At 66.7% G+C, this 55,531-nt stretch carries 55 protein-coding genes (2 of these 55 cut by a window edge); 20 read left to right on the top strand and 35 right to left on the bottom strand.

Annotated elements, in window-relative coordinates; all coding sequences use genetic code 11:
- The 8 genes from CSW60_RS01235 to eno form a co-directional block, all read right to left on the bottom strand.
- Positions 1-1,386, bottom strand: partial view of a DUF6880 family protein gene (locus CSW60_RS01235; protein ID WP_099535446.1) — the 5' portion only. It extends 75 nt beyond the left edge of the window; 1,386 of the gene's 1,461 nt are visible here — the first part of the coding sequence; it begins with the start codon at positions 1,384-1,386; the stop codon falls past the left edge of the window.
- A gap of 18 nt (positions 1,387-1,404) precedes the next feature.
- Entirely contained in the window at positions 1,405-2,805 is a 1,401-nt protein-coding gene (gene lpdA, locus CSW60_RS01230) for a dihydrolipoyl dehydrogenase (RefSeq protein WP_099537511.1), read from the bottom strand.
- A gap of 83 nt (positions 2,806-2,888) precedes the next feature.
- A complete protein-coding gene (locus tag CSW60_RS01225) occupies positions 2,889-3,365 on the bottom strand; it encodes a glutathione peroxidase (RefSeq protein WP_099535444.1) in 477 nt (158 codons plus the stop codon).
- A gap of 28 nt (positions 3,366-3,393) precedes the next feature.
- Positions 3,394-4,686 (bottom strand): pyruvate dehydrogenase complex dihydrolipoamide acetyltransferase, encoded by a 1,293-nt coding sequence (locus tag CSW60_RS01220; RefSeq protein WP_099535442.1) that lies wholly within the window; start codon positions 4,684-4,686, stop codon positions 3,394-3,396.
- 131 nt (positions 4,687-4,817) lie between these two features.
- Complete coding sequence (locus CSW60_RS01215) at positions 4,818-6,173, bottom strand: pyruvate dehydrogenase complex E1 component subunit beta (RefSeq protein ID WP_099535440.1); 1,356 nt, start codon at positions 6,171-6,173, stop codon at positions 4,818-4,820.
- Positions 6,170-7,201, bottom strand: a complete 1,032-nt coding sequence (pdhA, locus tag CSW60_RS01210; protein WP_099535438.1) for a pyruvate dehydrogenase (acetyl-transferring) E1 component subunit alpha — start codon at positions 7,199-7,201, stop codon at positions 6,170-6,172. The genes CSW60_RS01215 and pdhA overlap by 4 nt, the downstream gene beginning before the upstream one ends.
- Before the next feature lie 166 nt (positions 7,202-7,367).
- Entirely contained in the window at positions 7,368-7,670 is a 303-nt protein-coding gene (locus CSW60_RS01205; RefSeq protein WP_099535436.1) for a septum formation initiator family protein, read from the bottom strand.
- A 386-nt stretch (positions 7,671-8,056) separates the two neighbouring features.
- Positions 8,057-9,337 carry a phosphopyruvate hydratase gene (gene eno, locus CSW60_RS01200; protein ID WP_099535434.1) on the bottom strand — a complete coding sequence of 427 codons (1,281 nt, stop codon included), beginning with the start codon at positions 9,335-9,337 and terminating at the stop codon, positions 8,057-8,059.
- A 113-nt stretch (positions 9,338-9,450) separates the two neighbouring features.
- Between eno and CSW60_RS01195 the strand changes: the two genes are divergently transcribed.
- On the top strand, positions 9,451-10,221 hold the full coding sequence (locus tag CSW60_RS01195) for an enoyl-CoA hydratase (protein WP_099535432.1): 771 nt from the start codon (positions 9,451-9,453) through the stop codon (positions 10,219-10,221).
- On the opposite strand, the gene CSW60_RS01190 is transcribed toward CSW60_RS01195, so the two are convergent.
- The 4 genes from CSW60_RS01190 to secG form a co-directional block, all read right to left on the bottom strand.
- Positions 10,222-11,208 (bottom strand): retropepsin-like aspartic protease, encoded by a 987-nt coding sequence (locus CSW60_RS01190; RefSeq protein ID WP_099535430.1) that lies wholly within the window; start codon positions 11,206-11,208, stop codon positions 10,222-10,224.
- A gap of 112 nt (positions 11,209-11,320) precedes the next feature.
- Positions 11,321-11,503: a 50S ribosomal protein L32 gene (gene rpmF / locus CSW60_RS01185; RefSeq protein ID WP_010919589.1), complete on the bottom strand. Its 183-nt coding sequence runs from the start codon at positions 11,501-11,503 to the stop codon at positions 11,321-11,323.
- A gap of 114 nt (positions 11,504-11,617) precedes the next feature.
- Positions 11,618-13,270, bottom strand: a complete 1,653-nt coding sequence (locus tag CSW60_RS01180) for a CTP synthase (RefSeq protein WP_099535428.1) — start codon at positions 13,268-13,270, stop codon at positions 11,618-11,620.
- A gap of 116 nt (positions 13,271-13,386) precedes the next feature.
- Positions 13,387-13,914: a preprotein translocase subunit SecG gene (gene secG, locus CSW60_RS01175; RefSeq protein WP_099537510.1), complete on the bottom strand. Its 528-nt coding sequence runs from the start codon at positions 13,912-13,914 to the stop codon at positions 13,387-13,389.
- Between the two features lie 165 nt (positions 13,915-14,079).
- Between secG and CSW60_RS01170 the strand changes: the two genes are divergently transcribed.
- From CSW60_RS01170 to CSW60_RS01155, 3 genes are all read left to right on the top strand, one after another.
- The gene (locus tag CSW60_RS01170; RefSeq protein WP_099535426.1) at positions 14,080-14,592 is read left to right on the top strand and encodes a GNAT family N-acetyltransferase; all 513 of its coding nucleotides are present in this window, start codon (positions 14,080-14,082) and stop codon (positions 14,590-14,592) included.
- Positions 14,593-15,368: 776 nt separating this feature from the next.
- The gene (locus CSW60_RS01160) at positions 15,369-15,803 is read left to right on the top strand and encodes a hypothetical protein (RefSeq protein ID WP_099535424.1); all 435 of its coding nucleotides are present in this window, start codon (positions 15,369-15,371) and stop codon (positions 15,801-15,803) included.
- A 229-nt stretch (positions 15,804-16,032) separates the two neighbouring features.
- Positions 16,033-18,240, top strand: a complete 2,208-nt coding sequence (locus CSW60_RS01155) for a DEAD/DEAH box helicase (protein WP_099535422.1) — start codon at positions 16,033-16,035, stop codon at positions 18,238-18,240.
- Between the two features lie 137 nt (positions 18,241-18,377).
- On the opposite strand, the gene CSW60_RS01150 is transcribed toward CSW60_RS01155, so the two are convergent.
- On the bottom strand, positions 18,378-19,559 hold the full coding sequence (locus CSW60_RS01150) for an NAD(P)/FAD-dependent oxidoreductase (protein ID WP_099535420.1): 1,182 nt from the start codon (positions 19,557-19,559) through the stop codon (positions 18,378-18,380).
- A gap of 127 nt (positions 19,560-19,686) precedes the next feature.
- Between CSW60_RS01150 and CSW60_RS01145 the strand changes: the two genes are divergently transcribed.
- Both CSW60_RS01145 and CSW60_RS01140 read left to right on the top strand, forming a co-directional pair.
- On the top strand, positions 19,687-20,991 hold the full coding sequence (locus CSW60_RS01145; RefSeq protein ID WP_099535418.1) for an Hsp70 family protein: 1,305 nt from the start codon (positions 19,687-19,689) through the stop codon (positions 20,989-20,991).
- Positions 20,992-21,096: 105 nt separating this feature from the next.
- On the top strand, positions 21,097-22,692 hold the full coding sequence (locus CSW60_RS01140; RefSeq protein ID WP_099535416.1) for an ice nucleation protein: 1,596 nt from the start codon (positions 21,097-21,099) through the stop codon (positions 22,690-22,692).
- Between the two features lie 7 nt (positions 22,693-22,699).
- Here the strand turns inward: CSW60_RS01140 and CSW60_RS01135 are convergent, their stop codons facing one another.
- Positions 22,700-23,602 (bottom strand): LysR family transcriptional regulator, encoded by a 903-nt coding sequence (locus tag CSW60_RS01135; RefSeq protein ID WP_099535414.1) that lies wholly within the window; start codon positions 23,600-23,602, stop codon positions 22,700-22,702.
- 127 nt (positions 23,603-23,729) lie between these two features.
- Here CSW60_RS01135 and CSW60_RS01130 point away from each other — a divergent pair, with 127 nt between their 5' ends.
- Together CSW60_RS01130 and wrbA are read left to right on the top strand one after the other, a co-directional pair.
- Positions 23,730-24,434: a pirin family protein gene (locus CSW60_RS01130; protein ID WP_099535412.1), complete on the top strand. Its 705-nt coding sequence runs from the start codon at positions 23,730-23,732 to the stop codon at positions 24,432-24,434.
- An 84-nt stretch (positions 24,435-24,518) separates the two neighbouring features.
- A complete protein-coding gene (gene wrbA / locus CSW60_RS01125; RefSeq protein WP_099535410.1) occupies positions 24,519-25,118 on the top strand; it encodes an NAD(P)H:quinone oxidoreductase in 600 nt (199 codons plus the stop codon).
- Between the two features lie 142 nt (positions 25,119-25,260).
- Here the strand turns inward: wrbA and CSW60_RS01120 are convergent, their stop codons facing one another.
- The 15 genes from CSW60_RS01120 to flbT form a co-directional block, all read right to left on the bottom strand.
- Positions 25,261-25,560 (bottom strand): hypothetical protein, encoded by a 300-nt coding sequence (locus tag CSW60_RS01120; RefSeq protein ID WP_143324107.1) that lies wholly within the window; start codon positions 25,558-25,560, stop codon positions 25,261-25,263.
- A 69-nt stretch (positions 25,561-25,629) separates the two neighbouring features.
- The gene (locus tag CSW60_RS01115; protein ID WP_099535406.1) at positions 25,630-26,289 is read right to left on the bottom strand and encodes a cyclopropane-fatty-acyl-phospholipid synthase family protein; all 660 of its coding nucleotides are present in this window, start codon (positions 26,287-26,289) and stop codon (positions 25,630-25,632) included.
- A gap of 95 nt (positions 26,290-26,384) precedes the next feature.
- A complete protein-coding gene (gene ppdK / locus CSW60_RS01110) occupies positions 26,385-29,072 on the bottom strand; it encodes a pyruvate, phosphate dikinase (RefSeq protein ID WP_099535404.1) in 2,688 nt (895 codons plus the stop codon).
- Between the two features lie 515 nt (positions 29,073-29,587).
- Positions 29,588-30,265, bottom strand: coding sequence for a hypothetical protein (locus CSW60_RS01105; protein ID WP_236634193.1), 678 nt, complete (start codon positions 30,263-30,265; stop codon positions 29,588-29,590).
- Positions 30,266-30,439: 174 nt separating this feature from the next.
- Positions 30,440-30,943, bottom strand: coding sequence for a single-stranded DNA-binding protein (locus CSW60_RS01100; RefSeq protein WP_066680284.1), 504 nt, complete (start codon positions 30,941-30,943; stop codon positions 30,440-30,442).
- 148 nt (positions 30,944-31,091) lie between these two features.
- Positions 31,092-31,493 carry a hypothetical protein gene (locus tag CSW60_RS01095; RefSeq protein ID WP_099535400.1) on the bottom strand — a complete coding sequence of 134 codons (402 nt, stop codon included), beginning with the start codon at positions 31,491-31,493 and terminating at the stop codon, positions 31,092-31,094.
- A gap of 17 nt (positions 31,494-31,510) precedes the next feature.
- On the bottom strand, positions 31,511-32,206 hold the full coding sequence (locus CSW60_RS01090) for a hypothetical protein (RefSeq protein WP_099535398.1): 696 nt from the start codon (positions 32,204-32,206) through the stop codon (positions 31,511-31,513).
- Positions 32,207-32,306: 100 nt separating this feature from the next.
- A complete protein-coding gene (locus CSW60_RS01085; RefSeq protein ID WP_099535396.1) occupies positions 32,307-35,183 on the bottom strand; it encodes a hypothetical protein in 2,877 nt (958 codons plus the stop codon).
- A gap of 79 nt (positions 35,184-35,262) precedes the next feature.
- Positions 35,263-35,817 carry a UDP-4-amino-4,6-dideoxy-N-acetyl-beta-L-altrosamine N-acetyltransferase gene (gene pseH, locus CSW60_RS01080; RefSeq protein ID WP_099535394.1) on the bottom strand — a complete coding sequence of 185 codons (555 nt, stop codon included), beginning with the start codon at positions 35,815-35,817 and terminating at the stop codon, positions 35,263-35,265.
- Between the two features lie 65 nt (positions 35,818-35,882).
- The gene (locus CSW60_RS01075) at positions 35,883-36,719 is read right to left on the bottom strand and encodes a flagellin (RefSeq protein ID WP_099535392.1); all 837 of its coding nucleotides are present in this window, start codon (positions 36,717-36,719) and stop codon (positions 35,883-35,885) included.
- A 179-nt stretch (positions 36,720-36,898) separates the two neighbouring features.
- Positions 36,899-37,267: a flagellar protein FlaG gene (locus CSW60_RS01070; RefSeq protein ID WP_099535390.1), complete on the bottom strand. Its 369-nt coding sequence runs from the start codon at positions 37,265-37,267 to the stop codon at positions 36,899-36,901.
- Between the two features lie 109 nt (positions 37,268-37,376).
- A complete protein-coding gene (locus tag CSW60_RS01065; RefSeq protein ID WP_099535388.1) occupies positions 37,377-38,198 on the bottom strand; it encodes a flagellin in 822 nt (273 codons plus the stop codon).
- Positions 38,199-38,474: 276 nt separating this feature from the next.
- Positions 38,475-39,293, bottom strand: a complete 819-nt coding sequence (locus tag CSW60_RS01060; RefSeq protein ID WP_099535386.1) for a flagellin — start codon at positions 39,291-39,293, stop codon at positions 38,475-38,477.
- 247 nt (positions 39,294-39,540) lie between these two features.
- Entirely contained in the window at positions 39,541-39,903 is a 363-nt protein-coding gene (gene flaF / locus CSW60_RS01055) for a flagellar biosynthesis regulator FlaF (RefSeq protein WP_099535384.1), read from the bottom strand.
- Entirely contained in the window at positions 39,863-40,288 is a 426-nt protein-coding gene (gene flbT, locus CSW60_RS01050; RefSeq protein ID WP_099535382.1) for a flagellar biosynthesis repressor FlbT, read from the bottom strand. Before flbT ends, flaF begins: the two co-directional genes overlap by 41 nt.
- A gap of 288 nt (positions 40,289-40,576) precedes the next feature.
- Here flbT and CSW60_RS01045 point away from each other — a divergent pair, with 288 nt between their 5' ends.
- The 4 genes from CSW60_RS01045 to CSW60_RS01030 all read left to right on the top strand — a co-directional run bounded on the left by CSW60_RS01045 (position 40,577) and on the right by CSW60_RS01030 (position 44,836).
- Positions 40,577-42,370: a tetratricopeptide repeat protein gene (locus CSW60_RS01045; protein WP_099535380.1), complete on the top strand. Its 1,794-nt coding sequence runs from the start codon at positions 40,577-40,579 to the stop codon at positions 42,368-42,370.
- A 4-nt stretch (positions 42,371-42,374) separates the two neighbouring features.
- Entirely contained in the window at positions 42,375-42,959 is a 585-nt protein-coding gene (gene pseH / locus CSW60_RS01040) for a UDP-4-amino-4,6-dideoxy-N-acetyl-beta-L-altrosamine N-acetyltransferase (protein ID WP_099535379.1), read from the top strand.
- A 94-nt stretch (positions 42,960-43,053) separates the two neighbouring features.
- The gene (locus CSW60_RS01035; RefSeq protein ID WP_099535377.1) at positions 43,054-43,923 is read left to right on the top strand and encodes a MoxR family ATPase; all 870 of its coding nucleotides are present in this window, start codon (positions 43,054-43,056) and stop codon (positions 43,921-43,923) included.
- Positions 43,924-44,026: 103 nt separating this feature from the next.
- On the top strand, positions 44,027-44,836 hold the full coding sequence (locus CSW60_RS01030) for a hypothetical protein (RefSeq protein WP_099535375.1): 810 nt from the start codon (positions 44,027-44,029) through the stop codon (positions 44,834-44,836).
- Between the two features lie 5 nt (positions 44,837-44,841).
- Here CSW60_RS01030 and CSW60_RS01025 read toward each other — a convergent pair whose 3' ends face one another.
- Both CSW60_RS01025 and CSW60_RS01020 read right to left on the bottom strand, forming a co-directional pair.
- A complete protein-coding gene (locus tag CSW60_RS01025; RefSeq protein ID WP_099535373.1) occupies positions 44,842-45,216 on the bottom strand; it encodes a hypothetical protein in 375 nt (124 codons plus the stop codon).
- Between the two features lie 38 nt (positions 45,217-45,254).
- Entirely contained in the window at positions 45,255-46,067 is an 813-nt protein-coding gene (locus CSW60_RS01020) for a universal stress protein (RefSeq protein ID WP_099535370.1), read from the bottom strand.
- A gap of 105 nt (positions 46,068-46,172) precedes the next feature.
- On the opposite strand from CSW60_RS01020, the gene CSW60_RS01015 reads away from it, so the two are divergent.
- Positions 46,173-46,817 carry a YfbR-like 5'-deoxynucleotidase gene (locus CSW60_RS01015; RefSeq protein WP_099535368.1) on the top strand — a complete coding sequence of 215 codons (645 nt, stop codon included), beginning with the start codon at positions 46,173-46,175 and terminating at the stop codon, positions 46,815-46,817.
- Positions 46,780-47,808 carry an NAD regulator gene (locus tag CSW60_RS01010; RefSeq protein WP_099535366.1) on the top strand — a complete coding sequence of 343 codons (1,029 nt, stop codon included), beginning with the start codon at positions 46,780-46,782 and terminating at the stop codon, positions 47,806-47,808. Before CSW60_RS01015 ends, CSW60_RS01010 begins: the two co-directional genes overlap by 38 nt.
- On the opposite strand, the gene CSW60_RS01005 is transcribed toward CSW60_RS01010, so the two are convergent.
- The 3 genes from CSW60_RS01005 to CSW60_RS00995 all read right to left on the bottom strand — a co-directional run bounded on the left by CSW60_RS01005 (position 47,738) and on the right by CSW60_RS00995 (position 49,765).
- Positions 47,738-48,706 (bottom strand): sterol desaturase family protein, encoded by a 969-nt coding sequence (locus CSW60_RS01005; protein ID WP_099535364.1) that lies wholly within the window; start codon positions 48,704-48,706, stop codon positions 47,738-47,740. The genes CSW60_RS01010 and CSW60_RS01005 overlap by 71 nt on opposite strands.
- Positions 48,706-49,089, bottom strand: a complete 384-nt coding sequence (locus CSW60_RS01000; protein WP_201722941.1) for a hypothetical protein — start codon at positions 49,087-49,089, stop codon at positions 48,706-48,708. The genes CSW60_RS01005 and CSW60_RS01000 overlap by 1 nt, the downstream gene beginning before the upstream one ends.
- A gap of 145 nt (positions 49,090-49,234) precedes the next feature.
- Positions 49,235-49,765, bottom strand: coding sequence for a porin family protein (locus CSW60_RS00995; RefSeq protein WP_099535360.1), 531 nt, complete (start codon positions 49,763-49,765; stop codon positions 49,235-49,237).
- 237 nt (positions 49,766-50,002) lie between these two features.
- Between CSW60_RS00995 and CSW60_RS00990 the strand changes: the two genes are divergently transcribed.
- On the top strand, positions 50,003-51,121 hold the full coding sequence (locus CSW60_RS00990; protein WP_099535358.1) for a beta-ketoacyl-ACP synthase III: 1,119 nt from the start codon (positions 50,003-50,005) through the stop codon (positions 51,119-51,121).
- 12 nt (positions 51,122-51,133) lie between these two features.
- Here CSW60_RS00990 and CSW60_RS00985 read toward each other — a convergent pair whose 3' ends face one another.
- Positions 51,134-51,592: a nuclear transport factor 2 family protein gene (locus tag CSW60_RS00985; RefSeq protein ID WP_099535356.1), complete on the bottom strand. Its 459-nt coding sequence runs from the start codon at positions 51,590-51,592 to the stop codon at positions 51,134-51,136.
- A 174-nt stretch (positions 51,593-51,766) separates the two neighbouring features.
- On the opposite strand from CSW60_RS00985, the gene tcyJ reads away from it, so the two are divergent.
- From tcyJ to recG, 5 genes are all read left to right on the top strand, one after another.
- A complete protein-coding gene (gene tcyJ / locus CSW60_RS00980) occupies positions 51,767-52,552 on the top strand; it encodes a cystine ABC transporter substrate-binding protein (protein WP_099535354.1) in 786 nt (261 codons plus the stop codon).
- A gap of 2 nt (positions 52,553-52,554) precedes the next feature.
- Complete coding sequence (tcyL, locus tag CSW60_RS00975) at positions 52,555-53,214, top strand: cystine ABC transporter permease (protein WP_099535352.1); 660 nt, start codon at positions 52,555-52,557, stop codon at positions 53,212-53,214.
- Entirely contained in the window at positions 53,211-53,948 is a 738-nt protein-coding gene (locus CSW60_RS00970) for an amino acid ABC transporter ATP-binding protein (protein ID WP_099535350.1), read from the top strand. The genes tcyL and CSW60_RS00970 overlap by 4 nt, the downstream gene beginning before the upstream one ends.
- 81 nt (positions 53,949-54,029) lie before the next feature.
- Positions 54,030-54,332 carry a hypothetical protein gene (locus CSW60_RS00965; RefSeq protein WP_099537509.1) on the top strand — a complete coding sequence of 101 codons (303 nt, stop codon included), beginning with the start codon at positions 54,030-54,032 and terminating at the stop codon, positions 54,330-54,332.
- Positions 54,333-54,378: 46 nt separating this feature from the next.
- Positions 54,379-55,531: the 5' portion of an ATP-dependent DNA helicase RecG gene (recG, locus tag CSW60_RS00960; protein WP_099535348.1), read on the top strand. It continues 944 nt past the right edge of the window; only the first 1,153 of its 2,097 coding nucleotides appear in the window; its start codon is at positions 54,379-54,381; the stop codon falls past the right edge of the window.

The raw sequence follows: 55,531 nt of genomic DNA, 5'->3' as shown, positions 1-55,531 counted from the left end.
GACGAAGGCGGCGTGGTCGGGATATTCGCCGTAGTCGCCGATCATCGCCGCCAGCGACTCCGCCTCAAGCAGCTGTCGGGCGGCCTCGGCGTAACGCGTGGCGACCCCATAGGTCAGTACGTACTGGATCGAGGCGCGCAGCAGCAGCGTCGCGGCCAGAGGGTGGCTTCCCTCCAGCCGACGGGCGGCCTCGACGATCAAGGTGTCGTCGGAGCCGTTGATCTCGCCTGAGCGGGACAGCACCAGCCGGGCGGCCGCCGGCAGGTCGGGCCAGGACACCAGGAACGCCAGCGCCATGTCGAAACGCGGGAAACGCTTAGCGACCGCCTTGGCCTGGTCCTCGGCCTCGACATCGTCGAAGTCTGGAAGCCCTTTCAGATAGGCGCGAAGACGGCTGATCGAGAGCGTCGCCTCGAAGTCCGCCCAGCGGCGCTTTTGAGCTTCGTCATGGTGGCCGGTCGCTTCCAGCGCCTCCAGCATGACATCTTCCCAGGCGGCGCGCTCTTCGACCGCGCTCTGGTGTCGTCCGCGCTGTTCGCTCGGCGCGCCGGCTTGCAGAGTGGCGAGCGCGTCCTCCGCCCTGCCCGCCTCCAGCAGTCGCCGGGCGATCTCGGCCGAGACCAGGGGCGTGCGGCGAAGCTCCGGTGAGAAGGTCGCCTCAAAGGCGTCCACGTCGCCGCTGGCGTCGGCCAGGCGACGCAGGGCGTCCTTGTAGATCGCGCCCTGGGCGTCGAAGAGATGGGCCGAACGGGTCGAGCGCGCGGCCAGCATCTTCTCCAGGGTTTCGCGGAGATGAGCCTGTCCCTTGGCGCCGAGCGCGGGCGTCAGGGCGTTCACCAGCGGGCCGAACTGGGCATAGTCGTCGCGGCGCAGAAGTCTGGCTATCCGATCCGCCAAGGCGATGGGATCGGGCATGGCCTTGGCGGCGATCACGCCGACGCCGTCACGGGCGGCAAGGAAGACATCGCCGATTGGGCCTTCGGCCTGGCTCAAGCGGTCCAAGGTCGGGGTCGCCAGGTCCAGCAGATCGAGCATCAGGTCGAGCGCGGCGGTCGGCTCGTCCTCGGCCAGGCGCTCGATCATCCGCCGATGCAGGTCGAGGTCCTTGGCGAACGCGGCGCGCTTGCGCCAGTGGATGCGCGATGAGGACTTGCCGATCGTCGCCAGCCGCTTGGCGATCTCTTGCGCCAGGCCCTCGGCGCTGGACTCGGCGAACAGCTCCAGCCGCAGCACGCGCTTGACGTGGCTGTCGCTGGAGAGGTCGAGCAGGATGGCGGCGAGGCGCTCTGGGCCCAGGTCAGCCAGATTGGCCTCGGAGAGGGTCGTCTTGGACCCTTTCCGCGCCTTGGCCGGCTTATCACCCGTCGCGGCGACCTTGCGCGCCATCCAGACTCCCTAGCTGCCCTAGATGTGCAGCACGCGGCCGTAGGCGTCCAGGGCGGCTTCGTGCATGGCTTCCGACATGGTCGGGTGAGCGTAGACGATGCCGTGCAGGTCTTCCTCGGTCGCTTCCAGCGTGATGGCGGTGACGAAGCCCTGGATCATCTCGGTCACTTCGTGGCCGATCATGTGGGCGCCGATCAGGGCGCCGGTCTTGGCGTCGAACACGGTCTTCACGAAGCCTTCGACCTCGCCGGCCGCCACGGCCTTGCCGTTGACGCGGAACGGGAAACGACCCGCCTTGACCTCGATGCCGGCCGCCTTGGCGCCGGCTTCGGTGTAGCCCACCGAGGCGACCTGCGGATTGGCGTAGGTGCAGCCCGGGATCGGCGAGTGAACGTTAGGGGTCTTGTAATTGGCGATGGCCTCGGCGGCGTGGATACCTTCGTGGCTGGCCTTGTGGGCGAGCCAGGGACCGCCGGCGATATCGCCGATGGCGTAGAGGCCCGGGACGTTGGTGCGACAGTGCTTGTCGGTGACGACGTGGCCGCGATCCAGGCTGACGCCTAGCGCTTCCAGGCCGTCATTGTTCGGCGCGATACCAACGGCGACGATGCACTTCTCGGCGGTCAGCTGCTCGATCTTGCCGCCAGCCTCGACCGTGACGGCCACGCCGTCCTTGGTCTTCTCGATCTTGCCGACCTTGGCGCCGATGCGGAACTTGATGCCGCGCTTTTCGAACGCCTTCTGGGCGGCCTTGGAGACCTCCTCGTCCTCGACCGGCATGATGCGGTCGATGGCTTCGACGACGGTCACCTCGGCGCCGAGCGCGCGGTAGAAGCTGGCGAATTCGATGCCGATGGCGCCCGAGCCGATCACGACCAGGGACTTGGGCATGGACTTCGGCGCCAGGGCGTCGCGGTAGGTCCAAATCTTGTCGCCGTCAGACACGGCGCCGATAGCCGGGATTTCGCGAGCGCGGGCGCCGCTGGCCAGGATCACGTTCTTGGCTTGAACCGTGCGGCTGCCGCCGGCCTTCAGGGCGATGACGAGCTTCGGGGCCGGATTGCCCTTCTCCAGCTTAGCCTCGCCCTCGATCACCTCGATCTTGTGCTTCTTCATCAGGAAGGCGATGCCGCTCGACATCTGCTTGGCGACGCCGCGCGAGCGCTCGATGATCTTGGTGAAGTCGAACGAGGCCTTCTCGACCGACAGGCCGTAGCCGCCGAGATGCGATAGCTGCTCGTAGATCTCGCCGGACTTCAGCAGCGCCTTGGTGGGGATGCAGCCCCAGTTCAGGCAGATGCCGCCCAGGTTCTCACGCTCGACGATGGCCGTCTTCAGGCCCAGCTGGCTGGCGCGGATCGCGGCCACGTAGCCGCCAGGACCGGCGCCGATGACGACGACATCGAATTCCGTGGACATATTCATCTAACCCTAGCTTGGACGTCGCCCGGAAAGCGCCGGACGGCCTAGATCGATCGGCGAAGGGGCCGATCCGGGAGAAACTAAAGCAGCGCCTCGACCGCGACCTTGAGGTCCTCGGGCTTCACCGTGGGCGCGAAGCGCTCGACGACCTCGCCGTCCTTGCCGATCAGGAACTTGGTGAAGTTCCATTTGATCGCCTCGGTGCCCAGGAGGCCCTTCTGCTCCTTCTTGAGATAGCGGTAGAGCGGGTGGGCGTCGGCGCCGTTGACGTCGATCTTGCTCATGACCGGGAAGGTCACGTCGTAGGTCAGCGAGCAGAAGCTGGCGATCTCCTCGGCGTTTCCCGGTTCCTGAGCGCCAAACTGATTGCAGGGGAAGGCCAGGACCATGAAGCCACGGTCCTTGTAGGTCTTGTAGAGCGCTTCCAAGCCTTCGTACTGAGGCGTGAAACCGCACTTGCTGGCGGTGTTCACGATCAGAAGCACTTGGCCGCGATAGTCGGCCAGGCTTACGTCCTGGCCGTCCAGCGTTTTGGCCGAATAGTCGTAGACCGACATAGCCGTCCCCTTTTTGCCGTCGCCCGGATCAGACGATCAGGGTCAGCGGCTCTTCGATCAGCGGCTTGAAGGCCGCCAGGAACTTGGCGCCGACCGCGCCGTCGACCACGCGGTGATCGCAGGTCAGGGTCACGGTCATGACCGTGGCGACCTTCAGCTCGCCGTTCTTGACGACCGGGCGCTGCTCGCCCGCGCCGACGCTCATGATCGCGCCTTGCGGCTCGTTGATGATCGACGAGAACGACTTGATGCCGAACATGCCCAGGTTCGAGATCGAGAATGTGCCGCCCTGGAATTCCTCGGGCTTCAGCTTCTTGTCCTTGGCGCGCTGGGCCAGGTCCTTCATCTCGGCCGAGATCTGAGCCAGGCCCTTGGTTTCGGCCTTGCGGATGATCGGCGTGATCAGGCCGCCGTCGATCGCCACGGCCACCGCGATGTCGGCGTGGTGGTGCATGGCGATGCCTTCGGGCGTGTAGCTGGCGTTGGCTTCCGGCACCTGCTTCAGGGCCACGGCGGCGGCCTTGATGACGATGTCGTTGACCGAGACCTTCACGCCCTGCTTCTCGAGCAGGCCGTTAATCTTGGCGCGCGCGGCCAGCAGCGCGTCGATCTCGAGATCGATCTGCAGCGGGAAGTGCGGGACGTCGCGGAAGCTTTCGGTCAGGCGGCGCGCGATCGTCTTGCGCATGCCGTCCAGCGGCACGAGGTCGTACGAGCCGGCGGGGATGCCCATCTGCTCCAGCGACAGCGCCTTGCGGGGCTCGGCGGCGGCCGGCGCGGCGCTGGTCGCGGCGGGAGCGGCCTTGGCGGCGGGCGCGCCCGACTTGGCGGCTTCGACGTCCGACTTGATGACGCGGCCGTGCGGGCCGGTGCCCTTGATGCTCTTCAGGTCGAGACCCGCGGCCGACGCCAGACGGCGGGCCAGCGGCGAGGCGAAGACGCGCGAACCGTCGGCGGCCACCGGAGCGGCCGGCGCGGGCGCGGCGGGAGCCGGAGCAATGGTCGGAGCCGCGGCGGCAGGCGCCGGCGCAGCGGCCGCCTTGGGGGCTTCGGCCTTCGGAGCCGGCGCGGGGCTCTCGCCCTCGCCCGCCAGCTTGGCGATCAGCGCGTTGACCTTGACGTTCTCGGTCCCGGCGTCGACCAGGATGGCCTCGATCACGCCCTCGTCGACGGCCTCGACTTCCATGGTGGCCTTGTCGGTTTCGATCTCGGCGATCACGTCGCCGGCCTTGACGGTGTCACCGACCTTGACGTGCCACTTGGCGAGGGTCCCCTCCTCCATGGTGGGCGACAGGGCGGGCATCAGGATGTCGATCGACATTGAGCTTCTTCCTCAAGCGTTCGGGACGATTGGCCGAGCCCTCGTCCGCGATACCCCGCCTCGCGGCGGGATGAATTCGTTGGCCAAGACGATGCGGCCCCCGCCCGTCGGGGGCGAGGGCCGCGCCGGTCTTAGCGGTAGCTGACCGCCTTCGCGGCCTTCACGATCTTCTCGACCGAAGGCAGCGACAGGGCTTCCAGGTTCGCCGCGTAGGGCAGCGGCACGTCTTCCTGGTGGACCCGCAGCGGCGGGGCGTCCAGATAGTCGAAGCCGTGCTCGGTGATGCGGGCGACGATCTCGGCGCCGACGCCCATCGGGCCCCAGCCTTCCTCGACCGTGACCAGGCGGTTGGTCTTCTTGACGCTTTCCAGGATGGTCGCGTGGTCCATCGGACGGATCGTGCGCAGGTCGACGACCTCGGCCTGGATGCCTTCCTTCTCCAGCTCCTCGGCCGCCTTCAGGGCGAAGCCCACCATGCGGCTGTAGGCGACCAGGGTCACGTCCGAGCCTTCGCGGCGGACCTTGGCCTTGCCAATCGGCACGACCCAGTCCTCGACGTCCGGGATGTCGAACTCGTGGCCGTACATCATCTCGTGTTCGAGGAAGACGACCGGGTTCGGATCGCGGATCGCGGCCTTCAGCAGGCCCTTGGCGTCGGCGGCGTCGTAGGGCGCGATGACCTTCAGGCCCGGGACATTGCCGTACCAGGCGGCGTAGTCCTGGCTGTGCTGGGCCGCCACGCGCGAGGCCGCGCCGTTCGGGCCGCGGAACACGATCGACGACTTGATCTGGCCGCCCGACATGTAGAGCGTCTTGGCGGCCGAGTTGATGATCTGGTCGATCGCTTGCATGGCGAAGTTCCAGGTCATGAACTCGACGATCGGCTTCAGGCCGGCCATGGCCGCGCCGACGCCCATGCCGGCGAAGCCGTGCTCGGTGATCGGGGTGTCGACGACGCGCTTGTCGCCGAACTCCTGCAGCAAGTCACGGCTGACCTTGTAGGCGCCCTGGTACTGGGCGACTTCCTCGCCCATCAGGAACACGCGGTCGTCGCGACGCATCTCTTCGGCCATGGCGTCGCGCAGGGCGTCGCGGACCGTGATCTTCTTCATCGGCGTGCCGGCCGGGATTTCCGGATCGGCGAAGGTCGAGGCGGCCGAGATCGGGCCGGCGGCCGGAGCCGAGACGACCGGAGCCGGAGCAGCTTGAGCGGCGGCCGGAGCGGCGGCGGGCGCCGAAGCGGCTTCGCCCTCGCCCTTCAGGCGCGCGATCAGCGTGTTGACCTTGACGTTCTCGCTGCCGGCCGGGACCAGGATGGCTTCCACCACGCCCTCGTCGACGGCTTCGACTTCCATCGTCGCCTTGTCAGTCTCGATCTCGGCGATCACGTCGCCGGCCTTGATGGTGTCGCCTTCCTTGACCAGCCACTTGGCCAGGGTGCCTTCCTCCATGGTGGGAGAAAGGGCGGGCATCAGGATGTCCGTCACTCGGCGGCCTCCAGGTATACGTCAGTGTACAGTTCCGAGGGATCCGGCTCGGGGCTCGTACGGGCGAACTCGGCGGCTTCCGCGACGATGCGCTTCACTTCCGCGTCGACGCCCTTCAGGTCGTCTTCGGTGACGCCGGCCTTGGCCAGGCGCTCCTTGATGTGGTCGATCGGATCGCGGGTCGTCTTGACCTCGTCGACCTCCTCCTTGGTGCGGTACTTGGCCGGGTCGGACATCGAGTGACCGCGATAACGGTAGGTCTTCATCTCGAGGATGTAGGGACCTTGGCCGCTGCGGGCGTGCTCGGTGGCGCGAGCGCCGGCTTCACGGACGGCGATGACGTCCATGCCGTCGACTTCCTCGCCCGGGATGCGGAACGAGACGCCGCGCTTGTGGAACGCGGTTTCCGAGGCGGCGCGTTCGACGGCGGTGCCCATGGCGTACTGGTTGTTCTCGATCACGTACACGACCGGCAGCTTCCACAGCTGGGCCATGTTGAAGCTCTCGTAGACCTGGCCCTGGTTGGCCGCGCCGTCGCCCATGTAGGCGTACGAGACATTGCCGTTGCCCTTGTAGGCGTTGGCCAGCGCCAGGCCGGTGCCGAGCGAGACCTGCGCGCCAACGATGCCGTGGCCGCCGTAGAAGCCGGTCTCGACGTCGAACATGTGCATCGAGCCGCCCTTGCCCTTGGACGAACCGCCGGCCCGGCCGGTCAGCTCGGCCATGACCTCGCGCGGATCCATGCCCGCGGCCAGCATGTGGCCGTGGTCACGATAGCCGGTGATGATCTGGTCGCCCTTCTGCGAGATCGACTGCATGCCGACCGCGATGGCTTCCTGACCGATGTACAGGTGGCAGAAGCCGCCAATCAGGCCCATGCCGTACAGCTGGCCGGCCCGCTCCTCGAAGCGGCGGATCAGCAGCATGTCCTGATAGAATTTCAGGAGTTCGTCTTTTCCGACGAAGGCGTTGACACCGGTGTCAGCCGCCTTCCCCTCTGAGGCCTCAGCCTTGCGCGTACGCGCCATTCAAATCTCCCTGGCCAATCTTCATCGCGGCCTTCGTCCTGAGAGCATTTCCCGCCGAAAAAGTCGTCGGTTCCGCGAAGGAAACGCCCTAGTGCACCATCAAGCCGTTCGAAGCCAAATAGCTCCGCGCCGACCGGCAATCGATTCCAAGAGTTTATGGGACCGGTTAGCGCGGACGCTTGACCCGGATCACATAGTCCCTCGGGTCGGCATATCCTAGGAGCGAGCGCGCGCGCTCCTCCAGCAGGTCGGCCGACAGACTGCCGCTGCGTAATAGACGAGCACGCGCCTCTAGGTCCATCCTCTCCGCGCGTATCTTCCTGAGTTCCTTCGTTTTTGCTGCGAGGTCCGCATTGCGCTGCGAAATGGACAGCAGGCCTCGATCACCCGTCAGAGCGTGAAAGGCGAAGTAAAAAATCAGGAAGAAGATCGCCGCGGTCGGCAGGAAAGGTTGCAGTCGGGCGAACATCTGAGCGTCCCAAAGAGGGATTCGCAGGATCGCCGACCCTGCTTAACGCCTTCTAAATCTGGGTGTTGCGAACGCCGGTCGCCGGCGGGAGTCGATCGCCGCCGATGCTTTCACGTGAGATGGTTTCACCCGCATCTAGATACCGCATCGCCGAAGCCATTTCGCGCTAGCGAAAAGGAACGAACTGGTCTCTCGTGAAACCAACTCCACCCTTTTAGAAAATTTGTGGGTTAACCCTTGCTGACCCGCGCCCTCAAAACGTCCCGGCGCTCCTTTGAGGCCGGAATCGCCCGTCGCCGCCGGGACGCTTCAACCGCCGAAGCGGCAAGCAAAAGGGCGCGGCCTCTCGCGAAGCAGCGCCCTCAAGCAAGCGGTCTGGAAGAGGCTTAGCGGCCCTTCAGCGCCGCGCGACCGGCATAGACGCCCTGGTCGTCCAGCATCTCCTCGATGCGCAGCAGCTGGTTGTACTTGGCGGTCCGGTCCGAGCGGGCCAGCGAACCCGTCTTGATCTGACCGCAGTTCAGGGCGACGGCCAGGTCGGCGATCGTGCTGTCCTCGGTCTCGCCCGAACGGTGGCTCATGACGCTGGTGTAGCCGTGACGGTGGGCCAGCTCGACCGCGTCGATGGTTTCCGACAGCGTGCCGATCTGATTGACCTTGACCAGGATCGAGTTGGCCAGGCCCTTGTCGAGACCGATCTGCAGGCGTTTGGGGTTGGTCACGAACAGGTCGTCTCCGACCAGCTGAACCTTCTTGCCCAGGGTGTCGGTCAGCAGCTTCCAGCCGTCGAAATCGTCCTCGGCCATGCCGTCCTCGATCGTGAGGATCGGGAACTTGGACACCAGGCCCGCCAGGTAGTCGACCATGGCGGCCGGATCCAGCGACTTGCCCTCGCCTTCCAGCTCGTACTTGCCGTTCTTGAAGAACTCGGTGGAGGCGACGTCCAGGCCCAGGACGAAGTCGTCGCCGGCCTTGTAGCCGGCCTTCTCGCCGGCCTTGACGATGAAATCGAGCGCGGCTTCAGCGCTGGCGAGGTTCGGGGCGAAACCGCCTTCGTCGCCGACGTTGGTGTTATGGCCGGCGTCCTTCAGAGCCTTCTTCAGGGCATGGAAGATCTCGGCGCCCATGCGCAGGCCTTCGCGGAAGTCCTTGGCGCCGGTCGGCAGGATCATGAACTCTTGGATGTCGATCGGATTGTCGGCGTGGGCGCCGCCGTTGATGATGTTCATCATCGGGGTCGGCAGCACGCGGGCGTTCACACCGCCGACGTACTTGTAGAGCGGCAGGCCGGCCGACTCGGCGCCGGCCTTGGCGGCGGCCAGCGACACGCCCAGGATGGCGTTGGCGCCCAGGCGGGCCTTGTTCGGGGTCCCATCCAGCTCGATCAGCAGGTTGTCGAGGCGGCGCTGGTCCTCGGCGTCAACGCCAGACAGGGCGTCGAAGATCTCGCCGTTGACGGCGTCGACCGCCTGCTGGACGCCCTTGCCCAGGTAGCGAGCCTTGTCGCCGTCGCGCTTTTCATTGGCTTCGTGCGCGCCGGTCGAGGCGCCTGACGGCACCGCGGCGCGACCGAAGGCGCCGTCCTCCAGGACCACGTCGACTTCGACGGTCGGGTTGCCCCGGCTGTCGAGAATTTCACGGGCGATGATGTCGACGATCTCGGTCATGGACTGCTCCTCAAGGCCAAAGGCGCGGGAGGCTTAGCCGCCAAGCGCTTCGGGCGCAACTTGACTTCCCTTCCGGAGACCGCGCGACCATCGCTTATTCTAGGGAGGATCCCATGCTGGACGTCGAACGCCGCGGCCCGATCGCGGTCGTCACCCTCAACCGGCCCGAGGCGATGAATGCGCTGTCGAAGGCGCTCAGGCTGGCGCTCTACGACGCCATGGTGGCGTTGGACGCGGATCCGGACATCAGCGTCGTGGTCCTGACCGGCGCCGGCGAGCGCGCGTTCACCGCCGGCCTCGACCTCAAGGAACTGGGCGGCGACGCCTCGGCCATGGGCGCGGCCAACGATCAAGACGCCCGCTCAAACCCCGTCCGAGCCGTCGAGCGATGCCGCAAGCCGGTGATCGGTGCGATCAATGGCGTAGCGATCACTGGGGGCTTCGAACTCGCCCTCGCCTGCGATGTCCTGATCGCGTCGGAGACCGCCCGTTTCGCGGACACCCACGCCCGGGTCGGCATCATGCCGGGCTGGGGGCTGTCCCAGAAGCTCTCCCGGCTGATCGGGCCCTATCGCGCCAAGGAGCTGTCGCTCAGCGGCAATTTCCTGGACGCCCGGACCGCGGCGGACTGGGGCCTGGTCAATCGCGTCACCGCGCCCGAGGATCTTCTGCCCACGGCCCTGAAGCTGGCCGAGGACATGGCGTCGATTCCCGTCGAGACCTTGGCCTTCTACAAGGGCTTGATCGATGACGGCTACGCCCGCTCGTTCGGCGACGGCCTGGCGCTCGAGCACGAACGGTCCAGCGCGCACAACCGCGAGGTCACGCCGGAGAAGGTCGAGGCCCGCCGCCGCCAGGTGATGGCGCGGGGGCGGTCGCAGTAGTCAGGCGTTCCAGGTCCGGGGGGCGACACCGCCGTCTCCCAGCCGGAACAGCACCCGCCCTGCCCCGAAATCCAGCTCGACCCGGGCGAACAGATGCAGGATGTCGACCCCGATCAGGGCAGCTGGCCGATTGTTCAGCGACCAGAGATCGAAGATGTGCAGGTCCGCGAACGCCATCGGGACGTTGGTGATCCGCAGGTCGCCCATCGACATCGTCGGCACGAGGCGAAACTCGCCCAGTTGCATCTCGCCGCCAGCGGTCAGCAGGCGCGCCGGTCGTACGAGGTCGGGTGTGCGGCGACGGCGCGCGGCGATGGCGCGGGCCAGGGCCATGTTGCCGATGCTGACCCCGCCGCCGGAGTCGATGAAGGCCAGGGAGCGAACGCCGCCGATCCGCGAATCCGCAAGGGTCAGGCGGCCGAACCGTTCATCCGCCATCACCGAAACCTCGTTCGAGAAGCGGGTGATTTCCGACGTGTTCTGGGTGCGCCGGATCTCCAGGCGCTTCTTGGGAAAGTCCATGACGATGTTGCGGCCTTCCAGGATGTCGACTCCCAGAAGTCCGTCCGCGCCGACGCGGTCGTAAGGCAGCACCGGCAGATCCACGTTGCTGAGCTTGGCGTCCCCGGCACGGAGATTGCCGATCCGGGCCGTCGTCGTGGTGATCGTGCCCGAAACGCCATGGACGATGATCTCGGGCCCCGGCGCCAAGGCGAGGCGCTGGACGACGCCCGGCGTCAGGACGGTGCGGTCGGCCCCAGTGTCGACCACGAACTGGAAGGGTCCCTCGCCATTGATGGCGACATCGACGGTCAGGCGAGCGTCTTGGTCGAGACCCGCGTCGAGCACGAGCAGCGGCGGGTCGGACGGCGGCGCCGTCGGGGGCTGGATTTGCGGTAACGAAACCGGCGTGATGGCGCTCGCCAGCGCCGGCGGCGCGGCGATCGACAGACCCAGTCCCGCCGTTATGGTCCGGCGCGTGAGCATGGGCGTTCCTCCCGATACGGAGGCTAACACCCTTTTCCCGCGAGCATGACGAAAAACGCCGCCCAGCGTGGCCGGGCGGCGCTTTCAAGCCGTCGGAGACGAGAAGGAGACCTTAGTCTTCCTTCGGCGTCAGGATCTGCTTGCCGTTGTACATGCCGGTCTTCAGATCGACATGGTGCGGACGGCGCAGCTCGCCGGTGTCCTTGTCCTCGATGAACGAGTTAGCGCCCAGGGCGTGGTGCGACCGGCGCATGTTCCGGCGAGAAGGCGAAGTTTTTCTTTTAGGAACGGCCATCGAAGTGACTCTGCTCGCTGAGCGTGAAAATCGAGAGCGGCGGCCTGGGAACGCCCGAGCCGCCGCGTGAGGGCGGGCTTATGCCCGAATCTGTAGGAAGATGCAACCTCGTGATCAGACGAGGCGTCCATGCTCCTTCGCGGCGGCGATGAAGCTGGCGAAAAGCGGGTGCGGCGCGAAGGGGCGGCTCTTCAGTTCGGGGTGGTATTGGACCCCGATGAACCACGGATGGTCGTCCCGCTCGACGATCTCGGGAAGCACGCCGTTGGGCGAGCGGCCAGTCAGTTTCAGGCCCGCGTCCTCCATGATGTGGACGTAGCCGATATTGACCTCGTAGCGGTGACGGTGGCGTTCGCTGATCTCGGTCGCGCCATAGATCTCGGCGACCTTCGAGCCCGGTGTCAGGACCGCCTCATAGGCCCCCAGGCGCATCGTTCCGCCCAGGTCGTCGTTGGAGCGGCGCTGGACGGTCTCGTTGCCCTTGATCCACTCGGTCATGATGCCGACCACAGGGCGCTCGGTCGGGCCGAACTCGCTGGAGCTGGCGTCCTTGATGCCGGCGACGTTGCGCAGGGTTTCGATCACAGCCATCTGCATGCCAAAGCAGATGCCGAAGTAAGGGACCTTCCGCTCGCGGGCGAACTGGGCCGCGCGGATCTTGCCCTCCGCGCCCCGCTCGCCGAAGCCGCCGGGCACCATGATGGCGTGGGCGTTCTCGAGACGGGCGGCGGCCGCGCCCTCATCGCCCTCGAAGGTCTCGCTTTCGACCCAGTCCAGGTTGACCTTGACCTTGTTGGCCAAGCCCCCGTGGTGCAGGGCCTCGATCAGGGACTTATAGGCGTCTTTCAGCACCGTGTACTTGCCGACCACGGCGATCGTGACCTCGCCGTCGGGGTGCTGGACGGTGTCGTCGATCGCCTTCCAGCGCGACAGGTCCGGCGCGGGGGCGTCGTGGATGCCGAAGACGTCCAGGACTTCGGCGTCCAGGCCCTGCTCGTGATAGTCGATCGGCACGGCGTAGATGGACGATGAGTCCAGAGCCTGGATGACCGCGCTGGGCCGCACGTTGCAGAACTGGGCGATCTTGCGCTTTTCCTCGGGCGGGATCTCCTGCTCGCAGCGGCACAGCAGGATGTCCGGCTGGATGCCGATCGAGCGCAGCTCCTTGACCGAGTGCTGGGTCGGCTTGGTCTTCATCTCGCCAGCCGTCTTGATGAACGGCAGCAAGGTCAGGTGCACGTAGCAGCTCTGGCCGCGCGGCAGGTCCTGGCGCAGCTGGCGGATGGCCTCGAAGAACGGCAGGCCCTCGATGTCGCCGACCGTGCCGCCGATCTCGACCAGCACGAAATCCACGGCCTTCTGGCCCGTCTCGTCCATGGCGGGAGAGAGGACGAAGTCCTTGATCTCGTTGGTGACGTGCGGAATGACCTGGACGGTCGCGCCCAGATAGTCGCCGCGGCGCTCCTTCTCGATGATCGTCTTGTAGATCTGGCCGGTGGTGATGTTGTCGGCCTTGTTGGCCGACACGCCGGTGAAGCGCTCGTAGTGGCCCAGATCAAGGTCGGTCTCGGCCCCGTCGTCGGTCACGAAGACCTCGCCGTGCTGATACGGGCTCATCGTGCCCGGATCGACGTTCAGATAGGGGTCGAGCTTCCGAAGACGGACCGTGTAGCCGCGCGCTTGCAGCAGCGCGCCGAGCGCCGCCGAGGCCAGACCTTTGCCAAGCGAGGAAACCACGCCGCCGGTGATGAAGATGTACCGCGTCATGGGCGATCAGATTACTCGTGATTCGACGACGCCGGTGAAAAGACCTGCGTTCATCAACAAGTTTCGACCCCCGGGTTGCCCTCGGGGGTCGGACGAAAAGCTTCCGAAGGAAGCGGTTAGGGCTTGGGCTGCTGGGCCGGCGGCGCGGCGACCGTGGGCGCCGGAGCCTCGACCGCCTTGGCCGCCGGAGCAGCCGCCTTCTTGGCGGGTTGCGGGGCCTGCGGCGCCGGGGCCAGCAGCGAGGGCTGGGCGGCGGCCGGCGCCGGGGTGTTCAGCTGCGGCGTCGGGGCCTGGATCGGCGCGGGCGCGGCGGTCGACGGCGCGACGTCGGCGGGCGCCGGAGCGGCCGGCGCGGCGTTCAGAGCCTTGGAATCGAGGTTCTGGATGTCCAGGCGATCCACCACCGAACCGCCGCTGTTCAGGCGCCCCGTCAGGATCGTCAGCGCCAGGCTGATCAGCAGGAAGATCGAGAACAGGATCCAGGTGATGCGGGTCAGCAGGTCGCCGGCGCCGCGGGCGGTCATGAAGCTGGACGAACCGCCGCCCATGCCCAGCGCGCCGCCCTCGGAGCGTTGCAGCAGGACCACCCCGATCAGGCCGAGGCAGACGACGATGTTGATGGCCAGCAGGACGCCGATGAGCATGACGAATGTGTTCTCGATCCGGGCGCGGTCAAAAGGTCGCGCGAAAAACGAAGCGGCCCCTCTACCACTAGAGACGCCTCCGCGCCATAGCTGGGAAGCGCAGCGCGCGACGCAAGCCCCAAAGTCCCGTTTCCATAAGCCTTCCAGCCCCCGATATTGGACCGCATGATTCTCGAGACCGCCCGCCTGACCCTCTCGCCCCTGACGGTCGAAGACGCCCCGCGGGTCTATCCGTTTCTTAGCGACGCCGAAGTAATGTCCAACCTCGACCAGGAGCCCGTCGAGGATCCGGACGAGGTCGCCCGGCGGGTCGCCTATCAGGTCGAGCAGATGGCCGCCGGCGACGCCGCCTACTGGTCGATCCGCCATACCAATAGCGGCCTGTTCCTCGGCTATTGCGAGTTCATCGACTTCGATCGCCGTCACGGCCGGGCCGAAATCCGCTTCGTCATCGCCCGCGACAACTGGGGGCGCGGCTTCGGCTACGAGGCCGTCACCGCCCTGCTCGCCCACGCCGCCAGCGAGGGCCTCAAGAGCCTGGTCGCCAGCGTTCACATCGGCGACCACGGCGAAAAGCTGCTGGAGAAGCTGGGCTTCAAGCCCGAGGGCTACCTGAAGGGCTCGGTGCATCGGGACGGCGAACGCCGCGATCGTCGGCTTTACGGACTTAGCCTCTAGACACGGCGTCTCGGCTTCACGCGATCGCTCGCTGAAGGTTCTGGGGAGGCGACGGAGCGGCCGGGCGAACCCGGAGACCGTGAGTGTGATTTGCGTTTCGGCTCGACAGTCCGCTCCGCCAGGCTGTTCTTGCCCGTGAGGATGGGGGGCGTGAGCGTCTTTCAGCTCGGGACCCCACTAGCCCCCGGACGGGCGCGGACCAACTGGTGCGGCTTCTTCCGTCTCCAGCCCGACGATCCACGATAGGCGGCTTATACGATCACCGCCCTGTCGCTCCGCTCTCGGCCTTGATCCCGCCTCGCCCCGCCACCCGCACACGCTCCTAAAGAGTAAGCCGCGCGGCCTGCCGAGCCGGACGGGGACCGAAAGCGGCCCCGCTCAGCCTATCCCCATCGCCGCTTTGGGCCGGATCCAAGCGCCCTCCCCCGCGACGGGGACGGGATTGATTATGCGCGCGGTTTCAACGCGGATCACACAGCGGCGTGTAAATGTGGGAAGCGGTTGAAATCACTCACTTCGATTCCGGACACGCCGAGCATACAGGCGCTCCAATCCCCGTGCTTGCCCCCTCCGCGCCTGCGGCGCTCCTCCCCCGGAGGGGGAAGAAGGACGGCGCGCACCTTCCGCCCCTCTGGGGGCGGACGACCATGCGCAGCATGGTCAGGTGGGGGCCCGCGGCGTCGGCCGACTTGGCGCCTGGATATCTTGTTGACCCTGGAATTTACAAGCGTAACCCTTCACACGATTTACACTCGTAATCACCCAAGGAGCACGCCATGCGCCTACAGCCCATCACCCTCGCCGCCCTGCTCGCGGTGTTCATCGACACCCCGGCCCAGGCGGCGACGGAAAAGTCGCTCACGCTTGTGGCCATCTTCGCCAACGCCGCTGTCCCGGTGAAGTTGATCGCAGTCATCCTGCTGGTCGGACTGCTGGCCGCGCCGGTTGTCGCCCTGGCTAGGCGCGATACGAAGTGGCTGAGCGCGATCGCCCGCAGCGCCCTGCCCTTGGGCTTCGCGGCGGCGGCCTACACCCTGCTGGCCTGCGCGGTCGGCGTGGCCAATCTGGGCGTCACCCCCAGCTTGCCCGTACTGGCGCCGGGTCTCGCCGAGGCCCTGATGATGGCGATGCTGGGCCTTCTGACCACGGGCGTCGCGCGTCTCGCCAGCGAACTCGTCGAGCGTCGCAACCACGGCGCGGGCCTCGTCTAGGCGCCTTCCGTTTTTCCACCGCCCTTGCTTTTTGCGACGCAACAAGCGCATAAGGCCGCTCATCGAGCCCCCTTCGTGTCGCTTCGGCGGCGGAAGGGGGCTATTTTTGTTGGAATTCGACCAAGAAGCGGTCCGAGGGAAGCGTTCAAGGCTTCAAAGGGGCCCGATTTGGTCATGGCGCGAGCCGCGCGTGTTTGTGTGCGCGGTCGCAGACGTGAACTGGACCCATATGCCCTTCCCCGCCTCCCACCCCGCTCTTGAGCGGGCTCTCGCCGCTCAAGGTTACGCCGAGCCCACCCCCGTCCAGGCCGCCGTGCTGGCCGCCGACGCCGCCGACCGCGATCTTCTGGTCAGCGCTCAGACCGGCTCGGGCAAGACTGTCGCCTTCGGCCTCGCTGCCGCCCCGACCCTGCTGGGTGACGCCGAGACCTTCGGCCAGGCCGCCGAGCCGCTGGCCCTCGTGATCGCCCCGACCCGCGAACTGGCCATGCAGGTCAATCGCGAGCTGGGCTGGCTCTACGCCGAGGCCAAGGCCGCGGTGATCAATTGCGTCGGCGGCATGGACGCCCGCCGCGAGCAACGCGCGCTGAACTACGGCGCCCACATCGTCGTCGGCACCCCGGGCCGCCTGCGCGACCACATCGAGCGCGGCCACCTGGACCTCTCCAAGCTGAAGGTCGCCGTCCTCGACGAGGCCGACGAGATGCTGGACATGGGCTTCCGCGAGGACCTGGAGTTCATCCTCGACGCCGCCCCGCCCGAACGCCGCACCCTGCTGTTCTCGGCCACCCTGGCCCGCGACATCGTCGAACTGGCCAAGCGCTATCAGAACGACGCCATCCGCATCGACACGATCGGCCGCAACGAGCCGCACCGCGACATCGAGTATCGCGCCGTGCGCGTGGCCCCGAACGAGGTCGAGCACGCGGTCGTCAACCTGCTGCGCTTCTTTGAAGCCCCCGGCGCCCTGGTGTTCGCCAATACCCGCGAGAGCGTCCGCAGCCTGCACGCCAAGCTGCGCGAGCGCGGCTTCGCCGTCGTCGGCCTGTCGGGCGAGCTTTCGCAACGTGAGCGCGCCGACGCCCTGCAGGCCCTACGCGACGGCCACGCCCGCGTCTGCGTCGCCACCGACGTCGCCGCCCGCGGCCTCGACCTGCCGGACCTCGGCCTCGTCATCCACGCCGAGCTGCCGATCAACAAGGCCACGCTCCTGCACCGCTCGGGCCGCACCGGCCGCGCCGGCAAGAAGGGCGTCAGCGCCCTGGTCGTGCCCTACACCCGCCGCCGCAAGGCCGAGCAGCTGCTGTACGCGGCCGGTGTCGAGGCCGACTGGGGCGGCGCGCCCAGCGCCGACTCGATCCGCGAGAAGGACCAGGAGCGCCTGCTCGAGGATCCGATCTTCGCCGAAGCCTCGACCGACGAGGACATCGCCCTGGCCGAAGCCATGCTGGCCAAGCGCACGCCGGTCGAGATCGCCGCGGCCCTGATCCGCACCCGCCGCGCCAAGCTGCCGTCGCCGGAAGACATCTATGACGATCCGCGCCACGGCGCCGACCCGGGACCGCGCCTTCGCACGGGTGAAATGGGCGAGCGCCCGCCGCGCGAGCCGCGCGCGGACATGGAAGGCTCGGAGTGGTTCCGGATCAGCGTCGGCCGTCGCGGCAACGCCGATCCCAAGTGGCTGATCCCGATGATCTGCCGCCTGGGCCACATCACCAAGAAGGACATCGGCGCGATCCGGATCTTCGACTACGACACCAAGTTCGAGATCTCGGCCGAGGCGGCGACCAAGTTCGGCGCGGCCGTGCAGTCGACGGTGCGGGAAGACGTCTCGATCACCCCGACCACGGCGCCGGCGCCGCGCGAAGCCGGCCCGCGCCGGGAATATGCTCCGCGTCCGCCTCGCGGCGACAACGACGGTCCGCGTGAGTACAAGCCCCGCGCGCCGCGTGAAGATGGGCCGCGCTCGCCGCGGGCCAACGCTCCGGGCTCGCGCGATCACACGCCGCGTCCGCCCAGCTTCGGCGACGACGGCTTCAGCAACGCCAAGCCGTATAACCGCGGCGAGGAGCCCAAGGGCGACTACAAGCCGCGCCGCGCGCCGCGTGACAACGACGCCCCGCGCCCCTACTCGCCGCAGGACTCGGACGGCGCTCCCAAGCGCGCCTTCAAGCCGCGCCACGAGGCCGGCGCCGACGCGCCGCGCGAGTACAAGCCCCGCGCCCCGCGCGCGGACGGCGATGCCCCCAAGAAGCCGTTCAAAAAGAGCTTCAGCGACAACGCCGCCGGCCCCAAGCCGTATTCGAAGCCCTATGCCGGCAAGCGCGACGGCGATGGTCCCGCCAAGCCATTCAAGGGCCCCAAACCCTTCAAGGCCAAGAGCTTCGACGCCAAGCCCGGCGGCAAGCCGGCCGGTAAGCCGTTCAAGAAGAAGTAGTTAGGCGTCAAATCCTCCCCCTAGCGGGGGAGGTGTCGCGGAGCGACTGAGGGGGCAAGCTGGGCAAAACCGCCGCGTTAGCCCCCTCCGGCCCTCTGGGCCACCTCCCCCGCAGCGCGGGGGAGGATCAACACCGGCTATGCCGCCTGCCCCGCGCTCCACCCCGACGCCCAGGCCCACTGGAAATTATAGCCGCCCAGCCAGCCGGTGACGTCGACCACCTCGCCAATGAAATAGAGCCCCGGGACGGCCTTGGCCTCCAGGGTGCGGGAGTCGAGGTCGTCGGTGTCGACCCCGCCCAGGGTCACCTCGGCCGTACGATAGCCCTCCGACCCCACCGGCTTGAAGGTCCAGGCGTTGACCGCCCCGGCCAGCCGGCCCAACACCTTGTCCGAACAGTCGGCGATATTGCCCTTATCCGCCGCCTCTTCCTCGGCGATCACCTGGGCGACGCGCTTGGGCAGCAGGGTCGCCAGCACGGTCGCCACGGCCTGGCGCGGCGTGGCCGTGCGGGCGGCCTTCAGCGCCGCCAGGGCGTCGACGCCCGGCGCCATGTCGACACGGATCTCGTCGCCCTCGCGCCAATAGGACGAGATCTGCAAGATCGAGGGGCCCGACAGCCCCCGGTGGGTGAACAGCATCCCTTCGCGGAACTTGGTCTTGCCGTGGGCGACCACGGCGTCCAGCGCCACGCCCGACAGCGGCGCCAATCGCGCCAGCATGGCCGGCTCGAAGGTCAGCGGCACCAGCGCCGGGCGCGTCTCGACGATCTTCAGCCCGAACTGCCTGGCGATGTCATAGCCCAGGCCCGTCGCGCCCATCTTCGGGATCGACTTGCCGCCGGAGGCCACGACCAGCGATTGGCAGCGAACCTTGCCGGACGACAGCATCAGCGCGAAGCCGTCCTCCGTCTTCGCTAAGCCCTGGATAGCGGTCTCCAGACGCAAAACGACACCAGCGCCCTTCATCTCGGACAGCAGCATGTCGATGATCTGCTTGGCCGAGCCGTCGCAGAAGAGCTGGCCCAGGGTCTTTTCGTGATAGGCGATCCCGTATCGCTCGACCAAGGCGATGAAGTCCTTGGGGCGATAGCGACGAAGGGCTGACAAGGCGAACTTTGGGTTCGCCGACAGGAAGTTATGGATCGACGCGCCGGTATTGGTGAAGTTGCAGCGGCCGCCGCCGCTGATGCGGATCTTCTCGCCCGGCGCCTTGGCGTGATCAATAACGAGCACCGAGCGGCCGCGCTTGCCCGCCTCGATGGCGCACATCATGCCGGCCGCGCCCGCGCCGATCACCAGGACGTCGAAGTTTTCCAAGGCTTACCCGTTACTTGCTCGCGCCTCTTCGAGCCGAGGTCCGGTCCGGTGTCAACCGGCCGGCCTTGACGCGGCGGCGTGAGGCGTTACGACGCTCGCCCCGCCCTCCCCAGGACCTTGAGCTCCCATGACGGCCGCCACCGCGCCGACGATCGGCGTCGACTTCGGCACCACCAACACCGTCGTCTCGATGACGCACGGCGACGATCAGGCGCGCCTGGTCCGCTTCGCCATCGACAACCGCCAGCTCTTCGCCTTCCGCTCCGCGCTCAGCTTCCATAGCGTCGCGGGCGAACGGATCGTCGAGGCCGGCCCCTGGGCGATCGAGGCCTATCTGGAAGAGCCGCTGGAAACGCGCTTTATCCAGTCGTTCAAGACCTTCGCCGCCTCGGCCGCCTTCACCGAGACCCGCATCCTGGACAAGCGCTATCAGTTCGAGGACCTGCTGGCGGCCTTCCTGCTGCGCCTGCGCGAGCACGCCGGCGCCCAGATGGACGACCTGCCGCCGCGCATCATCGTCGGCCGTCCGGTGACCTTCGCTGGAAGCTCGCCGAACGAGGCCCTGGCTCTGACCCGCTATGAGGCCGCGTTCCAGCGCCTGGGCTTCACTGACATCCGCTACGCCTACGAGCCCGTCGGCGCGGCCTTCTTCTTCGCGCGGCAGCTGAAGCAGGACGCCACGGTGCTGGTCGCCGACTTCGGCGGCGGCACGTCGGACTTCTCGCTGGTGCGGTTCGAGCGCGCGGCGGACGGAACGCTGCGCTCGACGCCGCTGTCGCGCTCGGGCGTGGGCCTGGCCGGCGACGCCTTCGACTACCGGATCATCGACCAGCTGGTCTCGCCCGAGCTGGGCAAGGGCTCGGACTACCGGTCGTTCTCCAACAGGCTGCCGATCCCGCAGCGCTACTACGCCGCCTTCGCGCGTTGGGACCAGCTGGCCCTGCTGCGCGCCTCCAAGGACATGCGCGACATCCGCGCGCTCGAGCGCACCGCGGTAGAGCCCGACAAGATCGCCGCCCTGATCGAGGTGCTGGACGGCAACCACGGCTACGCTCTCTACCGCTCGGTCTCGGCGCTGAAGGAGGCGCTGTCGAGCCAGGACGAGGCGACGTTCCGTTTCGAGGCCGGCTCGGTGAGCATCGAAAAGCGCGTGGCGCGGACCGACTTCGAAAGCTGGATCGCCCCCGAACTGACGGCGATCGAGACCGCCGTGGCCGAGGCGCTGGATCGCGCGGGCCTTTCGGAGACCGGCGTCGACCGCGTGTTCCTGACCGGCGGCAGCTCGTTCGTGCCCGCTGTCCGCGAGATCTTCCTGCGCCGTTTTGGGGCCGACAGGATCGAAACCGGCGGCGAGTTCGAGTCCATCGCCTCGGGCCTGGCCCTGATCGGTCGCGAGGCCGACCTCGATCTCTGGACCATGCGCGCCGGCTAGACGCCCGGTCCTGCCCGCATCCAGTGGTCGCATGGCCCCGTTGAGCGCCTTGCCCTACAGTTGACGCGAACGATTCGCGCCAGCGTGTTTTGGGGCAACGAGTCCATGCCGATTTCGTACCTCTCCGCCGCACAGATTTCGGCCTTGTCGGCGACGCTGGTGCAGGGTCTGTCGACGACCAAGCTGGAAACGCTCACCACCACCCAGGTCGGCGCCCTGACCAACACGGCGTTGGCGGGGCTGAGCGCGAGCCAGGTCTCGGCCCTGTCCAATACGGCGGTCAAGGGCCTGACGGCGACCCAGATCCCGGCCTTCGCCCCGAACCTGATCTTCGACGCCGAGCAGCTGGCGTCGTTCAGCGGCGCCCAGCTGAACGCGCTGACCTCGACCCAACTGGCCAAGCTGGACGCCAGCCGCCTGGACGCGCTGAGCGCCACCCAATTCAGCGGCCTCGACGCCACCCATTTCACGGCGCTGGACGCCACGCAGATCGGCTCGCTCGAGACCACCCAACTGAAACTGCTGACCGCCACCCAGCTGGGGGCGATGAGCGTCACCGACGTGGCGGAGCTGTCGGCGACGCAGTTGCAGGCGCTTTCGCCGGCCCAGTTCGCAACGCTTTCCTCGACGGCGGTCTCGTCCTTGGACATCACCCAGTTCGACGCCCTGACCGTCGGGCAGCTGCAGGGCATGACCGCCACCCAGATCGGGGGGCTGAGCGCGGACCAAATCGCCGATCTCGACACCGACATCTCGCTATTCTCGGCCAGCCAGCTCAAGGGCCTTTCCAGCACCCAGACCGGTTGGCTGTCCAACACCCAGGTCGCCGCCTTCAGCGCCACCCAATTGGCCGGTCTCAGCGCGGACGGCTTCGCAGGCCTTTCGGCGACCCAGGTGGCGAGCTTCAGCGCCACCTCCATAGCGGCGCTGACGACCACACAGCTGAGCGCGCTGAACGCCACGGATTTCGCCGAGCTGACGCCGACCCAGGTCGCCGGGTTCACCGCCACCCAGATGGCTTCCCTTTCCCCCAGCAACATCAGCGCCCTGAGCGCCACCCAGGTGGCCGCCCTGACCGCTACCCAACTGGCGGGGTTGACCGCCACGCAGCTGGGCGGCTTGACGACGACCGACTTCGCCGAGCTGTCCAGCACCCAGGTCCGGAGCTTGTCGGCGACGCAGATCGGGGGATTGTCGGCGGCGAATGTGAGCGGTCTCGACGCCACCGGGGTCCAGGCCCTGTCGACCACCCAGGTGACGGGTTTGACCGCGACCCAGTTCTCGGGCCTTAGCACCACCGATGTCGGCGAGTTCGCCACCAGCCAGATCAGCGCCTTTTCGGCGACCCAGCTCTCGGCCCTCTCGGTGACGAACTTGGCGGCCCTGTCGAAGACCCAGATCAACGCTCTGGGCGCGACGGCCCTGAAGGGGCTGTCAGCCTACCAGATGCGCAGCCTGTCAACGACGGCCTTTTCTCAGCTGACCCCGACCCAGGTGCAGGGCCTGACCGCCACCCAGGTCGGTTCGCTGTCGACCACGGTGATCTCCGGCCTCTCGACGACCCAGATCAGCTATCTGCTGCCCTCGCAGATCCCGGGCCTGACGATCAACCAGCTGGATTGGCTGTCGACCACCAATCTGGCGGCCATGACGCCGCTGCAGGTCGCCGCCTTCACCCCGGCCCAGGTCGAGAGCCTCTAGACTCTCCTTAGCGCCCGGAAGCGCCCAAGGCCTTGGCGAGATAGGCCGCCAGCACCTCGACCCGCGCCGGCCGCGGGCCGCCGGGCGGCATCACCAGATGCAGCGCGATCGGCGCGCCCTGCCACTCGGGCAGCACCTCCTCCAGCCGTCCGTTGGCCACCGCCGGGCCGACGATGAAGTCGGGCAACATCGCCACGCCGGACCCGGCCAGCAGCGCCGGCAGCAGGACGTCGCCGTTATTGGCCCGGATGACCGAGCGCGGCCGCACCGAGGCCTCCTCGCCGCCCTTCTGGAAGCGCCAGGTCTCCGGCGCGGACTGGTGGCCATAGGTCAGGCCGCGATGCTGGGCCAGATCGGCCGGATGGTGCGGTCGGCCATGCTTGTCCCAATAGGCGGGCGAGGCCACGAGGTGACGCTTCACAGCCCTTAGGCGCCGCGCCACCAGCGAGCTGTCCGGCAAGGCCGCCACGCGCAGCGCCAGATCGAAACCCATGCCCACCAGGTCGATGGTGGCGTCCGACAGGTGTAGGTCGATCGAGACCTCTGGATAGGCTTCCAGGAATGCCGGCAGCACCGGTCCCAGGGTGGTGATGCCCAGCGACATCGGCACGGCCATCCGGACCAGTCCCCGCGGCGCCGAGGACTGGTGCGAGGCCTCCTCCTCGGCCGCCTGGGCCTCGGCCAGCACGCGGGTGGCGCGCTCGACCAGGGACTGGCCGGCGTCGGTCAGGGCCAGGCGACGCGAGGTGCGGTTGAACAGGCGCGAGCCCAGCCGGGCCTCCAGCCGCGTCACGGCCTTGGACACTGTGGCCTTGGACATGGCCAGCTCGTCGGCGGCGGCGGCGAACGAGCGCAGCTCCACCACCTTGGCGAACACGGCGAGGCCTTCGAGATCGGGGAGCTTGGACATGGCGATAGCTTAGTTTTGGAAACCATGTGTTTCAATAGTTTCCATTTCGGATCCCGCCAGGTCGCCTATCTTCTCCTCAACACGACGCGCCGGACCGGCGCTTCCCAGAGACAGAAAGGTTAGAGCCATGATCGACCGCAGACCGTTCGACAAGCTTGGCGGCGCCGACCACGGTTGGCTGAAGGCCAAGCATCACTTCTCGTTCGCTAGCTACTACGATCCCCGCAACATGAACTGGGGTTCGCTGCGAGTCTGGAACGACGACGAAATCGCCCCCAACACCGGCTTCCCGCCGCACCCGCACAGCGACATGGAGATCATCACCTATGTCCGCGACGGCGCGATCACCCACCAGGACAGCCTGGGCAACAAGGGCCGCACCGTGGCCGGCGACGTCCAGGTGATGAGCGCGGGCACGGGCATCCGTCACTCGGAGTACAACCTCGAGCCGGAAACGACCCGGATCTTCCAGATCTGGATCGAGCCCAAGAATTTCGGCGCCGGGCCGTCGTGGGGCGCCAAGCCGTTCCCGAAGGGCGACCGCTCGGGCAAGTTCGTCACCCTGGCCTCGGGCTTCGCCGAAGACGCCGACGCTCTGCCGATCCGCACCGACGCCCGCGTCTTGGGCGCGACGCTGAAGGCGGGCGAAAGCACCACCTACGCCCTGGGCAAGGACCGTAGCGGCTACCTCGTCCCGGCCGTCGGGACCGTCGAAGTCAACGGCGTCAAGCTAAACGCCCGCGACGGCGCGGGCATCAAGGACGAGGACGTCATCACCGTCACCGCCCTGGAAGACGCCGAACTCGTCCTGGTCGACGCCGCCGTCGACTAGATTTTCCTTCAAGAACCGGACGCGGGGAAACCTTAGCCTCGCGTCCGACCTTCATCCCCTTCAACGCACGCAAAGGAGGCCGTCATGGCCAAGGTTCTCGTTCTCTATTACTCGTCGTACGGCCACATCGAGACGATGGCCAAGGCCGTCGCCGAAGGCGCTCGCGAAGCCGGCGCCCAGGTCGACATCAAGCGCGTCCCGGAAACCGCGCCGCTGGAAGTCGCCCAGAAGGCCCACTTCAAGCTCGACCAAGAGGCGCCGGTCGCCACGGTCGAGGACCTGGCCAACTACGACGCCGTCATCGTCGGCACGGGCACGCGCTTTGGCCGCATGAGCTCGCAGCTGGCCGCCTTCTTCGACCAGGCCGGCGGCCTGTGGGCTCGCGGCGCCCTGCACGGCAAGGTCGGCGGCGCTTTCACCTCGACGGCGACCCAGCACGGCGGCCAGGAAACGACCCTGTTCTCGATCATCACCAACCTGCTGCACTTTGGCATGGTGATCGTGGGCATGGACTACGGCCACGCCGGCCAGATGACCCTGGACGAAGTCACCGGCGGCAGCCCCTACGGCGCCACCACGATCGCCGGCGGCGACGGCTCGCGTCAGCCCAGCGAGAACGAGCTGGTCGGCGCTCGCTACCAAGGCCGCAAGATCGCCGAGACCGCCATCAAGCTGCACGGCTAACGCTCAAGCCGGCAGCGGCCGTCCGCGTCCCTCCCCCCTAGGCGGACGGCCTAGCGACCGCCCCGAGGCTCCTCCCGCCTCGGGGCGGTTTTTGTTTGCGGCGGGCCAGGAAGGAGCTCTCAACAAGCGCTGCTTCGCTTGCTTATAGGCAGTCGCCGAAATAGCCGCAGACAGCGGGAAGCATAGAAAACCAAACTGCCGCAGTCATTATCAGTGCATAGGGGATTACCAGAATGGCCTTGATACGCTTGCTAATTGGCAGCGAAACAAGCCCATAAATACCCACCGAGACGCCTAGAATAATGAAGACCAACTCGGCGAGCTGGGAATGCCAGGGGCTCTTAAATTCCAGAAAAACAAGAGCTTGCCCGATCGCGAACGGCGCAAACGTCATAATTCCAAGTGCAGCCAGACTAACTGCCAAATTTGATCGACCGACCATGTCAGGTCACTCCGAGCCGAGAGACCTAGCTTCGCAGAGAAGCTAGGCGCCAGCTACAGAAAGGCTTTGCTAGGGTTTCGCCCGCACCACGGCCACCAACCAGCCGCCGCCCCACGGCGTGTTGATCACCGCCTCGTCCAGCACCTCGCCCATGGCCTTCAGGCGATGCCACAGGCGTAGCGGCTTTAGCGCCAACCACATGGTCAGGCCCACGGCGCCGTCGGGCTTCAGGTTCGGAGCGTAGTGGGCGACCAGGGTCTCGACCTCGCCCAGGTGCTCGACGCACTCTGAAAACACCACGACGTCGAAGGTCTCGTCGGTCTGGAACGTGCGGCCGTCGCCCAGCACCATCTTGACCTCGCCGATCGCGACCTCGGGCGCCAGGCGCAGCTCGCCGCGCTCGATGGCGCGCTTTGAGAAGTCGACTCCGACATAGCGGGCCGGCCGGTGGGCGCGCAGGGCCTCGTAGAACACGCCTTCGCCCGCCCCGATCTCCAGCACGCGCGGATTGGGCCAGCGGTCGGCGATCATGGCGGCCAGCAGACGGTGGTGATGGCGCTGCTCGGAGCGGTTCAGGCGGTCGTAGATCCCGGCCTTGTACTCGGCGTCCCACTTCTCGACGGGCGCGGCCACGATCGGCTTGTGGCGCTTGCGCATGAACAGCTCGCCCAGCGCCGGATTGTCCAGCGACAGCAGCTCCGTGAACCGGCGCCAGCGCAGATAGGCCATGACTTCCCCCCGAAATCTTGGCCCCGGATAGGCAAAGGGCCCCGGACTGTCCAGTCCGAGGCCCCTCAAGTGGGTTCAAGCTTGGCGCTTGAGCCTCATCCCTTGTTCGCCAGCGCCGCCTGGGCGGCCGCCAGGCGCGCGATCGGCACGCGGTAGGGCGAGCAGGACACGTAGTCCAGGCCGACCTTCTCGCAGAAGCCGATCGAGGCCGGGTCGCCGCCGTGCTCGCCGCAGATGCCGAGCTTGACGTCAGGACGCGCCGCGCGGCCACGCTCGGCGGCGATGCGGATCAGGTCGCCGACGCCGTCCTGGTCGAGGCTGACGAAGGGGTCCTTCTCGAAGATGCCCTTGTCGATATAGGCGCCCAGGAACTTGCCGGCGTCGTCGCGGCTGATGCCGAACGTCGTCTGGGTCAGGTCGTTGGTGCCGAAGCTGAAGAACTCGGCGTTGGCGGCCAGATCGCCGGCGCGCAGGGCCGCGCGGGGCAGCTCGATCATGGTGCCGACGGTGTACTTCAGGTCCACGCCCTGCTCTTCCAGCACCGCCTTGGCGACGCGGTCGGTCAGGTCGCGCAGGTACTTCATCTCCTCGCCCTTGGCGACCAGCGGGTGCATGATCTCGGGGACGGGAGCGGCCTTGCCGGACTTGGCGATCTCGCAGGCGGCCTCGAGGATGGCCCGGACCTGCATCTCGTAGATCTCGGGGTACGAGACGCCCAGGCGGCAGCCGCGGTGGCCCAGCATGGGGTTGGTCTCGTGCAGCTCCTTGGCCCGGCGCATCAGCTTGGCGGCGTCGAGGCCGGTGGCCTCGGCCACGGCTTGGACGTCTTCCTCGGTGTGCGGCAGGAACTCGTGCAGCGGCGGATCCAAGAGGCGGATCGTGACCGGCAGGCCTTCCATGATCGTGAAGAGCTCGACGAAGTCGGCCTTCTGGAACGGCGCGATCTTGGCCAGCGCCGCGCGGCGGCCCTTCTCGTCGTCGGCCAGGATCATCTCGCGCACAGCCGCGATCCGGGTGTCGTCGAAGAACATGTGCTCGGTGCGGCAGAGGCCGATGCCTTCGGCGCCGAACTGGCGGGCGGTCTTGGCGTCCAGCGGCGTCTCGGCGTTTGCGCGCACCTTCAGGCGGCGGACCTCGTCGGCCCAGCCCATCAGGGTGGCGAAATCGCCGGTCAGCTCGGGCTCGATCATCTTGGGCGCGCCGGCAAGGATTTCTCCGGTCGAGCCGTCGATGGTGATGATCTCGCCGGCCTTGAAATCGCGCCCACGGACGCGGAACAGACCTTCCTTCGGGAAGATGGCGACGTCGCCGGCGCCCGAGACGCAGGCCCGGCCCATGCCGCGCGCCACGACGGCGGCGTGGCTGGTCATCCCGCCCCGCGCCGTGATGATGCCGCGAGCGGCGTGCATGCCGTGGATGTCCTCCGGCGAGGTTTCCTCGCGCACTAGGATGACGCTTTCGCCGGCGGCGGCCGCCTTCTCGGCGGCGTCGCTGTCGAAGACGATCTTGCCGGTGGCCGCGCCGGGCGAGGCCGGCAGGCCGACGGCGATCACGTCGCGGTGCGCCGTGGGGTCGATGGTCGGGTGCAGCAGCTGGTCCAGCGAGGCCGGCTCGACGCGCCCCACGGCCTCTTCCTTCGAGATCACGCCCTCGGCCGCCATGTCGACCGCCACCTTCAGCGCGGCCTTCGCCGTGCGCTTCCCGTTGCGGGTCTGCAGCATGTAGAGCTTGCCCTGCTCCACCGTGAACTCGATGTCCTGCATGTCGCGGTAGTGGCGCTCCAGCGTCTCGACCACGGTCTTGAACTGGCCGAACACCTCCGGCATCGCCTCTTCCATCGAGGGAGCGGTGTCGCCCATCTCCTCGCGGGCGGCCTTGGTCAGGGACTGCGGCGTGCGGATGCCCGCCACCACGTCCTCGCCCTGGGCGTTGATCAGGAACTCGCCGTACAGGCGGTTGTCGCCGTTCGACGGGTTGCGGGTGAAGGCCACGCCCGTCGCCGAGGTGTCGCCCATGTTGCCGAACACCATCGATTGGACGTTCACCGCGGTGCCCCAGCTTTCGGGGATGTCGTGCATGCGGCGATAGAACTTGGCCCGGTCGTTCATCCAGCTGGCGAAGACGGCGCCGATCGCGCCCCACAGCTGCTCCTGGGCGTCCTGCGGGAACGGCTTGCCCAGGTGGTCGCGCACGGCGGCCTTGTAGTCCTTGATGACCATGGCCCAGTCGTCGGCGGTCAGGCCGGTGTCGACATGGACGTCCAGGCGCTCCTTGTGGTCGTCCAGGATCTCTTCGAACATGTGGTGCTCAAGGTTCAGCACGACGTTCGAGTACATCTGGATGAAGCGGCGGTAGCTGTCGTAGGCGAAGCGGCGGTCGCCCGACAGCTTGGCCAAGCCCTCGACGGTCTCGTCGTTGAGGCCCAGGTTCAGGACCGTGTCCATCATGCCCGGCATCGAGGCCCGGGCCCCCGAGCGCACCGAGACCAGCAGGGGATTGGCGACGTCGCCGAATGTCTTGCCGGTGATCTCCTCGACCTTGGCGAGGCCGGCCTCGACCTGCTGAGCCAGCTCGGCCGGGTACTGCTTGCCGTTGGCGTAGTAGTGGACACACGCCTCGGTGGTGATTGTGAAGCCGGGCGGGACCGGCAGGCCCAGCGAGGACATCTCGGCGAGGTTGGCGCCCTTGCCCCCGAGAAGGTTCTTCATCGAGGCGTCGCCGTCGGCGCCGCCTCCGCCAAATGCATAAACCCAACGGGACTTGGTCAGCGTCTCAACCGGCATATGAAATTCACCCTGCGATAAGTGAAAAGGCCGCGCCCCTCTGATGGGAGCGTCTCACCTTGGAACAGCGCTGCTGTATCGTGATCCCGCAGTGCAATATCCGGGGTCTCAGTAGCACTTCGCTCAAGAACGCGTCCACTGGCGCTTGCCGTTCCACGCCCCATCCTGAGAATTCGGCAAATATTTCCAATGACAACGTTGTCCTGACCGCAGGCGCGGCCACAACTCGCCAGAAGCACGATTTAAATCCGCCAACTGAGAGCTTTGAAGGCGCGCGCCGACCCATCGTCTCCAAGCCGGACGGTTTGAAGACGTTCAGACCTGACGCCAAATGCAGCCATGGCGTGTACATAGTGAATCGTGGAGACGGCGCGGCCTCTCACCCCGATCCTGACCGAAGCGCGCCTCGGACAGCGCGGCGGACGCGGACGGTCAGGCGCGACGCCCGTCCAGGATCATCGCGCGCGGGCATGCCTTGGGTGAAAGGGGACGGCGCTGGCCGCCCCCTCCGTCAATCAGTAGCGACGGCTATGGACAGAGCGGAGATACGCCCGGTCGGCCTCGGTCATCGCGCGAGGCGCGTCGGCGGCGGCGCTGTCGAACAGGTTCAGGATCGAGTCCTCGGCCGGCGCGCGAACCCGCGTGTCCGCCAGGGCCACCAGACTGACATAGTCAGCCAGGGTCGAAACCTTGATATCAGCCGCCTTCGCGGCGTCCACGATCACCAAGGCGTTGTAGGGCCGCGCATCCCGGGTCTTGAAGCCGGGCGCGGCGGAGCCGTGTATCCAGCGCACGGGCTGGGCGCTGGTCTTGAAGCGCTCGATATCCTGAGGGGCGACGCCCTTGTAGTTGAAGCGCTTGGCCCGCGTGGCTTCGGCCACCAGCTCATCCGGATTGGGCGAGAACAGGACGACCACGTTCGGCTCGCAATCACGATGCGCATATTCGGCGCCCACCTGATTGGCGACCTGGAGCAGCCGAGCGGCGACATAGTTGTTCACTTCGGCAGAAGCGCCGCGAACCAGCGGACAAATGCCCTCGCGCGCGCCCCCCGTGAGCCCCTGGCGCAGGCGCGCCATCTCGCTCTCCAGACCCTGCTGACGCCGCGCGTCGCCCATCAGGGTTTCGCTCTGGCGGGCGGAAGCGACCGAGCCCGTCGCCAGCAAGGCCAAAACGCCGACACTCAGAAGCATTCGTCGCATAGCGCATCCCTCCAAATGAAACTGGATGGGAACACAACTCTAGACTGTCGGCAAGGCCAACGCCCGCAAACGAAAGCGGCGGGCAATCCTCAGATCGCCCGCCGCTCGCCCCCGTGGAGGCGCCGTCGTCAGCTTTTTGGGCTGTCGACCAGCCTTCCACTGTCCTTAGAAGGGAATCTCGTCGTCCAGGTCGGCCGAGAAGCTCTCGCGCGGGCCGCTGGGCTGGCTGCGCTGGCCGCCGCCGAAGCTGGAGCCGCCGCCCGAATAGCCGCCGCCGTACTCGTCGCCGCCGCCCGACGACGCGCCGGCGCTGTCACCGCGGCCGCCCAGCATGGTCAGTTCGCCGCGGAACTTCTGCAGGACGATCTCGGTCGAGTACTTTTCCTGGCCGGTGTTGTCGGTCCACTTGCGGGTCTGCAGCGCGCCCTCGATGTAGACGGTCGAGCCCTTGCGCAGATACTGCTCGGCCACCTTCACCAGGTTGTCGTTGAAGATGACCACGCGGTGCCACTCGGTCTTTTCCTTGCGCTCGCCGCTGTTGCGGTCGCGCCAGGTCTCGGACGTGGCGATGCGGAGATTGGCGACGCGGTCGCCCGAACCCAGGCTGCGGATCTCGGGATCGGCGCCGAGATTGCCCACCAGAATGACCTTATTGACGCTGCCCGCCATCGCTTGACCTTGCTCTCGCCCGGCGACCCATGCGCCGGAATCTGAGAGCGCACGTTAACGAGACGTTAAACGGCGCGCAAGTTTTGTTCTCAATATGTTCTTGTGGACGAGAAAGACGGCTGTGGACGGACGAACCCCGCGCCCTCGCCTATTCGGCCGGAACGCGGCGGATGGCGCCTGGGACGGCCAGACGCCCATCGCCCGTGCGAACCAGCGACATGAAGCGCGGCCCGTCATAGGTCTGGCCCAGATAGATGCCTTCCTTCTCGATGAAGATGAAGGAGCCCTGGTAAGCGCCAACCATGCCCTGGTTGTTCGACTGGCCCAGCCGAACAAAACGGATGCGCATGCCCTCAAGCGTCGCGGCGCATTCCTCCATGCTCGGGACATTGCGCGCCACCGGGTTGTAGCGCAGCGTCTTGTCCTTGTTCGTCGCCACGTGGAAGCAGACGCCCTGCTCGAACGGCGGCTTGATCTGCTCCTCGCAGCCGGCGAGCGCGAAGCCCGAGACGACGAGGACGGCGGCGGCGGCGAGGACGGTCTTGCTCATGGATTACACTTATAATCCTATCCGGCGTTCGGGCTAGGGCAGTTTGGCGTCTGTTCGAACACGGTGTGGAAGCTGCGATTGTCCGGAGAGGCCTCCACGCGCCCTTGCAGCAAGCGCAGGGTCTCCTCGCCCCAGCGGCCATAGGCGACCGCGTTGGTCTTCTCGCAGCGTCCGCCGAACAACTGCTGGGCGCAAGCGTTCAGGGTGATGTCGCCCGGCAGCCGCCGCCACTCGCCGGCGGCGTAGCGCCAGCAGGCGCCCAGCGGCGCCGTGGCCGAAGCCGTCGCCGCCGTCGAGGACGTCGTGGGGCTGGCCGCGGTTTGGCCGGCGGCGGGCGCATCGACGGTCGGGGTCGGCGGCAGAGGCGTCAACACCGTGCCGGCTTGGTCGGCGGCGGCCAGGGCGCCCGTCTCGTCGACGCCCACATCCAGCGCGCCGGTCGCCACGCCGTTCTTCTTGGCGCATTCAGCCAGGGTGATCTCGCCAACGAACGCGCCGCCGACAAAGCAGCGCAGCGGCCGAGCCGGATCCAGCTTGGTGTCGTCGTCGCGCCCGGTCTCGACGATAAGGCCCGCGCGCGAAGCCGGCGGGGCTTCCGTCTGCTTCTGGTCGTGTCCGGCCAGCAACGCCGCCGCGATGCCCAGGCCCGCCAGCAGCGCAACCGCCGCGCCGCCGCCGAGGACGACGATCCGTCGATCTTTCAGAAAATCCATGGCCCCCTGGCTACGACGCGACGATGACGCTTTCAAGCGCGACCGCCCTCGAAAGCGCGCCGCCTGTCACATTCGGCGATCGTTGAAGGGGCGCGTCGTCCTATCCGCCGCCGGTCAGTCGATTCAACGCGGCCTGATAGTTGGACAGCTGATCCGTAAGGTATTTCGGAACCGTACCGCCGGTCTTGCCCGAGGTCTTGCTGTTGTCGCTGCTGATCCCCTGGGCCGCGTCGGAGGTCTCGCGATAGGCGGTGCGGATCTGCGCCATGGCGCGGCTGATGACGACATTGGCGTTCTTCCGCCCCGCCTCGGTGGTCAGGTCAAGCTCCGGCGGCAGTTGCAAGCCATAGACTTGACCGCCGCCATCCGCCGAGACGGTCTTGCCATTTTCGGTCTTCGTCGCCCGAACCACGCCTCCAGCCAGCCCCAAGGCGGTCAGGACATCGGTTCCGCCCTTGCCGGCGACAACCTCGATGGTCGCGGTGTTCAAGGCGGGGCTGATCTTCAGCACGCGATTATCGCCATTGGTGACCGTTTCGACCTTGGCGCGGAAACCCGATGCGCGCTTGATCTTGTCGGCGAGGGTTTCAAGCGTGTCGCTAGCCTCGATGGTGATCGTGGTCAGCGGTCCGCGCTCGCGCGTGCGGATCTGGAAGGTGTCACCGGCCCGCGCCGCGGTGGATGTCGTGATGCGGTCCGATTGCTTGAACTCCATGGTCCCGGACGGCAGGCCAAAGAGGTCCAGCGCCGAGGCGCCCGATCCGGAAACCGCCACCGAGGTGGGCGTGGCGTAACCGTCCTTGCCGGTGAGCCTTTGGCTCCAATCCACCGCGCCGCTTCCGACGTTGATCTGGGCGACATAGCCGTCCGCGGTTCCGACCGTCGGCTGACCGTCCAGGTTCGCGCCCGCCGAACCGACCAGCCAGGCCGTTCCGTTCTTGACGTCAAACCCGGTCACCGTGTCGTCGCCCGTCCCGCCATAATAGGTCAGGACGTCCGCGCTGGCGTCTGAGATGTCCAGAGACATCCGGCCGACAAAGGCATCCATGCCGCCGGACGGCGGGGTCGTGGCGCCATTGATCGACATGAGATTGTTGGCCGTGTAGCCGCCGACATAGAGCTGGCCGCCATCGATCTTTAGGCCCGCCAAATCGCCGCCTCTCAGCGAACCGAGATCGCGGGTCGCTCCCGCCGTCAGAGAAGCGGTCTTGGTGTAGGTGACCGGGACGCTCTCATAGGCGCCGTACTTGTTCAGTTGGGTGACGTTCTCGGTGACGACGCTGGTCGTCACGTCGAAGCTGCGCAGAACCGCGTTGCCGTCTTCCTTGGAGCCGACAATGACCTGCGAGCCGTTGACGACGATGTCCGAGACGGAGTCGTTGGCGGCGGAGCCAAACTTCTGGGTGAACAGCGCCTTGGGCTTGCCGTTGGCGTCGGTGGCGAACGCCGAGAGATAGGCGTCCCAGCCCCCGCTAGGATCGGTTCCGACCGCTCCGGGCAGGTCTGACTTGCTGCGACCGCCGACATAGAGGACGCCGTCGGCGCCGAAGGCCAGGGCCGTGGCCTCGTCCTCCTGCAGCCCGCCGCGACGCACCGTCCACTGCTCGTCGCCATTGGCGCTGTAGCGGGTGACGAAGCTGTCGGTGGTGGTGGAGCTGTCGCTGTTGTTGATCGGGCCGTTGACCGCGCCCTGCAGCCGGCCGCTGACCGAGCCGGCGACCGCGATGGAGCCGTCAGCGGCGACCGCGAGGGATAGACCGCTGGCGTTGTCGGTCGCGCCCAGGCTCTGGGCGAACAGCAGATGGCCCGCGCTGTCGTACTTCAGCAGGGCGACGTCGCTGTCGCCCTTGATCGGCTGGCCGTCGATATCAAGCTTGCCGTCCACCTGGGTGGCGACGTCGGCCAGCATGTAGAGCGAGCCGTCCGCCCCAGTCACCGACTTGCGGACCGTGGAGATCGTGCCCTGAAGCGTCTCGGTAAAGACCTTGCCGCCCGGCGCGCCGGCGCCCGGGCCGCCGCCCGTTCCGGCCGCGCTGTATTTCGTCAGGGTCGACTCATAGACCGCGTCATCGGTGGCGGCGTTCTTGTCGGGATCCGGATTGCCAGCCTTGGTGGTGACATAGACGGCCGGCGCGGTGGTCGGGGCGCTGAAGCTGATCTGTTCGGCGGAGTCGCCCTTGACCTTCAGGGCGAAGTCATCGCCGGTCGCGGGCAAGGTCACGGGCTTGCCGTTGACCTGGACGGTTCGTTCCTGACCGGCCGTGCGCTGAACGGCGAACGCGGTGTTGAAGCCGGCCGCTTTCATCTGGTCGTTCATGTAGCTGACGACGTTGGACATGGTCCGGGGCGTGGAGCCCATGTCGTTCAGGTTCATGGTCACGGTCTTGGTGACGCCGAACGCCTTTACCGAGACGTCGAACGACACGTTCCCCTGGAACTTCGGCACCGGATCGTCGACCTGGCCGGAATAGATCGTATCGGTGGTGTAGGTGTAGTTGGCCTTCGGAACGCCGACCTTGGCCTTGTCGCTGGTCATGACCGCGCCCGTGGTCAGACGCAGCTGGTCAAGCGAAAGACCCTGCACGTAGCCGCTGATTTCGGACAGCCCCCGGGTCATGGCGGTCTGCAGGCGCGCGATCTCGCTGTCAGGCACCCGCTTTTCGCCCGCGCGGGTCGCGATCGCCGACAAGGTGTTGAGCGCCTGATAGGTCGCGAACAGTTTGGCGTAGTCCGGGCTGGCCCCCTTCAGCGACGTCGAGTTCGCGGCTTCGTCGACAAACTTGCGACCGTTGAGGGCGGAACGCACCAGCTCGCTGGCGGCCGGCGTACTGCCGCCGAGCCAGGGCGCGCTGGGCACGACCGCCTTGGAAGAGCCGCTCGAGGTCGCCGTCGCCGACGTTCCAGACGCGGCGGCGCCCGTCAGGCCGCTACGGGCCTGATAGTAGCTGAGCAGCGTGCTGGTATCGAACGTGATCACGGCTTGTCCTGACGGGGACGCAGAGTCCCCCGCTGATACATTCGCCCCTTCGCCGTTAACTCGCCCTCAAGACTCGAGGTTAAGCGGCGATAAGATGCGCCTCCGACAGGGCCCGGCGCGCGTTCTCGCGCAGTTCGCCCCACTCCGAGGCCAGGATTCCCAGCAGAACGACATCGCGCGGCTGGCCGTCCTTCAGGACGTGGCCGCGCAGATAACCCTCGCGCCGGAAGCCCGCCGCCGATTGCGCCTTCAGCGCCGCGTCGTTGTCGGCCATGACCTCGGCGAACACCTTGTGCAGGCCAAGCTCGCCGAACGCTCGGTCGAGACCAAGAACCTGGGCGGCGCGGCCAACGCCCCTGCCCCGCGCTTCGGCCGAGCCAAGGAACCAGTTCCAGCTGGCGCGCCGGTGGTGGCTGGTCAGTCCCGTCAGGGTCAGCAGCCCCATGGGCGCGCCCGCGCGGGTAATCATCCAGCCCCGCATGTCGGGGTCGGTCCGCAGGGCCTGGAACCAGGCGGCGTGCGCTTCGTGGCTGGGCAGATCGGCGTCGGACATCCAGCGGTCGACCTCGGGCTCCGAGCGCCACTGAAAAAGGACCGCCTCGTCCTCGTCCCGCAAGTCGCGCAACTCGATCATACTCGCCGCCGATTCCCCGTCTCGCACGCGCCAAGCTTACCCCGGCGCCGTGAGTACACCTAGGGTTACTGCCCCTTGAACAGGGACAGGATGATCTGCGGCGCGCCGTTGGCGATCGACAGCGCCTGGGCGCCCAGCTGCTGCTTGACCTGCAAGGCCTGCAGACGCGCGCTTTCCTTGGCCAGGTCGGCGTCCACCAGATTGCCCACGCCCGTCTCGAGCACGTCGTTGAGCCTGCCGACGAAAGTGCTGTGCGCGTCGATCTGCTTGGCCTGGGTGCCGATATTGCCGACGGCCTGGTTCACGGCGCTCATCGTCGCGTCCAGACGCGTGAGCACGGCGGTCGCGTTGGCCGGGGTCAGGATGTCATCGGTCGGCTGCAGAGTGTTGATCGTCCCGCCGAGCGTCAGATTCTGCAGGCTCAGCGTGATCGCCTGGGCGGCGTCCGCGTCGGCCAGGAAGGTCATGTCCGCCGTCTGGCTGCCGTCGAGCAGGTTCGCCCCGTCGAAGACGGCGCTGCTGATGACCTGGGTGAGGTTCTTGAGGATCCCCTGGAAGTCAGCGTTCAGGGACTCCCGCGAGGTCGTGGTCAGCGAGGTGTCCTTGGCCGCCACCACCTTCTCGCGCATCAGCTTGAGCAGGTCCGAGACCGACTCGCCCGCGGCCAGGGCCACGTCGGCGATGGAGGTCGCGCGGTCCAGGCTCATCTTGACCGCCCCAAGCGCGCTCATGTCGGCGCGCTGCTCCTGGGCGATCGACCAGATGGCGGCGTTGTCCTTGGCGGTCGAGATGGACAGGCCCGTGTTGATCTTGGTCTGCACCGACTGCATGTCGTCGTTGGTGCGGTTCAAGTTCTGCAGCGCGATCAGCGCGGGCTGGTTCGTGTTGACGCTCAGCGTCATGCGCGGCCTCCGATCGGCGATTTTGCCGTGGTTGCGATCGCGCGCGATTCGGCGTGCGATCTAATCGCCGCCGAGGTTGGGCTCAGAAAGTAAGAACATGGTTAACGCTTATAAACCATGCTCGTTAAGACCCGCGACAGGCCGTCGCAGTCCGCCTTCGCTACGGCCTTCGCCGTCTCTCAGGCCTTGCCGTCGTAAACGTCGCCAGAGTGATAGCGCGAGGCTTCGCGCAGCTTCAGGATCTCCTCGCGGGGAAACTGCTGCAGCGTCTCGCCCGTCCGACGGTCGACGGTCTTATAGACATAGTCGCCGGTGTCGTCGTTGTGCTCGATCACCAGTCTCAGGTCGCCAGGCTGGGGGCCCTTGTCGACCGGAGCCTCGGGCTTGGCCTCGGCGGCGGGCGCGGCCTGCGCGCCGTCGACCGGCTGCGGCTGCCCGAACGCGGCCTTGAGCTGACCTTGAACGGCTCTTACGCCCTCGGATGGCTCCGGGGCGTTCACGGGGGCGATGAAATCTCTGATCGCCGACAAAGCGGCTTTGGGTTCCATATATCTGTCAGCCGACTTGCGGGTCGGCCCTCCTCTCTTTTCTCTCCCTACCCTCGGTCCTCGGAAAAGATGGAGGCGGGCTCACGCGAGCCCGCCCCCTTCCCGCTCCTTAACGGAACAGGCTCAGGATCGACGACGTAGATTGGTTCGCGATCGACAGCGCTTGCACGCCAAGCTGTTGCTTGGTTTGCAGCGACTGCAGCTTGGCGCTTTCCTTGGCCAGGTCGGCGTCCACCAGGTTGCCAACGCCGGCTTCCAGGCTGTCTTGCAGCTTGCCAACGAAGGTCAGGTGGGTGTCGAGACCGGTCGAGCTGGTGCCCAGGGCCGCCAGCTTGTTGGTCGCGGTGCCGATGGCCTTGTCGAGGTCGGCCAGCTTGGTCTTGGCGTCAGCCGCGGTGGTGAAGGTGAACGTGCCCGACAGACCGAGGCCCGTCAGGGTCAGGTCTTGCACGTTGACCGTGAACTGCGAACCGTCGGTGTTGGCCAGGAACGACAGCTTCTGGGTGGTGCTGTCAGCGACGCTGGCGCCGTTGAACTTGGCGTTGGTCGCGGCCTTCGTGATTTGGTCGCGAAGCGAGACGAAGTCGGCTTGCAGCGCGTTGAACGAGGCCGTGTTCAGCGAGGTGTCGGAAGCGGCGAGAACCTTTTCCTTCATCTTGCCGAGCAGGTCGGTGATGGCGTCGCCGGCGGCCAGGGCCACGTCGATGGTGGACTGACCGCGTTGCAGCGAGTCCTTGACCGAGTTCAGCGACGAGGCGGTGGCCGATTGGTTCTTGGCCATGGCCCAGATGGCGCCGTTGTCCTTGGCGGTGCCGACCTTCTTACCGGTGTTGATGCGCTGCTGGACAACACCGAGTTCCGAGTTGGTGGTGTTCAGGTTTTGCAGGGCGATCAGAGCGCCGGCGTTCGTATTGATGCTATTCAGCGGCATACGAAGAGTTCCTTTTCAAGGTGTCCGACGCCATTTTGGCTGCCGGGAGCATTTTGCTCGAAAAGGTATGTAGCAATTGCCGGGCCAAAAGTGCCGGGCAGAAGCCGATAGCTAAATCACTGAAATATTTGCGTTATACATGCATTAACGACGAAGGCTCCCGGCAATTTCTGCCGAGAGCCTTTCGACATGGGCAATTATTGCCGGGCACTCTTTGCGCACCCAGCAGAAAAGAGGCGCCGGACGGCTTTTGACGGCCGTCCGGCGTATCGGAGATCACCCCTTGAACAGCGACAGGATCGTCTGCGGGCTTTGGTTGGCGATCGAGAGCGCTTGAACCCCCAGTTGCTGCTTGGTTTGCAGCGACTGCAGCTTGGCGCTTTCCTTCGCCAGATCCGCATCGACCAGGTTGCCGACACCGGCGTCCAGGCTGTCCTGCAGCTTCCCGATAAAGGTCAGGTGCGTGTCCAGGCCCGTCGAAGACGTACCCAGAGCGGACAACTTGTTCGTCGCGGTCTGCAACGCGTCAGTCATGTCGCCGATCATGGCCGAAGCCGAGGCGGCGTCGGTGAAGGTCGCGCCAGCGATGCCCAGACCCGCGAGAGTCAGGTCTTGAGCATTCACCGTGAAGCTGCCCCCGTCGGCGTTAGCCAGGAAGACGAGCTTGTTGGTGACGGCGTCCACGAGGCTCACCCCGTTGAACTTCGCGTTTTGCACGGCCTTGGTGATCTGGTCGCGCAGGGACGTGAAGTCGGTCAGCAGGGCGTTGAACGACGCGGTGTTCAGCGAAGTGTCGGAAGCGGCCAGGGCCTTTTCCTTCATCTTCGTGAGCAGATCGGTGATGGTGTCGCCTGCCGCGAGAGCAACATCAATCGTCGACTGACCGCGTTGGAGCGAATCCTTCACGGCGTTCAACGAAGACGAGCTCGCGCTCTGCATCTTGGCCATCGACCAGATCGCGCCGTTGTCCTTGGCGTTCGCGATCTTCTTGCCGGTGTTGATACGGCTCTGTGTGGTTGCGAGCTCCGTGTTAGTGGCGTTCAGATTTTGGAGCGCGATGAGCGCACCCGGATTGGTGTTGATCGAGTTCAGCATTGATACCTACCGTTTTGGTCGGATTTATCCGGCCTATTGCCGGGCGGGCGTTTTGCCCGCGCGAACCATCGCAAGCGGCGGGCCATTTCGAGCCCCGCCGCGGAAATTCTATAAGGTATTGATTTTACGATGTTCTGGGCATGCGCAGAGCCCAAAACGACACCGCCCGGCGAATGCAAGATTCGCCGGGCGGCAGCTTTTTCCGAAGGATGTAGGCAAGACGTTCAGTCTTGCGCGGCGCTAAGAATCAGGCGGCGTCGGCGCGCCCGGCGAGCCCCTGCATGATCATGCGATTGACCTCGATCAGCGGCTCGAAATCCTCCTCCTTGCGCATCACGGCGCTGGAGTGGCGGCTGACCCAGAGGCTGAGCGAAATAATGCCGGCGCGCAGCTCCATCGGAAGCTGATTGTCAGGCAAGGAGCAATCGGTCGCCAAGGCCGACCAGACCTTGCGATTCCAATCCAGTGCGTCGATCCGCGTGGCGAAGTCGTCCGCCGGGGCTTGCGACGCGTCCAGCAAGGCTCGCGTCACCTGCCCAAACAGGCGGTACTCCATTTCACGGGGATTCTCAGCCCGCGTCGCCGCCTGCTGATACGCCCGAAGAGACATGCCCCAACCTCTCGTCTTCGTATTCAATCAACTTACGGCTCAACATGAGAGCCTTGTAGTACTCGCGCGCCATCACGTGCTTCGAGATAGAGATGCAATCTTGTAGCACGGCTGGATTTCGGACCACACCCATGAACTCGTTCAAGCGCGCGGCGAACTCTTCATAAAACTTCTCGGCGGCGCTTTCGTCGAGGTACATCATCATCACCGGGAAGTAGATCCGGCGCGCCGGCGTCTTGACCTCATCGGGTTGCATGATGTCCTTCTCGCGAAGGACGGACGCCTTGTTCTGGAGAACCAGAACGCCACGCCGATCTCCATTCTGGACCACGGCGCCATTCAGAACGAATTTCTCGCCAGGCTTCAGCGACAGCTTCAGAGGCACGTAACGCCGCTCCTTAGTTGATGCGCCAAGCCCGACGCCGCCAATCAGCGGCTCTCGTGGGAAGCTAGGACGACATCGGTTAACGCCGTGTTGCCAGCGATGCGGTCATCCGGCGCGATTAGCTTTCAATTAAGCACACAAGCCCCTCAAGCGCGAACGCCCACTGAAGCGCACACCCCACGCCAGTAAGCGTCCCGCGCCCCTGGCGCGACGCTCTGACGCGGCTTAGCAATGAGTTAATTCATGCGTCGACAGAATGGTTAATACGCCAGCCGAGGTCGCAGTCCGATGTCCCGCAAGAACGCTCTTGAAAACTCCGCCAGCGTATTGGCTAGGCCGGATCTGGGCGCCATCGCTCCCGGCCCGGCTCGGGCGTTCTCGGAAACCGTCGGTGATTCGGCGTCCGCCGAGGCCCTGGAGAGACTCAGACGCGCCGCCCAGGATCTTAAGAACGCCGAGAACGCCAAGGCCCTCGCGAAAGCCATCAAGGCGATCCAGCTGCAGGACTACCAAACCGCGGAAAAGGTGGCGCTCAAGCTGCTGGCCAAGGACGATCGCCTCGGATTGGCCTGGCACATCGTGGGCATCGCGCGCGAGAAGACCAGCGACTTCGCATCGTCTCTCCAGGCCTATGAAGCCGCTCTGGCGCTTCTTCCCGATCACGGCCCGGTCGCCGGCGATCTCGGTCGCCTCGCCTACAGAATGGACCTCCCCGACCTGGCGGCCCAGTTCTTCGCGCACTACTGCCAGGCGCGGCCCGACGATATCGAAGGCGCCAACAATCTGGCCTGCGCCCTGCGGGAGCTTAACCGCGAGAGCGAGGCGATCGACGTGCTCAAGGTCGCCATCAACGCTCATCCGACCAGCGCTCTTCTGTGGAACACGCTGGGCACGGTGCTGTGCAACATGTCGGACGCCGCGGGGTCGATGGTGTTCTTCGACGAGGCCCTGCGGTTGGATCCCGCCTTTGGAAAGGCCTGGCACAACCGCGCCTTCGCCAGGCTCGACCTCGGCGACGCCGAGGGAGCGTTGGCCGATTGCGACGAAGCTCTGAAGCGCCCCACCTCGAGCCACGACATTTCGGTCATGCGCTTCGCCCGCGCCATGATCCTGCTGAGCCTGGGCCGCCTGGCTGAGGGCTGGGAAGCTTATGAGGAACGCTTCTCGCCCGAGATGATCGACGCGCCGCTCTTCCAGATTCCGGGAACGCGATGGTCGGGCCAGGATCTGAAGGGCAAGTCGCTGATGCTCGTCACCGAACAGGGGCTGGGCGACGAGGTGATGTTCGCCAACATGCTGGAGGACATTCTCAAGGCCATCGGACCAACGGGATCCCTGACCCTCGCGGTCGAGCGGCGCCTGATAACCCTGTTCCAGCGCTCCTACCCGACCATCGAGGTCACGCGACACCAGACGACGGGCTATGCGGGTCGGAACTATCGCAGCGTGCCGGAAATCGAGGACTGGAGTCGTTTCGACTATTGGGCCGCGATCGGGGATTTCCTGGCGCCGCTGCGCGGGTCGATTGACGCCTTCCCTACCCGTCCGCACTATGTCCAGGCCGATCCGGATCGGGTCGCCTACTGGAAGGGCGAGCTGGCCAAGGTCAGCGCCAAGCCCAAGGTCGGACTGCTTTGGAAGAGCTTGAAACTGAGCGCCGAGCGCGGTCGCCAGTTCTCGCCGTTCGAGACCTGGCGCCAGGTGCTCCAGACGCCCGGCGTCACCTTCGTCAATCTCCAGTACGGCGACTGCGAGGAAGAGATCGCCTTCGCCAAGGCCGAGTTCGGCGTCGACATCTGGCAGCCGCCGGGCATCGACCTGAAGAAGGATCTCGACGATGTGACGGCGCTCTGCAGCGCGGTCGACCAGATCATCGGCTTCTCGAACGCCACCGCCAACCTGGCGGGCGCCGCTGGCGCGCCCTTGTGGCTGCTGACCGCGCCGACCATCTGGACCAGGCTGGGGACCCATCGCTATCCCTGGTATCCTCAGGCCCGCGTCTTCTCGCCGACGGATTTCAGCGACTGGGAACCGGTCATGACCGAAGTCGCCCAGGCGCTGACCGAACGCTTTCCAGGCTAGGCCAATGGTCCAGGTCACCCTTCGTCGGGTCGCGGAGGGCGATCGCGACCGCCTGCTGGCGTGGCGCAACAGTCCCGCGGTTTCGGCCTTCATGTATTCCGACCACCTGATCTCCCGCGAGGAGCACGATCGCTGGTTCGACGGCCTGGCTGGCAATTTGCGGCGACTTGACCTGATCGTCGAGGTGGACGGCGTCCCGTCCGGGCTGAACAGCCTGACGGATATCGACAAGGCGCAAGGGCGGGCCGTCGTCGCGCGCTATCTGGCCGAGGACGCTCCCAAGGGCCTGGGCGTCGGCGGTTTCGCCGAGTTCAAGCTGATCGACCATGCTTTCGGCCCGATGGGCTTGCGCAAGCTGTGGTCGGAGGTGCTGGCCTTCAACGAGATCGCCTGGCGGCTGCACATGGCCAACGGTTTCCAGCGCGAGGCGCTGTTCCGCGCCCACGTGGTCAAGCAGGGTCGGCCGCAGGACGTCGTCGGTCTGGGACTTCTGGCCGAGGAATGGCGAGCGCACCGCCCGACCGTTCGTCAGCGCCTGATGGACAAGGGATTTTCGGCGAGCGATCTGGACGCGCCGCTGGCGGCGTGAATCGACGCTCTTGCCAAGCGCGCGAGCGCCGGTAGTTTGAACGGCTCGATTTGAACAACTGTTCGAACCGGAGTCGTTTCCGGCGGAGATAGGCATGAGCCAGCGCTTTGAAGGCACTTCCGACTACGTGGCGACCGACGACCTGAAGGTCGCGGTGAACGCCGCGGTGGCCCTCGAACGGCCCCTGCTGATCAAGGGCGAGCCTGGCACCGGCAAGACGGTGCTGGCCTATGAAGTCGCCAAGGCCATGGGCGCGCCGCTGATCACCTGGCACATCAAGTCGACGACCAAGGCCCAGCAAGGCCTCTACGAATACGACGCCGTGACCCGCCTGCGCGACAGCCAGCTGGGCGACGAGCGGGTCAAGGACGTCAAGAACTACATCAAGAAGGGCAAGCTCTGGGAGGCCTTCGAGAGCGAGGTCCGCCCGGTGCTGCTGATCGACGAGATCGACAAGGCCGACATCGAATTCCCGAACGACCTCCTGCAGGAGCTCGATCGCATGGAGTTCTTCGTCTACGAGACCGGCGAGACCATCAAGGCCAAGGTCCGGCCGGTGATGATCATCACCTCGAACAACGAAAAAGAGCTGCCGGACGCCTTCCTGCGCCGCTGCTTCTTCCACTACATCCGCTTCCCCGAGGAAGAGACGATGCAGGCCATCGTCGACGTCCATTTCCCGGGCATCAAGCAGAAGCTGGTCGCCGAGGCCCTGCGCATCTTCTACGACATGCGCAAGGTGCCGGGCCTGAAGAAGAAGCCCTCGACCTCCGAGCTGCTGGACTGGCTGAAGCTGCTGCTGGTCGAGGACATCGACGAGACGGTCCTGCGCGAGAAGGACCCCACCAAGCTGATCCCGCCCCTGCACGGCGCCCTGCTGAAGAACGAGCAGGACGTTCACCTGTTCGAGCGCCTGGCCTTCCTGGCGCGTCGCGAGGGTTCGGGCGCCCGTCCGGGGCAGTAATCCCGTCCCCAGGGCTGCAATCCGCGTTACTCGGATTTCACTGGACGCGCGGCGGGCGGGCGACCACCTTCCGCGCAACAAGGGAAGCGTCCCGGGGGTACCTATGCGTCATTCCAAATGGCTTGCGGCCGCGCTGCTGATCAGCGCCGGCGCCACGGCCTTGTCGGCCTGCCATCGCGCCGAGGAACCGCGCGAGCACCGCCTGAGCCTGCGCGAACCGTTGCGGGTCATCGATCGCCTGGACTGTCCGGAAAAGCAGGGCGCGCTACGCCGCGTGTCGGTCGCGGCCGACGGTCAGTCGTGCGCCTATGAGTCGCCCACGGCTTCTGTCGATCTGCGCCTGGTGCGCCTGAACGGCGGCGACGCCGAGGCGGCGCTGTCGCCGATCGAAGCCGAACTGAAGGGCGTTATGCCTCCGCCGCCGCCCGCGCCGAAGCCGCCTCACGACATGAAGGGCGGCAAGAACCACGCCAGCATCCACCTGCCCGGCGTCACGATCGACGCCCATGACGACGCGGCCGACATCCGGATCGGCCACCTGACCATCAACAGCGACGGCGGCGCGGCCGAGGTGAAGGTCAACAAGAACGTCAGTATGAAGGGCGACGACGGCCAGGGAACCGTCAACATCACCGCCGATGACGAGCATGGCGAGGGCGACGTCGCCATCCGCTCCAACGAAAATGGCGCGGAAATCCGCGCCAAGAAGGGCGGCCGCGGCGATGTCCGCTCGACCCTGATCATCGCCAATGACAAGGCCCCGAAGGGCTTCCGGCTGGCGGGGTATGAGGCCCGGGGCCCCAAGGGCGGGCCGCTGGCCGTCGCCGTCGTCAAGGCCAAGACCCGCGACACCGACGACCACGACCTGTTCAAGGACATGAAGGCCCTCGTCCGCCATAACGTGGGCGGCTAACGGGATTATTGGGCCGGACCGACCTCCATCACCTTGTAGGTCAGCGGACGGCCGTCCTCGTCGGTGACCGTGACATACTCCCCGAGTGCGAAGCGGTGCTCGCCAAGGCGGTGCAGCGGCTCGTCATCGGAGTCGTCGGTGTTGTCGTAGTCGAAGAACCAGCGCGCGCCCCGACGATTCAGGCGACCGTCCACGGCGTCCTCGTCCGGCGCGAAGCGGCGAACGCTGCACTCGCCCTTGACCTTCGAGAAGGCGTCCTCGTCGATGTGGCCGTCCGCCGTCAGCGGCGCGGTCAAGGCATAGCCGCGATGGTCGTCGCCGCCGGCGAACTCCGTGCCGGGATTGCGCGCCAGGCGCAGAACGATGCGCGAAAGAGACATGCGGTCGTCTCCCTTTCTTTTCTTATGGTTGGACGAGATCAGTGCGACAGGAACAGCGACGGACCATCGCTGTTCAGCAGCGTCCGGGTTGTCCCGCCGAAGATGAACTCCTGCAGCCGGGGATGACCAAACGCGCCGGCGACCAGCAGGTTCGCGCCGGCGTCGCGCGCGGCGTTCAGCAGCAGCCCGCCAGCGTCGCCCGAGCCCTCCAGCACCTTGGCCGTCGCCTTGACGCCTCTCGCGCCGAGGAAGGCGACCAGGCGATCCAGTTCGAAGGCGCGCGACGAAGCCGACGGCGCGCCGACCACGACAACCGAAGAGGCCTTCTGCAGCAGCGGCAGGGCCGTCCGCATGGCGCGGCTGGCTTCCTTGCCGCCGTCCCAGGCCACGACCGCGACGCCGTCGGGCTTGAAGCCCGTACGGGCCACCAGGGTCGGTCGCTGCTCGTCGGCGACCAGCTGCTGGAAGGCCTCGGCCAAGGGGCCACGTCCCCGGGCGGCGGCGTCGTCGAAGACGATGACGTCGGACAGGCGGCCTTCCATGGCCAGGCCCGCCCAGACGGGCGACTCCAGACTGATGACCTTCGTGTGGGGATAGGAAACGTCAGCGGCGACCTTGGCGCAGGCCTTGGCGCCTTCCTGGGCCGCTTCCTTCAGGCTTTCCAGCGCCGTGACCTGCACGCCGCCCATGAAGCCCTCGCCCATCCAGGGCATCAGGTCCGCCATGTCGGCTGGCGCATGGACGCAGGCCAGCTCGGCCTGGAAAGCGCCCGCCAGCTTGGCGGCCAGCTGCACAACCGTCTGATCGTGCGCGGTTCCCGCGAGAGGAACCATAATTCTCGCCCAGCTCATGATCGAACTCCCTTTAGGGGCATTTCCACAGATGACGGCGACAGTCTCATTGATCTTTCTCAACCGATAGGTCAGTCAACCACCTTCACCGTGAGGAACGATCTCGTGGCCAAAGGGCTGCACAAGGGCAAACCGCCCCGCGCATGGCAGAGGATGCTGTCAGGACGTCGGCTCGACCTGCTCGATCCGTCGCCGATGGACATCGAGATCGAGGACATCGCCCACGGCCTGGCGCGCGTCGCGCGTTGGAACGGCCAGACAGTCGGCGACCACGGCTTCTCGGTCGCCCAGCACAGCCTGGTGGTCGAAGAGATCGCCGCGCACATCAAGCCCGACCTTGAGCCCCGCTGGCGGTTGGCCGCCCTGCTGCACGACGCCAGCGAATATGTGATCGGCGACATGATCAGCCCGTTCAAGGCGGCGCTGGGCGTCAGCTACAAGGATTTCGAGGCCAGGCTCGAGGACGCGATCCACATCCGCTTCGGCCTGCCGCCCAAGACCCCCGCCCCGATCAAGAAGCTGATCAAGCAGGCCGACCGCGCCTGCGCCTTCTTCGAGGCCACCCAGCTGGCGGGCTTCAATCACGAGGAGTCGCTGTCGATCTTCGGCGCGCCGCCCGTCGGCTACGATCTCCACATCACGCCCCTGCCGCCGTTCGAGGCCCAGGCGCGTTACGTCCAACGTTTCCACGTCCTGTCACGCGCCGCCGGCTATGAGTCCGCGCCCGGCGCGGCCTTCGAGACCGAGTGATGGCCGCGCGATGAGCATCTCGGTCGTCATCGGTCTGTCGGCGGTGGTCGTCGCGATCCGCGACGGCGAGGCCGTCGTCCTGACCGTGCGACCGCACGACGCCGTCACCGACGTCGCCTCCCCGCTGTCGGGCCTGCCCTTCGGCCCGTTCGACCCCGAGGCGCATCGCACGTTCGAGCTGGGCCTGCGCGCCTTCGTGACCGCGCAGACCCGGTTCCAGCTGGGCTATGTCGAGCAGCTCTACACCTTCGGCGACAAGGGCCGCGACGCGCCGCGCGCCGAGGTCGGCGCCGGCGCCGCGCGCGTCGTCTCGGTCGGCTATCTGGGCCTGACGCCCAAGGCGGTCGACACCGACGCGCCGGACACCGCCTGGGCCCCGTGGAGCCGGTTCTTCCCGTGGGAGGACTGGCGCGCCGGCCGCCCCGCCCTGCTCGACGAGGCCATCGCCCCCGCTCTGCGCCGGTGGGCTGGCGACGACGCCGGCAAGTGGTCCCGCGCGCGCCTGGCCTTCGCCCTGGACGGCGCGCCCTGGAACGAGGAGCGCGTGCTCGAGCGCTACGAGCTGCTCTACGAAGCCGGCCTGGCGCCTGAGGCCGCCCGCGACCGGGCCCGGGCCGACGGCCACGATCCCGCCGAGCCCGAGGCGCTGTCGGCGGCGCTCGGCGAGCCGATGATCTCCGACCACCGGCGCATCCTGGCCACGGGCCTCTCGCGCCTGCGCGGCAAGATCAAGTACCGCCCGGTCGTGTTCGAGCTGACACCCGAGGAGTTCACCCTCTCGACCCTGCAGCGCACGGTCGAGGCGATCGCCGGCGTGCCGCTGCACAAACAGAACTTCCGCCGCGTCGTTGAGCGCGAGGAACTGGTCGAGGGCCTGGGCCGCCTCGACGCCGAGACCGGCGGCCGTCCCGCCGAGCTGTTCAGGTTCCGGCGCGAGATGCTGGCGACGCGCCAGGCGACGGGTCTGTCCTTGCCTCTGCTACGCGACTAGCCGCCTCCTCCCGCGCCCGCCACTTGGCCTTCAGCGTGTGCGACGTCTCGCGCGAGCCGTCGGGGCTCCAGCCGGGCGGGCCGAAGACATAGCCGAGAGCCTCGCGCGGCGACTTCGACCCCGCCACGTCGCGGCCTATCCCGACCCACTCATGGAAGACGTTGTGCAGCAGGTTAAAGTTGCCGAGGTTCTTCACCGTCCCATAGCGGCAGGGCTCCTCGTCGGTCTCCGGGATGAAGGTGCCGAACAGGCGGTCCCAGATGATCAGGATGCCGGCGTAGTTGGCGTCCAGGTAGCGGGCGTTGCGCGCGTGGTGCACCCGGTGATGGGAGGGCGTGTTGAACACCGCCTCGAACCAGCGCGGCATGCGCTTGATCGCCTCGGTGTGAATCCAGAACTGGTAGACGAGGCTGACGCCCTTCTGGATCGCCACCATGGCCGGCGGAAAGCCGATGAAGGACAGCGGCAGCCACAGCAGCCAGGTGCCGGCCACCCCGCCGGTCCAGGTCTGCCGGAGCGCGGTCGAGAGATTGTAGTGGGTCGAGGTGTGGTGGTTGACGTGGCTGGCCCACCAGACCCTGCGTTCATGGGCGATGCGGTGGAACCAGTAGTAGGTCAGGTCCTCCAGCAGGAAGACCGCCACCCAGGCCCAGACCGCCGTCATGGGGATCGTGAAAATCCGGTGGTTCCAGACCCACACCGTGGCCGCGAAGATGATCCCGCCAAACAGGATTCCAGCGACCGTGCTGCCTAGGCCCATGCTCAGGGACACAGCTGTGTCGCGGGTCTCGTAGTTCGCCTTGGCCTTGCCGAAGCGGCCCAGCAGGACTTCCAGCACGATCGCCAGAACGAAGAACGGGATCGCCAGCTGAACGGGATCAAAACTCGGTTTCAGCATCAAGCGAGCTCCTTGGGCGGCCAGCGGTCATCAGCGACCGCGAAGACGGGACGGCCGTCGCCCACCCGCATGGAAAGACGTCCGTTGCTCGGACGAAGATTTGAGACGGCGCTCCAGGCCGCCTCGCGCGCGACATAGCCGTCGCCGCGCCGCCAGATCACCAGGGCCTGGTCGTTCTCGCGCGCGATGAGGCCCGCCCCATCGGCGGCGATCCAGATAGCGGCCGGCGCATGATCCGGGAATTCGACGGCCAGTAGAGACTGGGCCGCCTCGACGTCCAGCGGCGGCGTGGGCCGCGCCGCGCCCAGCCAGGCCGCCACGGCCACCAGCAGAGCGACGGCGACGACGGACCCGCCCAGCTGAATCAACAGCGCCTTATCCAAGACCAACGCGCCTCCCCTTTTTATCTTATTGCTGTTCAGATTGAAGGGCGTCGCTCCCTGTCGTCAAGCGGCGCGGGCGGTCGCCGCAAAGAAAACGGCGCGCCCCGCGGGACGCGCCGTTCTTCAGCAATCGTGAGACCAAAGCTTAGAAGTGGCGGACGTAGCCGACCGACACCGTGTTCGAGCTCAGGTCGCTCTTGGTGTATTCCGACTTGGTCCAGTCGGCGCGGATGCCGTTCTTGCCGTCCAGCTTGTACTCGGCGCCCACGCCGTAGTTCCAGCTTTCGCGACTGCCGTCGAAGTTTGTGGCCGCCGGGTTCTTGGTCTCGAACTTGGTCGTGCCGTAGCCGACGCGGGCCAGCAGGTCGAGGTTGGGCGTGACCGGCAGGTAGCCGACCGCGTAGGCGGCCGCCTGATGCTCCATTTTCACCTTGGCCGCGCCGGGCGCATAAACGGTGTCGCCATCGACGCCGCCGGCGATTTCGCCTTCGACGCCAAAATTAGGCGTAAACTTGGCGCCGACGCGACCCTGAATAGCGCCGGTGTCAGCGCCCTTGGTCCGAGTTTGGCCATAGTTGACCGAGCCATAGACATCCGTCGAATTCTGAGCTTGAGCGAACATCGGGGTCGCGACGACCGAACCGGCGACCAGGGTGACAGCGATGAGAGTCTTCATTGTTATACTCCTATGCTACGCGTACTCTTTGCTCCCTCAGCCAGCCTAGGGCTAAGCGGATAACGCGGCGGGCATGCGGCGGTTCACGGTCCCGTTTGGGGCCATTGCGTGTCGAAGCCGAAAAGGCGCTGGATGACGCGGCCGGCTTCCGTGCTATCTACGGCGTCAAACAAGCGTCAGAACGCGAGCCCGCCCTGAGACAGGACGAGGCCCGCGCGTATCATCGGGACCGTCGTCTTGCCGCAAGCTGTCATCGCCGCCACGGGGCTGTTCACCCCGCCTCACAGCATCTCCAACGCAGAGCTCGTCGAAGCCTTCAACACCTATGTCGAGCGCTTCAACGCCGCCAACGCCGAGGCCATCGCGGCCGGCGAGGTCGTCGCTCTCGCCCCCTCCTCGCCCGAGTTCATCGAGAAAGCTTCGGGCATCAAGTCGCGCTTCGTGATGAACAAGTCTGGGATCGTCGATCCCGAGGTCATGCGACCGATCATCCCCGAGCGTCCGAACGACGAGATCTCGATCCTGGCGCAGATGGCCGTCGAGGCCGCCAAGCAGGCGATCGAACGCTGGGGCAAGCCGGTCAGCGAGATCGGCGCGGTGATCTGCGCCGCGTCGAACATGCAGCGCCCCTACCCCGCCATGGCGATCGAGATCCAGCAGGCGCTGGGCATCGAGGGCTTCGCCTTCGACATGAACGTCGCCTGCTCGTCGGCGACCTTCGGCATCAAGACCGCCGCCGACTTCGTGACGACCGGCAGCGCCAAGGCGGTGCTGATGGTCAATCCCGAAATCTGCTCGGGCCACCTGAACTTCAAGGATCGCGACAGTCACTTCATCTTCGGCGACGTGGCGACGGCCGTGATCATCGAGGACGCCGACCGGGCCAAGGACGGCTGGGAAATCCTGGGCGCGCGCCTGAAGACCCAGTTCTCGAACAACATCCGCAACAACTTCGGCTTCCTGAACCGCGCCGCCCCGGAAGGGGCCGACGCCAAGGACAAGCTGTTCGTCCAGGAGGGCCGCAAGGTGTTCCGCGAGGTGGTGCCGATGGTCAGCGAGATGATCATCGAACACGCCAAGGACCTGGGCCTGGATCCGTCGACCCTGAAGCGCCTGTGGCTGCATCAGGCCAACATCAACATGAACGAGATGATCGGCCGCAAGGTGCTGGGCCGCGACCCCGCGCCCGGCGAGAACGTGATCATCCTCGACGAATACGCCAACACCAGCTCGGCCGGCTCGATCATCGCCTTCCACACGGCCAATGACGACTTCCAGCCCGGCGAGACAGGCCTGATCTGCAGCTTCGGCGCCGGCTATTCGGCCGGTACGGTGTTCGTGCGCAAGCGCGGCTGACAGGCCGGAGCGCTACTCCGTGACGCGGACCACGTGCGCGGAGATCGCCCGCCAGCCGCCCGGCCGACGAACATAGACATCGGCGAAGTCGTTGATGCTGGAGAACGGACCTTCGGCCGAGGACCCGGTCATGCGCGCTCGCGCCCTCAGCACCGCGACATCACCGATGACGACGATCCGGACGTCCTCCCAGGCCACCGTGTCGAACGAGCGCGCCGGATTGGTCGCCAGCTTGAGAATGTCGGCCTTCTTCATGATGCGGCCGCCCGGATAGACGCCCTCGAAGTCGTCAGCCAGCACGCGGTCCAACGCCGCGGCGTCGCGTGTCTTGTAGGCGGTCAGCCACTGGGCGTTCAGCGCCTCGAGGGCGACAACGTCGGGAGACTTCGCCGCGGCCTCCGGCGCCGTTTGAGCTTCGACGGACAACGGCGGGGCGGCCATCAGGGCGAGCGAGAAAAGCAGGACCTTCAAGGTCGTCTCTCCAATTGCGGGCGAGCGAAAGGGACTGCGCCCAGACTTGGCGCCGCGCGTCAGCTTAAATCCTCGTCATGATCGCGGCGCGACGCCCTCGGCCACGTTCGGACTGGCGAACCGCGCGCACCCGTATAGAAATGCGCAAGAGTATTTCGCCCAAGGGTCCGTTCGATGCGATTCCCCGCCCGCCGCGCCGTTGTTTCCGGCCTCGGCCTCGCCCTGCTGGCCGCCTGCGCCAAGAAGCCTGAGGCCGGCGCCAGCGGTTGGGAACGGATCAAGGCGTCCGGAACGTTACGGGTGGGCCTGGAAGGCACCTATCCGCCGTTCAACTTCCAGGGCGCGGACGGACAGCTGACCGGCTTCGAGGTCGACTTCGCCAAGGCGCTGGCCGCGCAGCTGGGCCTGAAACCCGAGTTCCGCCCCGCGCCGTTCGCCGGCCTGCTGGGCGCCCTGGAATCCGGCCGCGTGGACGTCGTGATCAACCAGATCACCATCACGCCAGACCGCAAGGCCAAGTACGACTTCTCCGAGCCCTACACGATCTCGGGCATCCAGATCATCACGCTGAAGGACAAGCCGGGCCCAACCAAGCCGGGGGAGCTGGCGGGCAAGAAGGTCGGCGTGGGCCTGGGCACCAACTACGAACAATGGCTACGCGCCAATGTGCCGACCGCCGACGTGCGCACCTATGACGACGATCCCACCAAGTACCAGGACCTGAAGGCCGGCCGTATCGACGCGGTTCTGAACGACCGCCTGGTCGCCGCCGACTTCATCAAGACCTCGCCCGAGTTCGTCGCGTCCGGACCGCCCTTCGCGGCCCAAGGCGCGGGCGTCGCCATGAAGAAGGACGCCGCGCTGAAGGTCATCATCGACCAGGCGATCAACGCGCTTCGCTCCAGCGGCAAGCTCTCGGCCCTGTCGCAGCAGTGGTTCGGCATGGACGTCACCCAATAGGCATGGAGACCGGTCTCGATCTCCTGCGCCAGTCGGCGCCGCTGCTGCTGAAGGGCGCCGGCTACACGGTTGTGCTGAGCGTGATCGGCATGGGCGTTGGCGTCGTGCTCGGCTTTGGCCTGGCCCTGATGCGCCTGTCGCGCTCGCCCCTGCTGCGCTGGCCGGCCGGCGTCTATGTCTCCGCTTTCCGGGGCACGCCGCTCCTGGTGCAACTCTTCCTGATCTATTATGGCCTGCCGCAGTTCGGGATCGAGATGCCCGCCCTCGCCGCCGCCGGCATCGGCTTCTCGCTGAACGTCGCGGCCTATGCCTGCGAGATTCTGCGCAGCGCCATCGCCGCCGTCGACAAGGGCCAGTGGGAGGCCGCGACGGTGCTGGGCATGAGCCGCGGCCAGGCCCTGCGCCGGGTGATCCTGCCCCAGGCCGCCCGCACCGCGGTCGCCCCGCTGTCCAACAGCTTCATCAGCCTGGTCAAGGACACCTCGCTGGCCGCGACGATCCAGGTGCCGGAACTGTTCCGCCAGACCCAGCTGATCACCGCGCGGACCTACGAGATCTTCACGATGTATCTGGCCGCGGCCGCCATCTACTGGATCGTCTCGACGGTCCTGGCGGCTCTGCAGCACCGGCTGGAGCGCCGCGCCTCGGAGGGCCGCCGATGAGCGCGATCGACGCCAAGGACCTGAGGAAGAGCTTCGGCGACACGCCGGTGCTGGCTGGCGTCGACCTCACCGTATCGCCCGGCGAGGTGGTGGCGATCATCGGCCCCAGCGGTTCGGGCAAGAGCACCCTGCTGCGCTGCCTGGCCGGCCTGGAGCCGCTCAATGGCGGAGACCTGACGATCGCCGGCGTCACGGCGGGCGGCAAGACATCGCTGGCCAGGATGCTGAACGGCCGAGTCGGCTTCGTCTTCCAGGGCTTCAACCTCTTCCCGCACCGCACGGCGCTGGAGAACGTGATCGAAGGCCCGGTCGTCGTCCGCAAGACGCCCGCGGACGAAGCTCGCGCCAAGGGTTTGGCGCTGCTGGAGAAGGTGGGCCTGGGCGAACGCGCCGACGCCTATCCGGCCGCCCTCTCCGGCGGCCAGCAGCAGCGCTGCGCCATCGCCCGCGCCCTGGCCATGGATCCCGAAGTCATCCTGTTCGACGAGCCGACCTCGGCCCTCGATCCCGAACTCGTCGGCGAGGTGCTGGCCGTGATCCGCGATCTGGCGGCCGAACGACGGACCATGGTCATCGTCACCCACCAGATGGATTTCGCGCGCGATGTCGCCGACCGTACGATTTTCATGGACGGCGGCGTCATCGTGGAGCAAGGACCTTCGCGCTCGCTCCTCGCCTCGCCGCGCGAGGAGCGGACGAGGCGTTTCCTGGCAAGATCGGGCGTGCTGCGGTAGTTCCTTGGTAGCCTTAATTTGGCCCACGGGACCCTTCACGACCTGTGCGTCTACGCCGAGTGTTTCCAGGGCGAGGACCGCGTGAAGCCTTACATCGAACTCAAGGGCGCCTCGGGCGCCGTCTACCGCTACAAGCTCGCCGACAACGGCGATCCCGCGACTACGATCGCGGGCAACTATGTCTATGTCGACGCCAAGGGAACGGTGGTCTACGCGGGCGAGGCCAACAATCTGATCGACGCCAAGAACCGCTGGTCAGAAGCGTATGCCCGCCATGGCGCGACCTGGCTCTACACCCGCCTCAACGTCTCGGGCGCGTCGCGCGCGGACGAGTATTCCGACATCGTGATCGCCCTGCAGCCGGTGATGAACAAGTCAATCTGAGCCCAGTGGCTGCGGACGGGCGCGTGGGCGGCTAAGGTCGCGAGACATGCGCCCGGAGATTCTCTTTCCCCTGTTCACCTCGGTGTCCACGCTCAAGGGCGTGGGCCCGCGCGTCGCGCCGCTACTGGAGAAGCTGGCGGGACCGATCGTGCGCGACGTGCTCTTCACGGCCCCGACCGGCCTGATCCGCCGGAGCGTGACGACGGTGGACCAAGCCGTCGAGGGACAGGTCCAGACCTTCGTCGTCACCATCGACGGCCACCAGCCGCCGCATCGCCTGGGCCAGCCCTGGAAGATCCGCGCCTGGGACGGCACGGGCTTCCTCACGCTGATCTGGTTCAAGGGCCACGGTCCGCATCTGGAGCGCCAGCACCCCAAGGGCGCGCGGCGAGCGGTCAGCGGTAAGGTCGAGCGCCCGGAAGGCTTCGCCTCGGAACTACAGATCGCCCACCCGGACTACATCGTCGCCGAGGAGCGCGCTGGCGACATCCCCGAGGTCGAGACCGTCTATCCGGCCACGGCGGGCTTGCCCTCACGCACCTTCCGCAAGTTCGCCCTGGAGGCGCTGGATCGCGCGCCGGATCTCCCCGAATGGCAGGACGCCGCCTGGCGCGAGCGCGAACGCCTGCCAGCCTGGCGCGAGGCGCTGGCGGCCCTGCACGCGCCCGCCAGCGAAGCGGACCTGTCGCCGCTAGTCCGTCCGCGCCGCCGCCTCGCCTATGACGAGCTCTTGGCCCACCAGCTGGCCCTTGCCCAGCGTAAGGCCGCGCGCCGCTCGCATCCGGGACCGCTGATCCCGGCCGGACCGCTGTCCGAAGCCGCCGAGAAAGCCCTGCCCTTCAAGCTGACCGGCGCCCAGATCCGGTCGCTGTCGGAAATCCGCGGCGACCTCGTCTCGGGCGAGCGGATGAGCCGGCTGCTGCAGGGCGACGTCGGCTCGGGCAAGACCGTGGTCGCCATGCTGGCCATGGCCGACGCGGCCAGCGCCGGCCTGCAATCGGCCCTGATGGCGCCGACCGAGATCCTGGCCCGCCAGCACTTCGAGACCATCACCGGACCGCTGGAGGCGCTGGGCCTTTCGGTGATCCTGCTGACCGGCCGCGACAAGGGCGCGGGCCGCGCCGCCAAGCTGGCCGGCCTCGCCGACGGGACCCATCACATCGCGGTCGGCACCCACGCCCTCTTCCAGGACGACGTCG

It is taken from the genome of Caulobacter sp. X, assembly GCF_002742635.1.
GTDB lineage: Bacteria > Pseudomonadota > Alphaproteobacteria > Caulobacterales > Caulobacteraceae > Caulobacter.
Note: the sequence above shows the minus strand (reverse complement) of the source record. Positions and strands in the feature narration are given on the sequence as shown.

What these genes read in the sequence shown, in the direction of transcription:
- lpdA (WP_099537511.1), bottom strand. Translation starts at nt 2,805, where the DNA reads ATGTCCACGGAATTCGATGTCGTCGTCATCGGCGCCGGTCCTGGCGGC.
- CSW60_RS01225 (WP_099535444.1), bottom strand. Translation starts at nt 3,365, where the DNA reads ATGTCGGTCTACGACTATTCGGCCAAAACGCTGGACGGCCAGGACGTA.
- CSW60_RS01220 (WP_099535442.1), bottom strand. Translation starts at nt 4,686, where the DNA reads ATGTCGATCGACATCCTGATGCCCGCCCTGTCGCCCACCATGGAGGAG.
- pdhA (WP_099535438.1), bottom strand. Translation starts at nt 7,201, where the DNA reads ATGGCGCGTACGCGCAAGGCTGAGGCCTCAGAGGGGAAGGCGGCTGAC.
- CSW60_RS01205 (WP_099535436.1), bottom strand. Translation starts at nt 7,670, where the DNA reads ATGTTCGCCCGACTGCAACCTTTCCTGCCGACCGCGGCGATCTTCTTC.
- eno (WP_099535434.1), bottom strand. Translation starts at nt 9,337, where the DNA reads ATGACCGAGATCGTCGACATCATCGCCCGTGAAATTCTCGACAGCCGG.
- CSW60_RS01195 (WP_099535432.1), top strand. Translation starts at nt 9,451, where the DNA reads ATGCTGGACGTCGAACGCCGCGGCCCGATCGCGGTCGTCACCCTCAAC.
- CSW60_RS01190 (WP_099535430.1), bottom strand. Translation starts at nt 11,208, where the DNA reads ATGCTCACGCGCCGGACCATAACGGCGGGACTGGGTCTGTCGATCGCC.
- rpmF (WP_010919589.1), bottom strand. Translation starts at nt 11,503, where the DNA reads ATGGCCGTTCCTAAAAGAAAAACTTCGCCTTCTCGCCGGAACATGCGC.
- CSW60_RS01180 (WP_099535428.1), bottom strand. Translation starts at nt 13,270, where the DNA reads ATGACGCGGTACATCTTCATCACCGGCGGCGTGGTTTCCTCGCTTGGC.
- secG (WP_099537510.1), bottom strand. Translation starts at nt 13,914, where the DNA reads ATGCTCATCGGCGTCCTGCTGGCCATCAACATCGTCGTCTGCCTCGGC.
- CSW60_RS01170 (WP_099535426.1), top strand. Translation starts at nt 14,080, where the DNA reads ATGATTCTCGAGACCGCCCGCCTGACCCTCTCGCCCCTGACGGTCGAA.
- CSW60_RS01160 (WP_099535424.1), top strand. Translation starts at nt 15,369, where the DNA reads ATGCGCCTACAGCCCATCACCCTCGCCGCCCTGCTCGCGGTGTTCATC.
- CSW60_RS01155 (WP_099535422.1), top strand. Translation starts at nt 16,033, where the DNA reads ATGCCCTTCCCCGCCTCCCACCCCGCTCTTGAGCGGGCTCTCGCCGCT.
- CSW60_RS01145 (WP_099535418.1), top strand. Translation starts at nt 19,687, where the DNA reads ATGACGGCCGCCACCGCGCCGACGATCGGCGTCGACTTCGGCACCACC.
- CSW60_RS01140 (WP_099535416.1), top strand. Translation starts at nt 21,097, where the DNA reads ATGCCGATTTCGTACCTCTCCGCCGCACAGATTTCGGCCTTGTCGGCG.
- CSW60_RS01135 (WP_099535414.1), bottom strand. Translation starts at nt 23,602, where the DNA reads ATGTCCAAGCTCCCCGATCTCGAAGGCCTCGCCGTGTTCGCCAAGGTG.
- CSW60_RS01130 (WP_099535412.1), top strand. Translation starts at nt 23,730, where the DNA reads ATGATCGACCGCAGACCGTTCGACAAGCTTGGCGGCGCCGACCACGGT.
- wrbA (WP_099535410.1), top strand. Translation starts at nt 24,519, where the DNA reads ATGGCCAAGGTTCTCGTTCTCTATTACTCGTCGTACGGCCACATCGAG.
- CSW60_RS01120 (WP_143324107.1), bottom strand. Translation starts at nt 25,560, where the DNA reads ATGGTCGGTCGATCAAATTTGGCAGTTAGTCTGGCTGCACTTGGAATT.
- CSW60_RS01115 (WP_099535406.1), bottom strand. Translation starts at nt 26,289, where the DNA reads ATGGCCTATCTGCGCTGGCGCCGGTTCACGGAGCTGCTGTCGCTGGAC.
- ppdK (WP_099535404.1), bottom strand. Translation starts at nt 29,072, where the DNA reads ATGCCGGTTGAGACGCTGACCAAGTCCCGTTGGGTTTATGCATTTGGC.
- CSW60_RS01105 (WP_236634193.1), bottom strand. Translation starts at nt 30,265, where the DNA reads ATGCTTCTGAGTGTCGGCGTTTTGGCCTTGCTGGCGACGGGCTCGGTC.
- CSW60_RS01100 (WP_066680284.1), bottom strand. Translation starts at nt 30,943, where the DNA reads ATGGCGGGCAGCGTCAATAAGGTCATTCTGGTGGGCAATCTCGGCGCC.
- CSW60_RS01095 (WP_099535400.1), bottom strand. Translation starts at nt 31,493, where the DNA reads ATGAGCAAGACCGTCCTCGCCGCCGCCGCCGTCCTCGTCGTCTCGGGC.
- CSW60_RS01090 (WP_099535398.1), bottom strand. Translation starts at nt 32,206, where the DNA reads ATGGATTTTCTGAAAGATCGACGGATCGTCGTCCTCGGCGGCGGCGCG.
- pseH (WP_099535394.1), bottom strand. Translation starts at nt 35,817, where the DNA reads ATGATCGAGTTGCGCGACTTGCGGGACGAGGACGAGGCGGTCCTTTTT.
- CSW60_RS01075 (WP_099535392.1), bottom strand. Translation starts at nt 36,719, where the DNA reads ATGACGCTGAGCGTCAACACGAACCAGCCCGCGCTGATCGCGCTGCAG.
- CSW60_RS01070 (WP_099535390.1), bottom strand. Translation starts at nt 37,267, where the DNA reads ATGGAACCCAAAGCCGCTTTGTCGGCGATCAGAGATTTCATCGCCCCC.
- CSW60_RS01065 (WP_099535388.1), bottom strand. Translation starts at nt 38,198, where the DNA reads ATGCCGCTGAATAGCATCAATACGAACGCCGGCGCTCTGATCGCCCTG.
- CSW60_RS01060 (WP_099535386.1), bottom strand. Translation starts at nt 39,293, where the DNA reads ATGCTGAACTCGATCAACACCAATCCGGGTGCGCTCATCGCGCTCCAA.
- flaF (WP_099535384.1), bottom strand. Translation starts at nt 39,903, where the DNA reads ATGTCTCTTCGGGCGTATCAGCAGGCGGCGACGCGGGCTGAGAATCCC.
- CSW60_RS01045 (WP_099535380.1), top strand. Translation starts at nt 40,577, where the DNA reads ATGTCCCGCAAGAACGCTCTTGAAAACTCCGCCAGCGTATTGGCTAGG.
- pseH (WP_099535379.1), top strand. Translation starts at nt 42,375, where the DNA reads ATGGTCCAGGTCACCCTTCGTCGGGTCGCGGAGGGCGATCGCGACCGC.
- CSW60_RS01035 (WP_099535377.1), top strand. Translation starts at nt 43,054, where the DNA reads ATGAGCCAGCGCTTTGAAGGCACTTCCGACTACGTGGCGACCGACGAC.
- CSW60_RS01030 (WP_099535375.1), top strand. Translation starts at nt 44,027, where the DNA reads ATGCGTCATTCCAAATGGCTTGCGGCCGCGCTGCTGATCAGCGCCGGC.
- CSW60_RS01025 (WP_099535373.1), bottom strand. Translation starts at nt 45,216, where the DNA reads ATGTCTCTTTCGCGCATCGTTCTGCGCCTGGCGCGCAATCCCGGCACG.
- CSW60_RS01020 (WP_099535370.1), bottom strand. Translation starts at nt 46,067, where the DNA reads ATGAGCTGGGCGAGAATTATGGTTCCTCTCGCGGGAACCGCGCACGAT.
- CSW60_RS01010 (WP_099535366.1), top strand. Translation starts at nt 46,780, where the DNA reads ATGAGTCCGCGCCCGGCGCGGCCTTCGAGACCGAGTGATGGCCGCGCG.
- CSW60_RS01005 (WP_099535364.1), bottom strand. Translation starts at nt 48,706, where the DNA reads ATGCTGAAACCGAGTTTTGATCCCGTTCAGCTGGCGATCCCGTTCTTC.
- CSW60_RS00995 (WP_099535360.1), bottom strand. Translation starts at nt 49,765, where the DNA reads ATGAAGACTCTCATCGCTGTCACCCTGGTCGCCGGTTCGGTCGTCGCG.
- tcyJ (WP_099535354.1), top strand. Translation starts at nt 51,767, where the DNA reads ATGCGATTCCCCGCCCGCCGCGCCGTTGTTTCCGGCCTCGGCCTCGCC.
- tcyL (WP_099535352.1), top strand. Translation starts at nt 52,555, where the DNA reads ATGGAGACCGGTCTCGATCTCCTGCGCCAGTCGGCGCCGCTGCTGCTG.
- CSW60_RS00970 (WP_099535350.1), top strand. Translation starts at nt 53,211, where the DNA reads ATGAGCGCGATCGACGCCAAGGACCTGAGGAAGAGCTTCGGCGACACG.